Annotated in this window: 48 protein-coding genes, 1 pseudogene and 1 riboswitch (1 of these 50 cut by a window edge); of the genes and pseudogenes, 20 read left to right on the top strand and 29 right to left on the bottom strand. The window is 58.7% G+C overall.

All coding sequences use genetic code 11. The features are described 5' to 3' along the window. Positions 1–311: 311 nt before the first annotated feature. Positions 312–1,868: a carotenoid isomerase gene (gene crtH, locus ACVWZJ_RS06045; RefSeq protein ID WP_011432922.1), complete on the bottom strand. Its 1,557-nt coding sequence runs from the start codon at positions 1,866–1,868 to the stop codon at positions 312–314. A gap of 203 nt (positions 1,869–2,071) precedes the next feature. On the opposite strand from crtH, the gene ACVWZJ_RS06050 reads away from it, so the two are divergent. Then, positions 2,072–3,091, top strand: coding sequence for an aromatic ring-hydroxylating dioxygenase subunit alpha (locus ACVWZJ_RS06050; RefSeq protein ID WP_011432923.1), 1,020 nt, complete (start codon positions 2,072–2,074; stop codon positions 3,089–3,091). Here ACVWZJ_RS06050 and ACVWZJ_RS06055 read toward each other — a convergent pair. The 9 genes from ACVWZJ_RS06055 to ebsA form a co-directional block, all read right to left on the bottom strand. Next, the gene (locus tag ACVWZJ_RS06055) at positions 3,074–4,024 is read right to left on the bottom strand and encodes an ABC transporter permease (protein WP_011432924.1); all 951 of its coding nucleotides are present in this window, start codon (positions 4,022–4,024) and stop codon (positions 3,074–3,076) included. The genes ACVWZJ_RS06050 and ACVWZJ_RS06055 overlap by 18 nt on opposite strands. Beyond that, entirely contained in the window at positions 4,018–5,157 is a 1,140-nt protein-coding gene (locus ACVWZJ_RS06060; protein WP_148202818.1) for an ABC transporter ATP-binding protein, read from the bottom strand. The genes ACVWZJ_RS06055 and ACVWZJ_RS06060 overlap by 7 nt, the downstream gene beginning before the upstream one ends. A gap of 239 nt (positions 5,158–5,396) precedes the next feature. Then, positions 5,397–6,251, bottom strand: coding sequence for a PD-(D/E)XK nuclease family protein (locus tag ACVWZJ_RS06065; protein WP_011432926.1), 855 nt, complete (start codon positions 6,249–6,251; stop codon positions 5,397–5,399). A 517-nt stretch (positions 6,252–6,768) separates the two neighbouring features. After that, a complete protein-coding gene (locus ACVWZJ_RS06070) occupies positions 6,769–7,308 on the bottom strand; it encodes a hypothetical protein (protein ID WP_414331790.1) in 540 nt (179 codons plus the stop codon). Between the two features lie 53 nt (positions 7,309–7,361). Then, positions 7,362–9,701 carry a DNA polymerase III subunit gamma/tau gene (locus tag ACVWZJ_RS06075; RefSeq protein WP_011432928.1) on the bottom strand — a complete coding sequence of 780 codons (2,340 nt, stop codon included), beginning with the start codon at positions 9,699–9,701 and terminating at the stop codon, positions 7,362–7,364. Positions 9,702–9,823: 122 nt separating this feature from the next. Then, a complete protein-coding gene (locus ACVWZJ_RS06080; RefSeq protein WP_414417218.1) occupies positions 9,824–10,330 on the bottom strand; it encodes a hypothetical protein in 507 nt (168 codons plus the stop codon). Between the two features lie 36 nt (positions 10,331–10,366). Further along, entirely contained in the window at positions 10,367–11,083 is a 717-nt protein-coding gene (gene coaE, locus ACVWZJ_RS06085) for a dephospho-CoA kinase (protein WP_457395306.1), read from the bottom strand. Positions 11,084–11,157: 74 nt separating this feature from the next. Further along, on the bottom strand, positions 11,158–12,852 hold the full coding sequence (cimA, locus tag ACVWZJ_RS06090; RefSeq protein ID WP_457395309.1) for a citramalate synthase: 1,695 nt from the start codon (positions 12,850–12,852) through the stop codon (positions 11,158–11,160). Beyond that, entirely contained in the window at positions 12,842–13,213 is a 372-nt protein-coding gene (ebsA, locus tag ACVWZJ_RS06095) for a type IV pilus biogenesis protein EbsA (RefSeq protein ID WP_414343182.1), read from the bottom strand. Before ebsA ends, cimA begins: the two co-directional genes overlap by 11 nt. Positions 13,214–13,679: 466 nt before the next feature. Between ebsA and larE the strand changes: the two genes are divergently transcribed. From larE to ACVWZJ_RS06110, 3 genes are all read left to right on the top strand, one after another. Continuing rightward, positions 13,680–14,600 (top strand): ATP-dependent sacrificial sulfur transferase LarE, encoded by a 921-nt coding sequence (larE, locus tag ACVWZJ_RS06100; RefSeq protein WP_414417221.1) that lies wholly within the window; start codon positions 13,680–13,682, stop codon positions 14,598–14,600. Positions 14,601–14,652: 52 nt separating this feature from the next. Further along, complete coding sequence (locus ACVWZJ_RS06105) at positions 14,653–16,485, top strand: DUF3769 domain-containing protein (protein WP_457395312.1); 1,833 nt, start codon at positions 14,653–14,655, stop codon at positions 16,483–16,485. 281 nt (positions 16,486–16,766) lie between these two features. Further along, positions 16,767–17,048: a DUF1830 domain-containing protein gene (locus ACVWZJ_RS06110; protein WP_011432935.1), complete on the top strand. Its 282-nt coding sequence runs from the start codon at positions 16,767–16,769 to the stop codon at positions 17,046–17,048. A gap of 24 nt (positions 17,049–17,072) precedes the next feature. Here the strand turns inward: ACVWZJ_RS06110 and ACVWZJ_RS06115 are convergent, their stop codons facing one another. From ACVWZJ_RS06115 to ACVWZJ_RS06150, 8 genes and pseudogenes are all read right to left on the bottom strand, one after another. After that, positions 17,073–17,462 carry a hypothetical protein gene (locus tag ACVWZJ_RS06115; protein ID WP_011432936.1) on the bottom strand — a complete coding sequence of 130 codons (390 nt, stop codon included), beginning with the start codon at positions 17,460–17,462 and terminating at the stop codon, positions 17,073–17,075. A gap of 31 nt (positions 17,463–17,493) precedes the next feature. Next, positions 17,494–18,219, bottom strand: coding sequence for a hypothetical protein (locus tag ACVWZJ_RS06120; protein ID WP_011432937.1), 726 nt, complete (start codon positions 18,217–18,219; stop codon positions 17,494–17,496). A 41-nt stretch (positions 18,220–18,260) separates the two neighbouring features. After that, the gene (locus tag ACVWZJ_RS06125) at positions 18,261–18,806 is read right to left on the bottom strand and encodes a DUF3110 domain-containing protein (protein ID WP_457395317.1); all 546 of its coding nucleotides are present in this window, start codon (positions 18,804–18,806) and stop codon (positions 18,261–18,263) included. Between the two features lie 113 nt (positions 18,807–18,919). Next, positions 18,920–19,171, bottom strand: a complete 252-nt coding sequence (locus ACVWZJ_RS06130; RefSeq protein WP_011432939.1) for a hypothetical protein — start codon at positions 19,169–19,171, stop codon at positions 18,920–18,922. Positions 19,172–19,442: 271 nt separating this feature from the next. Beyond that, a complete protein-coding gene (locus ACVWZJ_RS06135) occupies positions 19,443–19,787 on the bottom strand; it encodes an ArsR/SmtB family transcription factor (protein WP_414330075.1) in 345 nt (114 codons plus the stop codon). A gap of 93 nt (positions 19,788–19,880) precedes the next feature. Further along, the gene (locus ACVWZJ_RS06140) at positions 19,881–20,084 is read right to left on the bottom strand and encodes a hypothetical protein (RefSeq protein WP_041436413.1); all 204 of its coding nucleotides are present in this window, start codon (positions 20,082–20,084) and stop codon (positions 19,881–19,883) included. Between the two features lie 5 nt (positions 20,085–20,089). Further along, a pseudogene (locus ACVWZJ_RS06145) lies at positions 20,090–20,400 on the bottom strand (zinc ribbon domain-containing protein); the annotation flags it as partial. A 207-nt stretch (positions 20,401–20,607) separates the two neighbouring features. Beyond that, entirely contained in the window at positions 20,608–21,801 is a 1,194-nt protein-coding gene (locus tag ACVWZJ_RS06150) for a metallophosphoesterase family protein (RefSeq protein WP_457395370.1), read from the bottom strand. Positions 21,802–22,020: 219 nt separating this feature from the next. Between ACVWZJ_RS06150 and ACVWZJ_RS06155 the strand changes: the two genes are divergently transcribed. Next, entirely contained in the window at positions 22,021–22,455 is a 435-nt protein-coding gene (locus tag ACVWZJ_RS06155; RefSeq protein ID WP_011432942.1) for a Fur family transcriptional regulator, read from the top strand. Between the two features lie 47 nt (positions 22,456–22,502). Here the strand turns inward: ACVWZJ_RS06155 and ACVWZJ_RS06160 are convergent, their stop codons facing one another. The 3 genes from ACVWZJ_RS06160 to ACVWZJ_RS06170 all read right to left on the bottom strand — a co-directional run bounded on the left by ACVWZJ_RS06160 (position 22,503) and on the right by ACVWZJ_RS06170 (position 25,763). Continuing rightward, entirely contained in the window at positions 22,503–24,608 is a 2,106-nt protein-coding gene (locus ACVWZJ_RS06160; RefSeq protein WP_457395321.1) for a thioredoxin domain-containing protein, read from the bottom strand. A gap of 106 nt (positions 24,609–24,714) precedes the next feature. Further along, on the bottom strand, positions 24,715–25,218 hold the full coding sequence (locus ACVWZJ_RS06165) for a GNAT family N-acetyltransferase (protein WP_414329522.1): 504 nt from the start codon (positions 25,216–25,218) through the stop codon (positions 24,715–24,717). Between the two features lie 77 nt (positions 25,219–25,295). Then, positions 25,296–25,763 carry an SRPBCC family protein gene (locus ACVWZJ_RS06170; protein ID WP_457395324.1) on the bottom strand — a complete coding sequence of 156 codons (468 nt, stop codon included), beginning with the start codon at positions 25,761–25,763 and terminating at the stop codon, positions 25,296–25,298. Positions 25,764–26,057: 294 nt separating this feature from the next. Between ACVWZJ_RS06170 and ACVWZJ_RS06175 the strand changes: the two genes are divergently transcribed. Then, the gene (locus ACVWZJ_RS06175) at positions 26,058–26,834 is read left to right on the top strand and encodes a DUF502 domain-containing protein (protein WP_238376947.1); all 777 of its coding nucleotides are present in this window, start codon (positions 26,058–26,060) and stop codon (positions 26,832–26,834) included. Here ACVWZJ_RS06175 and ACVWZJ_RS06180 read toward each other — a convergent pair. Then, the gene (locus ACVWZJ_RS06180) at positions 26,831–27,181 is read right to left on the bottom strand and encodes a TIGR03792 family protein (RefSeq protein ID WP_011432948.1); all 351 of its coding nucleotides are present in this window, start codon (positions 27,179–27,181) and stop codon (positions 26,831–26,833) included. The two genes, ACVWZJ_RS06175 and ACVWZJ_RS06180, sit on opposite strands and share 4 nt — an antisense overlap. A gap of 35 nt (positions 27,182–27,216) precedes the next feature. Then, positions 27,217–28,551 carry a 3-phosphoshikimate 1-carboxyvinyltransferase gene (gene aroA, locus ACVWZJ_RS06185; RefSeq protein ID WP_457395327.1) on the bottom strand — a complete coding sequence of 445 codons (1,335 nt, stop codon included), beginning with the start codon at positions 28,549–28,551 and terminating at the stop codon, positions 27,217–27,219. 218 nt (positions 28,552–28,769) lie between these two features. On the opposite strand from aroA, the gene rsmH reads away from it, so the two are divergent. From rsmH to ACVWZJ_RS06250, 13 genes are all read left to right on the top strand, one after another. Beyond that, entirely contained in the window at positions 28,770–29,699 is a 930-nt protein-coding gene (gene rsmH, locus ACVWZJ_RS06190; RefSeq protein ID WP_457395373.1) for a 16S rRNA (cytosine(1402)-N(4))-methyltransferase RsmH, read from the top strand. A 386-nt stretch (positions 29,700–30,085) separates the two neighbouring features. Next, entirely contained in the window at positions 30,086–30,400 is a 315-nt protein-coding gene (locus ACVWZJ_RS06195; protein ID WP_457395330.1) for a hypothetical protein, read from the top strand. A gap of 342 nt (positions 30,401–30,742) precedes the next feature. After that, a riboswitch (cobalamin riboswitch) is annotated at positions 30,743–30,894 on the top strand. A gap of 42 nt (positions 30,895–30,936) precedes the next feature. Next, positions 30,937–32,907: a TonB-dependent receptor plug domain-containing protein gene (locus ACVWZJ_RS06200; protein WP_011432953.1), complete on the top strand. Its 1,971-nt coding sequence runs from the start codon at positions 30,937–30,939 to the stop codon at positions 32,905–32,907. 128 nt (positions 32,908–33,035) lie between these two features. After that, a complete protein-coding gene (locus tag ACVWZJ_RS06205) occupies positions 33,036–33,443 on the top strand; it encodes a DUF1636 domain-containing protein (RefSeq protein ID WP_041436418.1) in 408 nt (135 codons plus the stop codon). Between the two features lie 11 nt (positions 33,444–33,454). Next, entirely contained in the window at positions 33,455–34,324 is an 870-nt protein-coding gene (locus tag ACVWZJ_RS06210; RefSeq protein WP_011432955.1) for a (2Fe-2S) ferredoxin domain-containing protein, read from the top strand. A 4-nt stretch (positions 34,325–34,328) separates the two neighbouring features. Continuing rightward, complete coding sequence (locus ACVWZJ_RS06215; RefSeq protein WP_011432956.1) at positions 34,329–34,976, top strand: hypothetical protein; 648 nt, start codon at positions 34,329–34,331, stop codon at positions 34,974–34,976. A gap of 104 nt (positions 34,977–35,080) precedes the next feature. After that, positions 35,081–37,147, top strand: coding sequence for an ArsA family ATPase (locus tag ACVWZJ_RS06220; RefSeq protein ID WP_457395336.1), 2,067 nt, complete (start codon positions 35,081–35,083; stop codon positions 37,145–37,147). A 32-nt stretch (positions 37,148–37,179) separates the two neighbouring features. Continuing rightward, complete coding sequence (ligA, locus tag ACVWZJ_RS06225) at positions 37,180–39,240, top strand: NAD-dependent DNA ligase LigA (protein WP_457395339.1); 2,061 nt, start codon at positions 37,180–37,182, stop codon at positions 39,238–39,240. Positions 39,241–40,052: 812 nt separating this feature from the next. Further along, positions 40,053–41,399, top strand: coding sequence for an ATP-dependent protease ATP-binding subunit ClpX (clpX, locus tag ACVWZJ_RS06230; protein WP_457395342.1), 1,347 nt, complete (start codon positions 40,053–40,055; stop codon positions 41,397–41,399). Positions 41,400–41,469: 70 nt separating this feature from the next. Beyond that, positions 41,470–42,159: a potassium channel family protein gene (locus ACVWZJ_RS06235; RefSeq protein ID WP_011432960.1), complete on the top strand. Its 690-nt coding sequence runs from the start codon at positions 41,470–41,472 to the stop codon at positions 42,157–42,159. Between the two features lie 11 nt (positions 42,160–42,170). Then, positions 42,171–43,643, top strand: coding sequence for a TrkH family potassium uptake protein (locus ACVWZJ_RS06240; RefSeq protein ID WP_457395346.1), 1,473 nt, complete (start codon positions 42,171–42,173; stop codon positions 43,641–43,643). 78 nt (positions 43,644–43,721) lie between these two features. After that, positions 43,722–44,828, top strand: coding sequence for a phosphotransacetylase family protein (locus tag ACVWZJ_RS06245; protein WP_414343695.1), 1,107 nt, complete (start codon positions 43,722–43,724; stop codon positions 44,826–44,828). Between the two features lie 478 nt (positions 44,829–45,306). Next, positions 45,307–45,834, top strand: coding sequence for a ribonuclease H family protein (locus ACVWZJ_RS06250; protein ID WP_148202715.1), 528 nt, complete (start codon positions 45,307–45,309; stop codon positions 45,832–45,834). A gap of 60 nt (positions 45,835–45,894) precedes the next feature. Here ACVWZJ_RS06250 and ACVWZJ_RS06255 read toward each other — a convergent pair whose 3' ends face one another. Continuing rightward, the gene (locus ACVWZJ_RS06255) at positions 45,895–48,636 is read right to left on the bottom strand and encodes a glycosyltransferase (protein WP_187147270.1); all 2,742 of its coding nucleotides are present in this window, start codon (positions 48,634–48,636) and stop codon (positions 45,895–45,897) included. Between the two features lie 872 nt (positions 48,637–49,508). On the opposite strand from ACVWZJ_RS06255, the gene ACVWZJ_RS06260 reads away from it, so the two are divergent. After that, positions 49,509–51,152, top strand: coding sequence for a DUF3352 domain-containing protein (locus ACVWZJ_RS06260; protein ID WP_011432965.1), 1,644 nt, complete (start codon positions 49,509–49,511; stop codon positions 51,150–51,152). 47 nt (positions 51,153–51,199) lie between these two features. On the opposite strand, the gene ACVWZJ_RS06265 is transcribed toward ACVWZJ_RS06260, so the two are convergent. The 5 genes from ACVWZJ_RS06265 to ACVWZJ_RS06285 all read right to left on the bottom strand — a co-directional run. Then, entirely contained in the window at positions 51,200–51,943 is a 744-nt protein-coding gene (locus ACVWZJ_RS06265; RefSeq protein WP_011432966.1) for a response regulator transcription factor, read from the bottom strand. 68 nt (positions 51,944–52,011) lie between these two features. Continuing rightward, positions 52,012–52,770: a sensor histidine kinase gene (locus tag ACVWZJ_RS06270; protein ID WP_011432967.1), complete on the bottom strand. Its 759-nt coding sequence runs from the start codon at positions 52,768–52,770 to the stop codon at positions 52,012–52,014. A gap of 109 nt (positions 52,771–52,879) precedes the next feature. After that, positions 52,880–54,358 (bottom strand): sensor histidine kinase, encoded by a 1,479-nt coding sequence (locus ACVWZJ_RS06275; protein WP_011432968.1) that lies wholly within the window; start codon positions 54,356–54,358, stop codon positions 52,880–52,882. A gap of 144 nt (positions 54,359–54,502) precedes the next feature. Next, positions 54,503–55,489 carry a pentapeptide repeat-containing protein gene (locus ACVWZJ_RS06280; RefSeq protein WP_011432969.1) on the bottom strand — a complete coding sequence of 329 codons (987 nt, stop codon included), beginning with the start codon at positions 55,487–55,489 and terminating at the stop codon, positions 54,503–54,505. 141 nt (positions 55,490–55,630) lie between these two features. After that, on the bottom strand, positions 55,631–57,127 hold the 3' portion of the coding sequence (locus tag ACVWZJ_RS06285; RefSeq protein ID WP_457395352.1) for a hypothetical protein. Its footprint extends 63 nt past the window's final position; the window shows 1,497 of its 1,560 coding nt (coding positions 64–1,560); its start codon lies beyond the right edge, outside the window — the gene reads right to left on this strand; it ends in the stop codon at positions 55,631–55,633.

Consider the following 57,127-nt stretch of genomic DNA (forward strand, 5'->3'; position numbering starts at 1 on the left):
ACTTGGCTCATAAGTTCATTGTACTTCATCAAAGCGCATTCCTCCCGGCAGTGACCCTACGGGTACAGTGCGGGGCTCCTGCGATTTCTAGCTGAATACCGAGTTTGAAGAGGACATCTGTGTTGATTCTGGACAATGTCCTGATTCAAAGGCCTACAGCCTGCTTTCGGGAACGGACGCTATCTTACTGGCTAGCGTCTCATTGTTGTTTGAATTGACCATCAACTGCCTCCCAAACCCTCTGCGCCGCTCAACCCTCATCCCCTGCCCCTCTCCCAGAGGGAGAAGGGAGTAGCAAGGATAAGGGCAACCTAAACCAAATCCGCTGCCACTCGGTGGGCGCAGGCAAAGCCGGAGAAGGCAACGGCATTGAGCCCTTGGCCGGGGAAGGTGCTATCCCCCACACAATACAGGTTGGGGATGGCGGTGCGATTGAAGGGCATGCCCAGCAAGCCCCAGGGATCCCGGCTGGGGATAGGCCCATAGGTGCCGTTGCTGCGGCTCAAAAAGCGGCGGTGGGTGCGGGGGGTGCCTATCTCCTTCAGTTCAATGTGGGATCCCAGTTGGGGCCAAAGGGCCTCCAGGCGGCGGATGAGGCGGTCGGCGGCTTGCTGTTTCTGGGTCTGGTACTGGCTTGGGCTTAACCCTTGCCAGGTGGATATCCAACTGGGGGTAAAGGCATGAACAATGTGGCGGCCCGGGGGAGCCAGGTCGGGATCCAACAGGGTGGGGATGGAGACAAAAAGGGTGCCCTGCTCAGCCTCCATCTGATCCCAGTCTTCCAGGAGAATGTGGTGACAATAGCGTTCGCCGGCCAGGGCCTCGGCCCGCACCCCCAGGTGCAAGCTTAAAAAGCTAGGGGATTGCTGGTAGCGTTTTTGCCACTGCCGCTCCGCCCTGGGCAGGGATCCCGGCCATAGGCGCTCAAAGGTGTCCCAGCGGGTGGCATTGGAGATGATCGTGCGGGCAAAGAGCTTTTCCCCGCTGGCCAGCTCTACGCCCACCGCCCGACCTCTTTCTTCCAGGATCCGCCGCACGGGTGCTTTGTAGCGGATCTGCCCGCCATGGGCCTCTAGTCCCTGGGCCAGCTTTTGGGCGATCTGCCCCACCCCCCCTTTGGGATAGTTGACACCGCCGTAGTGTCGGTCACAAAACACCATCCCGGCATTGATGATGGGCGTGCGATCCGCCGGCACCACCGACCAGCAGTAGCACTCCATATCCACAAAGCGCAGCAAATCCGGATCCCGCAGACAGCGCCGCGCCACCTGGCCCACATTCACCGGCAAATAGCGCGCCAAGGTCAGGCAGCCGAGGGGATTGCCCACAAAAGAACGAAATAGATAGCCCCACTCCTCCAACGAGAGCAGCTCCATGGCGTTGAGGCTGTTGAAGATGGGCCACAGGCTGTCGTAGAACCGGCGAATGCCGGCGGCTTCCTGGGGAAAGTAGCCGGATAGCTCCTGCAAAAACTGCTCGTAATCCCGGTGTACTCGGGGATTCAGCCCCTTGGGCAGGTGGTAGGCAATCTGCACCGGATCGGGGATAGAGTCTATGGACTGGCCCACCGCTGCCAAAGCCCGTGTCAGCAAGTTAGTGGTGCCTTGGGTGCCCAATCCAAAGATCATGGAAGCGCCCACGTCAAAGCGGTAGATCCCGTTGCCTAAGGGATCCGGACGCTCAAAGTAGCCGGCACTGCCCCCTGGAATGAGGTATTTTTCCAGCACCAGCACACGGTATCCTTTGGCAGCCAACTGGCTGGCCGCGACCAATCCCCCGATCCCAGCACCGATGACGATGGCATCCCAAGCAGGGGAAGGGGTGTACAGAGCCTGCAAGAGGGTCTGAGAAGGCAAAGTTGAGGTCAAGGGATCCCTCTGGAAACTCAAACGCAAGATCAGTATCTTTACCGTACCAGAGGTTCTAGGGTTTCCCCATGAGTTGAGCTCCCCTGGGAATGAGTTTGCCCAGATCTGCAAGATCCCCAAATAGAGATTGTGGCGCGGGCTACGGAACCGAATTCACGAATTTGCTATACAGAATCCGGCCATACGATAAAGATGGTTTTGCCATGTTGGTGACCCAGCATCCTGTCTTTCGGCGCTTTTGGTACCCGGTGATGCCCCTCAGCCGATTGGAGCAGGGATCCCCGCAACCTTTTGAGCTGCTGGGAGAGAGGATCGTCCTTTGGCTGGACAAAGCCGGACAGCCCCAGGCAGTTGCAGATCGCTGCTGTCATCGGTCGGCCCAATTGTCCAAGGGAATCGTCTGTGATGGCCATATCCGCTGCCCCTACCATGGGTGGGAGTTCGATGGCACGGGAGCCTGTGTCAAAGTGCCGCAACTGCCGGATCAGGCCCGCATCCCAGAGAGCTACCGCATTCCCGCCTATCTCTGCCAGGCCCGCTATGGCTATGCTTGGGTGTGCTTGCATCCCCAGCCTCTACGGGGGATCCCGGTCATCCCAGAAGCTGAGGATCCCAGTTACCGGCTCATCCACGAGTTCTACGAACGCTGGGAATGTGCCAGTTTGCGCATCTGCGAGAACGAGTTCGACGCCGCCCACATCAGCTTTGTACACCAGAACACCTTTGGCAGTATGGAAGACTTGGTACCCAGCCACTTCGAGGTCGAGGAGCTGGACTACGGGATCCGCACCCGCACAGTGCTCGGTGTAGCCAACCCAGAGCTGCAACAAAAAAACCTGGGCATTGCTGCCGCCAAAACCGAGCGCACCACCACTTCAACCTGGCATTTGCCCTTCACCAACCACCTTCACATCCGCTACCCCAATGGCCGCAGCCATGTCATCGTCAACATCCCCACCCCCATCAACGACCGAGCCTCCCAAGTGGTGCAGTTTTGTTTGCGCAACGACACCGAAGCCGATACCCCAGCCGCCGAGGTTATCCGCTTTGACCGGGCCGTGACCCTGGAAGACAAAGCCATTTTGGAGACCACGGATCCCGACGTGCCCCTCACCCTCAGCGCCGAGCAGCACATGCTCACCGATAAGCCCGGGATCCTGATGCGCAAGCAACTGGCGGCTTTGCTCAAGGCCCACAGCAGCTCCTCAAACCAGATGTTCTAGGCTGCGGGTGCCAACATACCGGCTGTAGGCGTAGATCAACCCCAGGGTGAGGCCGGTAACCAAAAAGCTGAGGGCCGCCCCGAAAGGATAGTCCAGGCTGGAGCCAAACTGCAACTGAATCACATTCCCGATCAACAGCGTTTTGCTGCCCCCCAACAAATCCGGCACTACGAACATGCCGAAAGCCGGGATCCCCACCAGAATGAGGCCCGCCGCCAGTCCAGGCAAGGTCTGGGGCAGAAGCACCCACCAAAAGACCTGCCAACCCTTGGCATAGAGATCCCGTGCCGCTTCCGCCAGCCGCCAATCGATGCGCTCCACCGCCGTGTACAGGGGCAAGACCATGTAGGGCAAAAACGTGTAGACCATGCCCAGATAAACCGCCAGCCAACTGGGATACAGAGCCGTTTGCGGTGGGATCCAGCCCAGCCAGGCCGCCAAGCGAGCCGGCCACCCTTCCGGGGCCAGCACCACCATCCAGGCGTAGGTGCGGATCACCAGGTTCGTCCAAAAGGGCACCACCACCAAGGTGAGCAACAGATCCCGTTGTCGGGGTGGGTGGGCGGCAATGAAGAAAGCCAATGGGTAGGCCAGCAGCACGCAAAAAAAGGTGGTCACCCCCGCCACCAGCAGGCTGCGGCCCAAGATCTGCCAGTAGATGGGCGTCCATCCCAAGGGGCCAAAGCCGAGAATGCGCAGATAGTTCTCCAGGGTCAGGGGCAGTTGAATCTGGCCAAACTCCCCGCGGCTGAGAAAGCTGCACACCAACAGCAACAGCCCCGGCAGCACCAGAAAAAACATCACCCACAGCACCCCTGGCCCAGCAAAAATCAGGCTGCGTCCCAGCTCCTGCCAAGGGGTGAGCAGCTCCCCAAATCGCACCTGGGCTTGGCCAGGGATCCACTTGCCCACAGGAGATGGCAGCTTCAACATCCAGTCTCCTCCTGACGGGGATCCGGTCGCAAACGGATTAGGCTTTTCGGGGGTAGGTGGGCCACCAGCGCTGCGCCGATCTCAAACCCTGCATCCTCAATATCGGTGTTGAGGGCCGTGGCCTTGAGCTGCTGACCTTGGTTTGTCCGCAACAGGTATTGGTTCTCAGCCCCAGTGTAGATGAGGTTTTCCACCCGCACCGGCACCTGGTTGGGCAGCAGATCCCAGCCGCTGCGAGAGAGCTGGATCTTTTCCGGGCGAATGGCCAATTGCACCGGTTCCGAGCTGGCCGGGATCCCCAAGACCTTCAGCTTTCCCAAGGGCGTATCCACACAGTCCGTCCCACAGGCGATCCCCTCGATCAGGTTGCTGGCCCCTAAAAAGTCGGCTACGAAGGCCGTCGCCGGGCGCTCGTACACCTCATCGATAAGGCCCACTTGCTCAATGCGCCCCGCCCGCATCACCGCCACCCGGTCGCTGGTCACCAAAGCCTCTTCTTGGTCGTGGGTAACGAAAATAAAGGTCATGCCCAGGCGGCGCTGCAACTCGCACAACTGCACCTGAAGCTGCTTGCGCAACTTGGCATCCAACGCCGACAGCGGCTCATCCAACAAGAGCACTTCCGGCTCGTTCACCAAAGCCCGAGCCAAGGCCACCCGCTGCTGCTGTCCCCCCGACAGCTCATGGGGCTTCCGCTTGGCCAGAGCTGCAATCTCCACCAATTCCATAGCAGCCGCTACCCGCTTGCGCAGAGCTTCTCCCCGCACACCCCGCATGCGCAGGCCGAAGGCGATGTTGTCCTCCACCGTCATAAAAGGGAAAAGGGCATAGCTCTGAAACACCGTGTTGACGTTGCGCTTGTGGGCGGGCAGGTGGCCCACCGGGCGACCTCGAATCACCACTTCCCCAGCATCGGCCATCTCCAGGCCGGCCAGGATGCGCAGCAGGGTGGTCTTGCCGCAGCCGGAAGGGCCCAGCAGGCCGAAAAATTCCCCCCGCCGGATGTTCAGCTCAATGCCATTGAGGGCCACAAAATCGCCAAAACGCTTGTAGAGGCCCGCCACTTCTACATCCCAGTCGGGATCCCGGACGGTGGAAGTACTGGAGATGACACTCGCGATCACAGTTGACAGCGCTGATAAAACCATCTAACCCAGTATGCAAGTCTCCGAGAAAATTGCAGTTATCCTCCACACCAGGGGCACCAGTTCCACGCTCAGCCCTGCAAACGGGGATCCCTGGCCGTAGCCTTTCCAGATGGGAAACGTTGGGAACAAAGGACTCCGTCTCGCTATCGCGAATGGCCCCATAATAGGGTATGCATGGGTTGCTGCCAAAACAGCTCCTGCCAAAACAGCTCCTGCCCCGGCCCTCAATAAGTATCGGCGATGGGATCCGCAGGTGTCGCGGGCTCCTGCATTGGCCAGACCCAATCCGTGAGGTCTTGAGAGGGGATCCCTTCCGGTAGCAGCCCATGGCAGCGGGAGCGAAACAGACAACTGTTGCAGCGCTCAGTGTGGGGGGTCATGGGAAAGTCTTGCGCCTCCAGTTGCCGCAGGTGGTTCAGAGTGGCTCTTAGGTGGGCCAGGTCTTGCTCATAGGCGGCGGCGCTGTAATACCGGTGGAAGGGCTGCTGCGGATGTTGCACATACCAAAAGGTCAGTTGCACCTGCTCCGGCTCAAAAGGGCCTTCCAGGGGCAGCTGCTGGGCCACCTCGCAGAGCAGCAGAGGGTAAAGGCGCACCTGCCAGTCTTGGGCCAACTGTGCATCGCGAGGACGTTGACGCTCAGTTTTCCAGTCCAGGATGTGCAGGGATCCGGGGATAATCACCAGCCGATCCAAACGGGCTATCAACTTAAAGCCCTCAATCCGTTGCCACAGGGGCAACTCCGCCAACACCCGTCCCTGGGGATGGGCATGGGAGCTGGCCAAGAACACCTGCCACCACTGCTGCACCACTTCATCCAGGGCAGACAAACGCGGCTCCACCTGCCGCCCGCGGCTGTGCCACTCCACCAAACGGTGAAACTGCCGTCCGCGCCTCTGCTCCAGCTCGTGCTCAAAAACACTGGCAGCGGGCCAGATCAACCGCTCCAGGTACACATAGCGAAACAGGCGGGGGCAATGGTCCAGCAAGGCCAGCGAAGAGGCGGAGAGGTTGACCTGCTCAAGACTCAACCTCTCCAGAGAAGGGGCAGCAGGGATCCCAGACAAAGTGCTCCGCACCGCTGTCGCGAAGGGGAAGAGCTGGCAAGAGGGGGCTAAGTTCCACTGCTCTCAGGATACCCCCACCGCCACCAGGGGTCGCCCAGCGGAGGAGCATGACTCTAGTCAATAATAAGCTCAACTATACTGAAAATAATGTATAATATGTTCAGTACGGATTACTACCAGTTGATCTTTCTGTTTACTTTCGAGTCTGCCAACATGGTAGCCAAAGCAAAGCAGAAAATTGGTAGTAAGACGACACGGAAACTGCGCTTTGGGTATTCTACTCAAAGCTTTGCGGGATACCGCCATTCTGTTTGGAAACAAACAGAATGCTATCGCTGCATAGTTGAACAGTGATGTTCAGCAGTGTTCAGCGTAAATGTATCAGCTCATTTCCAACCTGCTCCAAATTTCCATCCTGCTGCTCCGCAACGCTTGCGCAGAAGGGCGTGGGCGGGATCTGGACTGCAACCGCCCGCTGGAGCTGGGATCCCTGTCGGGATGGCTAGACCCGGAACCGTCTGTGGTTGCGCTAGGTTCCCACCGGACTTGCCCAGACCCAGATGGCGACCATCCCATCCCAGAGCAACAGAAGCAGAGCAAAACATCCTAGGAGCCCGTACATCCAAGGCTGAACGTAGGGGCGCAGCCCGCCAATCTCCAGTTGAGCGTGCCGTCGAATCTCAGCCAACAGCTGCTTGAACCTGGTCACCCGCATCGGCAAAAGTACGCGATCCCCCCCTCGGCTGACCAAGTAATACACCATACCACCCTGGCTGGTGGAGCGGGGCTCAATGCGCTCGATATCGGCCCACCGGATCTGCCACTCCTGCCGCACAAAAGGCGGCACCCAACTGGGGTAGGTGGCCTGCATGCCCTCTTCGTCCAACTGAATCTGCTGGCTCAGGGATCCCAGGACTACCCCCCATCCCAGCAGCAGAGCAATCCAAAGGGATCCCAGCTCAAGAGGTGTTGCCTGTTGCCGAGCCAGCAGGATGGGTAGGGGCAGAACCAGTCCCCAGTACAGAGCCTGCACAGCGCAGCGAATTAAGGGAGAGATGGGGAAGGTCATCGTCGGCAAGATGAGGCTGGCTTTATCAAACTTAAGATAGCGCTAGATAGCGCTTAAAAAGGCACCTCCTCCTCCAAGGACTCCGTCCCGCTGAGGCGAACGGCAAGCTGAGAAGACTGCTCACGCCGGTAGGACGGATTCCTTACTGCATTGGGAAAGTCTACGGGATGAGGACTCCGCCCCGCTGACGCGGACGGCTCTGCTCCTGTTGGCGAGCCGTAGGTCTCACCGGAGAGCAGGTCAGGGGATCCCTCGGCTTCTATAGCCTCTATTGAGGAGAGCTCTTCCGTGGATCCCGTCACGTCAGACTCCAACACCCCTTCCAAATCCACCAAGCTGCCGTTGAAGTGGTCGGCAAAACAGCGGGCAATCTCCGCCAGCTCCTGGGTTAGCTCGAAGGACTGCCCACCGTGCAGGGTGTCGCGGCGCTCTGCACGACTTGGAGAATCGGTCGCGACAGCGGTGCGGAGCACTTTGTTCGCACCGGCGGGAGAAAGTCCTTGGGTTGCCAAGCCGGCCACCTTGGGGCCACCCATAGGATTGTCCCGCTCAGGCTCTGGCGAAGGTGGGTTGGAGTCAGAAGGGGAATGTTGCTGTCGCCGGGCAAGGCCGTGGCTCTGCGGTTCTGCTCTGGGCTCCCTTGAGGAAGCACGACTGTTGGTGCTATCGCTCTGCAACCCCGGCGTGGTGACAGGATCCGGGGCCACGGGGGCGGGGGGCAGGTCTGTTTCTCGGCTGAGCAGTGCCGAGGACTCCGCACCGCTGACGCGAATGGAAACATGCGGCCCGCTGGAGCGCTGCACAATCAAGTTGAGCTGCACAGGGCGCTGCAGCAGGTTGTGGAGCACCGACCGCAGTTCGGCTTCTTTGCTGCGCACTTTTTCCACCAGACCCTTGCTGGGAAAGGCGAGGGTAATTGCTTCAGGAGTCTCTTGGTGCAGGTGGCCGGATCCCATCAGAGCCTTGGTGAGGGGAGAGAGGCGCTTGAGGAACTCGTCCCAGTGGGGGCGCAGCAGCTTGACTGTGGCGGCGTCCCTTGCCGGTTCTCTGGGCTGCTCCGAGGACTCCGTCCGAGTAGCGCGATCTGCCTTCTGGCTCGACGCAACAGCAGGGGAGGCTGAAGGCCCAACAGTTAATTCATCTATCTCACCAACAGTTGATGGGCTTGATGGGCTGATGGTCGCAGCAGGGGCCGGAGGGGCTGTCCCGTCCGGGGGAGTTCTCTGGGGTGCAGGAGATAGGTCAAGGGCTGGGAAAGGACTCCGTTCCGCTGAATCCTCAGCCACCATGCTTGGGCGCAGCTGGCCCAGCAGATCCACTAGGGCAATTTCCAACCACAGTTGGGGCTGTCCGCTTTGACGAATTTGCGGCTCACACTGGCGCAGATGGCTCTGGGCTGCCAGCAGTATCTCCACCGAGTAGCGAGGGGCCCGTTGCTGCAGGGCTGCCCAGGTGGAGTCCGTTACAGCCACCAACTCCCGTTGCTGGGGGGCTGTCTTGACCAGCAGCAGATCCCGGTAAAGGGCCACCAAGTTCTGCAACAGGGCTAAGGGCTCTTTGCCCCGCTCCAACAATTGCCGAGTTTGGCTGAGCACCGCCTGCACATCCTGAGCCAGCAGCGCATCCATCAGAGCCAAAAGCTGCTGTTCCGGGATCCCTCCCACCAAGTCCCAAACGGCTTCAGGGGTGATGGATCCTTCCAAGAGGCTGAGCTGGTCCAGCAGGCGTTCGGCGTCCCTCAGGCCCCCTTGGGAAAGTTGGGCCACCAGTTGCAGCGCCTCTGGCGTGATAGGGATCCCTTCTTGGGCGGCGATCTTGCCCAGGTGGGCCACCATGTCGTCGAGGGGGATGCGGCGGAAGTCAAACCGCTGACAGCGGGAAACAATGGTGGGCAAAACCCGCTGCGGGTCAGTGGTGGCCAGGACAAATACCACGCGGGGGGGCGGCTCTTCAAGAGTTTTCAGCAAGGCGTTGAAGGCCGCATTGCTGAGCATGTGGCACTCGTCGATGACATAGACTTTGTAGCGGCTGTTCACCGGGGCAAACTGGGCCCGCTCGATCAGCTCGCGGATGTTGTCTACGCCGGTGTTGCTGGCCGCGTCAATCTCGAGAACATCCAGGGAGGCTCCCGCAGTGATGGCGCGGCATTGGCTGCACGCCTGGCAGGGATCCGGCGTCGGCCCCTGTTCACAATTCAAAGACTTGGCCAAGATGCGGGCGCTGGAGGTTTTTCCCGTGCCCCGCGGCCCGCAGAACAAATAGGCAGGCGCCACCCGCCCCAGCCGGATGGCATTGGCCAGCGTTTGCACCACCGCTCCTTGGCCGACCACATCGGCAAAGCGCTGCGGGCGGTATTTTAAATGCAGGGGTTCATAGTTGCCAGCGGTGGCCATTTCCGGGATCTCCAAGCAAGCAGCGCCCCAACCGGAACCGCGCAAGAGCTCTGCTCTGCTGACGCGATCCCACCGGGGCTCCCCTATTCTGGCTTCTCGATGGCGGGATCCCTCCCTGCCCATCAAGAGCAGGGCTGGACACCAGGGGGGGAGACCGGCAGAGCTTTTGTGCTCCGCTCCGCTGAGGACTTGGGATCCCGGCGACGCAGAGAGGGAAGCTGGATCCAGCCGGGCGAGTCGAGCTGATCTATGTGCTGCACGCGGTAGCTGAGCTGATACACCTCCTTCCTGAGCTGGCGATTCTCTGCCTGGATGGCGGCGATGCGCTGGCGGATGGGCTGCAGGCGGGCTTGCAGCTTGCGCCGGTAGAGCTCTGGCAACTCTTGAATCATCTGCTCCAGCAACTGCTTCTCTTGGTAAAGCTGCTCAATCTCCGCCTCATAGCTGCGAATTTGCCGGTGTTGCTTTTCTTGGCGCAGCTCCAGAAGGTCTATCTGGCCCTGCAAGATGCGATTGCGCTCTCGCAAAAGCTGGATTTCCCGCTCCCGCGCGGCCAGAGCTTGAGCAAACTCCGTCTCGCCAACGCAGCCTGCTTCCTGCATCGTTTCTCCCTCAACCCACCCGTACATGGCTACCCTCCGTCCCACCGGGGCGTAGGGGATCCCCTATCCGTCACTGTATCCGGCCCGCGGGGGTGAGGCAAATGGCCTCTGGCCCGCCGACGCCAAAGCTTGCTTCACCTGGGCTTCCAGCTCAGCCAGGGATCCGGAGTTGTCCAGCACCACGTCTGCACGGCGCACTTTTTCCGCCAAAGGCCACTGGCTGGCAATGCGAGCTTCGATTTCTTCCGGCGTCAGGGGATCCCGGCGGGCAAGGCGTTGCCGCTGCTGCTCTGGGGTGCAAGTCACCACCCAAATCTCGCTGGCCCAATTTTCCATGTGGGCTTCAAACAGCAACGGGATCATCAGACAAACGGTTTGAGATCCCTGCCCAGAAGAAAATCCTACCCCGCTACGCTTTTGGGAGGCAGGCTCTTCCTCAAGCGGCACCCCATGGACTTTAGAGCTCTGCTCCGCCAACGCGGACAGAAAATCTTGCAGTTGAGCTCTAACGAAAGGGTGGATTTGGGCCTCTAGCCAAGCCCGCTCAGCGGCATCTGCAAACACGATCTGGCCCAACCGCCGGCGATCCAGATCCCCGGAGGGTGTTTGGATGGCCTTCCCATAGCGTTCCAGTACCCGCTCGCGAATAGGGGATCCCACCGCCAAGGCCTGGCGGGCCATTTGATCTGCATCGGCTACTGGGATCCCGTGCTGCTCCAAGATGCGGGCGACCGTGGATTTGCCCGTGCCCACTCCGCCCGTCAGGCCGATGATTCGCATAGCTGTCGTGGTTACAGTTTAGCTTGCTGGGGTAGAGGGGCGCTGCCAGGGTAAAGCCAGTTGAAGGTTTTTCTTCAAGGGGAGGCCGTTTTTGCAGCCAGCGGAGAAGAACGGTGCTCTGCCGCAGCCGGCAAAGGAGAGCTGGGCGGCAGCAGGCTATACTCAAAGCCCTCCACCAAAGCCCGACAGGAGGCCTCGATGATGTTGGTGGAAACCCCCACCGTGGTCCAGCGGCGGTGACCGTCGCTAAACTCCACCAGCACGCGCGTTTTGGCCGAGGTGCCGGCTCGCCCATCCAAAATGCGCACCTTGTAATCAGACAGGTGAATCGCCTCCAGTTGGGGATAAAACTCCAGCAGCGCCTTGCGCAACGCCCCATCCAGAGCAGCCACCGGCCCATTGCCTTCCGCCGCTGTCACTCGAGTTTGCCCCTGCACCGCTATCTTCACCGCCGCCAAAGATTGCACATCCGTTGCTTCGCCACTGGGATCCCAGTCTTTGCTGTTCCAATCGGAGCGGGTGGTGGTCGTCACGTTGAAGCTGAGCACTTCAAACGGATGCGAGCGCTGACCCAACAACCCCCTCACCAACAGCTCAAAGCTGGCCTCAGCCGCCTCAAACTGATAGCCCTGCAGCTCCAAAGTTTTCAGCCGCTCCAAAATCAAGCGCGCCTGTGGATCCGACTTGTCCAGCCGGATCCCGAATCCGGCCATTTTGTGGAGAATGTTGCTCAGCCCCGCCTGTTCTGAGACCACGATGCGGCGACAGTTGCCCACTTGCTCGGGGGCGATGTGCTCGTAGGTGAGAGGGTTTTTCTGAACGGCGCTGACGTGGATCCCACCCTTGTGGGCAAAGGCCGATAGGCCCACAAACGGCGCATGGTCATCCGGGGCCAAATTGACCACCTCGCTGATGGAGCGGGAGATCTCCGTCAGGTGTTGCAGCTTCTCTTGCGGCAGACAGCGATAGCCCAGCTTCAGTTGCAAGTTGGGAATGACGCTGCACAGGTCGGCATTGCCGCAGCGTTCCCCATAGCCGTTGATGGTGCCCTGCACCATGCGCGCCCCTGCCTGCACCGCCGCCAGGGCATTGGCCACAGCAGTGCCGGAGTCGTTGTGGGTGTGGATCCCTAGGGGCAAGTGCTGCAGGTGATGGGATTCTGCCAAGACAGCTGCCGTGATCGCCGCAATCTCGTGGGGCAGGGATCCGCCATTGGTATCGCAGAGAACCAGCCACTCCGCCCCTGCCTCGGCAGCCGCCACCAGGGTTTGCAGGGCATAGTCGGGGTTGTGGCGATAGGCATCGAACCAGTGCTCGGCATCGTAGATGACCCGCCGCCCCTGGGATCGCAGATAGGCAATGGTGTCGCGGATCATGGCTAGGTTTTCCTGCAGCGTGGTGCCCAGGCCCTCGGTGACGTGGAGATCCCAAGACTTGCCGAAGACGGTTATATAGCGGGTGCCCGCCGCCAAAATGGCCTGCAGCATGGGATCGTCTGCCGCCCGCCGCCCCGGCTTGCGGGTAGAACAAAAAGCCACCAGCTCGGCTTGCTCTAGGGGCTCTTCCCGCATCTGCCAGAAAAACTGCACATCCTTGGGATTGGCTCCTGGCCAGCCCCCTTCAATAAACGGGATCCCCAGCCGATCCAGCAGCTTGGCAATCTGTAACTTGTCTTGCACCGACAGCGATAGACCCTCTCGCTGGGCCCCATCCCGCAATGTGGTGTCGTAGAGGGTGATGGTGGCTGAGCAACCCAGATCAATCTTCATATCGCATCAGTTTCTTGTAAAAGGCGGTGGAGAAATCCGGCTGTTGTCCGCGCTGCACCAAAGAGACGACATCAATCAGATAATCCACAAACTCGTAGTTGGCGATGGAGAGCTGATAGGTGAGATCTGCATCCTGAGCAAAGATGACCTGAACCACCGTCAGATCCGAAGGCAACGGGGACGTATGCCAACTGGCCAAGAAGCGGACAGGCTCTTCCCCCTCGATGGCCCTCTGCCCTTCCAGGCTGGCTTTTTTGTAGAGGCCCACCGCGAGGGCTAGGTACTGTCGGCGGGCAACAGCGTAATAGGGCTGATAGACGGCCACTTCTGGCGGGCTAGCGGGTTCAAGTTGCAAAGCCATAGTGCGCTAGGAGAGGGGTACAGCTTTTTCTGATTTCATGAAGTTCTACAAAATAGGTGGGATCCCCATAGCCAAGAGAGATCTCTGCATTGGCTGTAGCAAGTGTCGCCGGAAAAAGCTGTGAGGTCAATTGTGGCAGAGAACCCAGAAAAAATTATAAGGGGCCACTGCAACCCATTTCATTCAGCGTATCGCGAAGCGGTGCGGTTCCCGGTAGGGTGCCGGAGGCATAGCACAATCGCGACAGCAGGTCAGCGGACTACGGATAGATTGCCCAATTGTCTACTTTTCCTTGAGGGATCCCGCATCCCATGCTGGGGAGAAGCGTTGGAAAGTCGGGGATCTCTGGGAAAGAATAGAAAGAGGGGGGATCCCTGCCCCTGCTCGCAACCGGCTCTTCTCCTGCCGGCGGTGGCGAGACGGTGCCCTTGCTTGGTTATCCAAACGCTTGGCATCTTCTGTCTTCATGAGCACAGCCCAAGGCCCAACCGCTTCTCGTCTCGACCCTCTCCCCCCCGGAGAGGGAGGAATAGCGGCCAACCCCCTGCTGGAGTGGGATCCCGTCCTGCAGCACAAGTTCCAGCAGCTTGTCCAGATCTTCGCCGAGATGGAGCAGGTCTTGGTGGCCTACTCTGGGGGGGTTGATAGCAGCCTGGTGGCCAAGTTGGCCTGCGATCAGCTGGGGGAGCGGGCCCTGGCTGTCACCGCTGCTTCTCCTTCGCTGCTGCCCGAAGATTTGGAAGAAGCAATTCAGCAGGCTCGGCAAATCGGGATCCGCCATCAGATCGTCGAAACCCACGAGCTGGAGGATCCGAGCTACGCTGCCAACCCTGTTAACCGGTGTTACTTCTGCAAAAGTCACTTGCACGATACCTTGCGCCTGTTGGCCCAAGCCCAGGGATATAACCATGTGGTGGATGGTCTCAATGCCGACGATCTGGCCGATTACCGACCGGGGACACAGGCAGCTCGGGAGCGCGGCGTGCGTTCCCCTTTGGCGGAGGTGGGGATGAGCAAGCTGGAGGTGCGGCAATTGTCTCGCCACCTGGGGCTGTCTTGGTGGGATAAACCGGCCCAACCCTGCCTCAGCTCTCGCTTTCCCTACGGGGAGGCAATCACCCCTGAGAAGCTGCGTCGGGTGGGAGCGGCGGAGCGCTACTTGCGCAGCTTGGGTTGGCGGCAGGTCAGGGTGCGCTCGGAGAAGGACACCGCCCGCATCGAACTTCCTCCGGATCAGATCGTGGAGTTTGTGCAGAAAACCAATCTGGAAGCGCTGGTCAAGGCCCTGCAATCCTTCGGCTATCTCTATGTCAGTCTCGATTTGGAGGGCTACCGCAGCGGCAAGCTCAACCGAGTCCTCAACCTTTCCCAGTTGGCCACAAGCTAGCGGGCTGGGGAAGCCGTAGGGGATCTGTGTTGAAGTTTTGCGCCGGGTGATTATGAGAGGGTTGCGGTTGCTCTGGCTCTGCTTGGGGGTGCTGGGGTTGGCAGTTGCCGGCCCTACTGCGGCTCAGGTGGAGTCCCAGAAGAAGGGGGGCGCTCAGCCCATGGATACGACTGACCTCAGCGCCCTTGCCGACCGAACGTTACGGCTGCGTTCTGACCGGCAAACCTTCGATCAACGGGCGGAAGTCTTCCAAGCAGAAGGCAATGTGGAGATGCGGCTGGGCCGCTCTGTGTTGCGGGCGGATCGCCTGCGCATTGAACTGCGACAGCGGCGGGCTGTGGCCGAGGGCAATGTTTCTATTCAACTGGATCGGCAGCGCATCCAGGGATCCCGGCTGGAGTACGACTTTGAGCAAGAGCGGGGATTTTTGGAAGAGGCCTTCGGGCAGGTGGATATTGGCCAGTTGCAGGCCAGTGGATCCCCGGCAGCCGCCCTCTCTCCGCAGCGGCTGGTGCGCTTTCGTGCCGTTCGCATCCGCTTCGATGCCACCACCTGGGAAGGAGAACAGGTGCGGCTGACCAACGACCCGCTGGATCCGCCGGAGTTGGAGATTCGTAGCCCACGGGTGACCTCCACCCTGCAAGCCGATGGCTCCAGCCTTTTGATTGCCGAGGCCGGCCAACTGGCCTTCGACCAGGTCTTGTTTCTGCCTCTGCCCATTCGGTTGCGCTTCGACTCATTAAACCGTCAGCCTCCGGTCAGCATCTTCTACGATGATTTCGACCGAGAAGAATTGCGACGGGGCCTGATCCTGCAACCCAACTTCGAGCTGCTGCGGGATCCCAACGTGAGCTTGGTGCTCTCCCCGCAACTGTATCCACAACGTCTTTGGGGCAGTGAGCAGGGCCTTTTGGATGGGATCGGGCTGCGGGCCGATTTTCGTTGGCGGCAACCGGAAGCCAACGCTCAAACCTCGCTGTTTGCCGAGCTGCGGGGGATCGTCTTCCAGGAGTTTGCTCAGCGCTTGCGAGCCCAGGTCGAACACCGCATCACCACCGGCGATGGCGGAGAAGTCGCCTACACCTACGCCTATCGGGAACGCTTCTTCAGCGGTCGCCTGGGGTTTCAAATTGTGGAAAACCGCCTCGGTGCCAGCTACCGCTCACCCACCCTCCGCCTGGGCAATACCGGCTTGGATCTCAGCTACCGCATAGCCGCCGACTACATTGATGCCTTGGGGCAGCCGGATGAAATCGACACGGATCCGGAGTTGGCCTTAGCCAACACCACCGACCGCATTCAGCTCTCCCGCCTGCAACTGGGGGCAACCTTGAATCGCTCCTTTCCCCTCTGGAGCCCTCCCAAGACGGCGGCGGATCCCCCACCCCGCTTTTCCGCTCTGCCCATCGAGCAAGGGATCTGGCTCAGCACCGGTGTGAGCAGCAGCCAGTCTTTTTACTCTAATGGCCGAGCCCAGAGCTATACTGCCGGCAGTATTGGCATTGATGCGGTGATTGGGGCTTTTGTGGCCGATACCTTCGACTACACCAACCTGAGGGTGACCTACTCCAACGGTTTTCTGGCCGGAGCCTCGCCATTTTTGTTTGACCGCATCACCACGCGGGAACAGCTCGTCCTGGGCTTTTTGCAACAACTGTACGGCCCGCTGCGGGTAGGGGCAGAGACAACGGTAGATTTGCAGTCGGGCCAGCAGGTGGATGTCGTCTATCGCCTGGGCTACGACCGCCGCACCTATGGCTTTAGCCTGCAGTACAATCCGGTGCGCCAGTCGGGGGCTCTGGAGCTGCGGGTGGAGGGCCTGAACTGGGATCCCGGCCAATCCTCGCCGCAGCCGACGACCGGATCGAGGATCCAAGAGCCCTGATCCCCAAACTCCAAGGGAACGGAAAAATGTAATCCTGACTACTACTCTGTGGAGATTTTCTATGAGAAATTGTCCCATATTGGGGAAAAATCCTAATTCAAATCTTCCTCGAATTGCAGAACCCTCTTGGAAATCGAAACAGTAAGGTAAAATACAGAAGTTATTTTTTCCAGGATTGATTTCTGCCAGTTGGGATCGCCGTATCGCAGACTACCGCAGTGATCCCCAGGCGGTGTTAGGGTAGATGATAGGCTGAGCAAAGTGGGCTGGTGATCTGAACAATGCAAACACTCGATGCAATCCCCGATAAAAAACGAGCAGAGCGAATAACCTGTAGCTACATCAATGCGACCAGCTCCATTCAGGTGGTTCGCATCACGAATATCGAAAACTGGTACTTTGAGCGGGTGGTCTTTCCAGGCCAGCGGCTGCTGTTTGAGGCGGTGCCTGGAGCCAAACTGGAGATTCACACGGGTATGATGGCCAGCTCTATTCTGGCGGATACCATCCCCTGTGAAAAGCTGCGCGTTCGAGAAACGGAGCCGGTGACCGTAGGCGCCTAAATCCCCAGAGGCCAGCGGTGCGGACTAGGTTTCGCGGCCTTGTTGCCTTCTCTCCTCACTCTCTGGGCTGGGGGAAGGCTGAGGCGAGGGGCTGGCGGAGCGGCGCGGCTTCGGGGGTAGTGGGATCTCCAGGAAACGGGCGCTCAATCTCACCAGGCTGGTCTCTTGGGGCGGCCAAGGGATCCCCAACCAACGGGCCGTGAGCTCCAGCAAGCTGGGGGGTGGTGTCGGCGTAGGAGTTGGCGTGGGTGGTGGGGTGGGGTACAGATCTAGGCGCGGTGGCCGTGGGGTGCTAACCCGAAAAGCATCGGGGGGCGGTTGGGTCAGAGGTACATTCGGATCCCCGCATCCCAGCAAGCCCAGTCCGCCGGCAAGCAACAGGCCGTACAATTTTCGAGTGCCTCTACTGCCCATGAATACGCTGCTGGACACCTCCAACAGGGTATCATCGGGATCCCAAGGCTCTGAGCTGGGCTTGCAAATCTTCCTCCAGCACAGATAGCTGGCGAGCCAAGGTCACGTAGCGGTTGGCGGTCAGGTTTTTGGCGGTAAATTGCTCCAACAGTTGCTGATCCCGGGCAACCATTTGGTTGAGATACTGAGCCACAGAGGCTTGTGGATCCTCGATCAAAGCTCGGCACACCTGTAGGGCCATCACCAGTTGGGCCCGCACTTGTAAAAACAGCGATTGGATGTACTTCTGCTCGGCCTCGCTGAGTTGCCGAAAATCCCGCCAATGCTGCCCCCCCTGCAGGGATTGTTGGAGCTCGTTGACCCAGTGGTTGTAGTCTTTTACTTTGCGGGCCAGATCGGTGGCAAACTTCATCATCTCAGGGGTGCTGTTGAGCAGGTGGGCTTCCTGCCAACGCTGGCGGATGCGATGCAGGCTTTTTCCCAAGCGCAAGTTGGCTCTCAGGATCCCCAACAGGAGCAGCAGTAGGATCCCGGCAGCCGCGGCATAGGGCACCCAAGAGCCGGGATCCCGCATCCCCAAGAAGATGACCAAGGCTATTGCTATCAAACCAAAGGCCAGCATGCCCCAGGAGCGTAGCCGCTGTTGCTGCAGACGCAGGTACTCCGCCCGCAAATCAAAGGCCTCGCAGCAAGCGTCCAGATCGGCGGCCATGAGCTGGCGAAACTCGTCCACAGAGATCGGTTCCACACTAATCATCGAGGGCACCCTTAACGCAAGTGGATCGAGGCCAAACGACATCAAGACCTGCCCTGCCAATCACGGGCAGCTTCCGTACTTTCTTGTAGAGGCTCCAGCGTTTCGCTGGCCGGAACCACCATCAACCCATACCCTCCGCTGCGGCAAAAATCGACGATCTCCTGCGTGTCAAAGCGTTCTGCCAAGGGCTTGGGCAGTCCCTGTTGAGCCAACCGCTGCGCATATTTTCTTGCCGCAAACGAGCTCTCGAAAGCAATGACGATATCTTGACCCCCAACCTGGCGCGTACAGATCCCCTCCTGCCCATTGGCTTGGTAAAGCAGCACAATCACCTGGGGGGGCAAGTCCTCTGGGCTGACCCAAGACAAACCCTTCTCAGCCTGGGATCCCCCGCTAAGCAATACATCCCGCGCCTCATTCAGCCGCGCCAGTTGCGCCTCTAGCAAGGGTCTTTGTCGCTCGTCCTCCAGTTCTGCGAGGGCAGTACTGAGGGTTTGGTATTCCTGAAACAGTCGCCCCCGGATCTGCCGCTCGGTTGCGTCCGGCGGAAGGTTGAGAATCTCAAGGGCTTCGGCGGTGTTCATCATGGGCTCTGATTTATTCAAAATCATTGCCTAGACTAGCTGCTTTGAGAGTCTCTGGAGAGAAATTCTCCTATGATCGTGGCTGCCCGCTTTCTCGGCCAGAAGAGAGGGTGGACTCACCGTTCGCGCCAGCGGGCCGGAGGCCTTGTGCGGCGATGATGACTTCCATCTTGGGGCTGCTCAGCAGGGGAATTGACCTGGGGTTGGTCAGATAAAGAGGGAAGGGGAAAGCCCAACTCAAAAGCCTCTCGTGCCAGCAAAGCCAGCAGAGATGGATTCAACTGGGCGCGTTTCACCCGCTCCTTGAGGCGATTCCACAGGTGTGCTCGGTGGATGCGTTCCAACTCTTGTCGCTGTTCACGTATCATGTTGTTCCCACCTCTCTTGTATCAATCCTAACTAAGCAACAGGGGAGCTGGTGTCAGGGAACTTTGATGGATTTTAGGAGATGGGATCCTCATTTTCTCCGTTCGCGCCAGCGGGCCGGAGGCCTTGTTGACCCGCCGGGATCCCTGGGGTTGCCAGCAGGGAACACCATTCACATCTGTAATTTCTTGTGTTGCAGCAAGCCCGTCTTCGGAATGTACAAGGGCGGGATCCGACAGTTTTTCTAGGGACATTTTGGGATCCCTGCTCGCCTTAGAGGTCTTCCACACAGGGAACTGCGGCCTTGACAGGGCCAGCTTGCCCCAATCTATCCAAAAAATGCTGCAGGAGCTGAAAACCGGGTGGGTTGAGGCTGTAGTAAATCCAGCGCCCCTGCTGGCGAGCATTGACCAATTTCGCATCCCGCAGGGTTTTTAGGTGAAACGAGAGCTTGGATTGGCTCACCTTCAGCTCCTCGCAGAGATCACAAACACACAACTCACGCCCCTGCAGCAGTTGCAGCACGCGCAGGCGAATCGGGTCGGAGAGAGCGTGGAATCCCTCCCGCACCTGCTCATCTGTCAAATTCCCCTCTACCTCAACCAGGAACGAAACCATCATTCAACCAGGGTAGCAGGAGTTTTGCGCTGCGGCTGCTGATGGATTCGATGGCAGGGGAAAGGCGCGACAATCAACCAGTTTGGCAGCATCTCACTCGAAGGCAAGCAAATACAGACCTTCCGATTCAGAAGGGATCAGTTGATACGGATCTTTCTGATTGGCCTGTTCACAGAGATTGGCAAAAGACTGCAAACCTTCCAAGCGTTCCGTGAGTTCGCTGAGGGTATCGAGGTACTCCGCCAAGCCCGCTTGAGTCAGGTACCAAGATTTGTCCAGCTCTCGGAAATAGGTCATGTAAACTACCCGACCCTGACTGCTTCGCAGTACAGGGCAGGCTTAAGGCCTCCGGCCCGCTGGCGCGAACGGTAGCCCTGTAGTTGGCAAGCCAACCACGTTCGCGAAGCGAGCCGTAGGCTTGACCTCTAGGCTGGTTTACAGCAGCCCCCAAAAGCGCAATCACATTTGCACCGTTAAAATCAGCATCCCCTTCCCAACCACAATGCCCGCACTTAAATCCCTTCCCATCCCGGTACGACTTACCAGAGTCGGGATGAATGGGCAAGCATTTGTGGCAAGTCTGTGAGGTATAGGCCGGTGGTACAGTTACCACTTTCTTCACAAGCTCTCCACAGTTTCGCTGAAATCAATCACTGGGATCCGTTATGCGAGAGACACAGTTGCACCGGCTATGGCTGGTGTTGCTGGAAAAAGCTGCTTTGAATCATCTGTTGAAAAGCCTGGGCTGCTCGCGAAGTGTGCAGAACCCTCGCGAGAGCATCTACAAACGGCTCATCAATCTTTTGCCAAGACGGAGACGTTAATCCCGACACAGGGATCCAATACGAGCTTGGCAGGTGGCGATTTCTTGGGGGGTGAGGTTGTCCCAATTGACGTCGCGGCGCAGCACCAAGCCATTGTGCCCAGTGATGAAACGGGGCAGCTCTGCTTGGTCGATCACGCTCAGATCCCGCATGTGATAGGTAGTGTAATAGGTAACATCTGGGCTCTCGAAATCCACGTCGATAAGGGTGAGGGTCTTGCGGGGGGGCAGAGGGCTGCCCAAGAGAGGACGAGGGCCAGAGCCGAGAATGCCGCAGTGAAGCAGTTGCAGTTGCCCTTTGTGGCCAGGGTAGTAGCCGTGGTCGTGGCCGCTGATGTAGGTGTGGACGCGGTACTTCTCCAGCAGAGCCCGTTTGGCATCCGCCTCCAGCAGCACTTCTCCCGGATCGTCGCGCCCGACAGTGATGGCGTAGAGGGGCAGATGGCCGATGACAATGCGCAACTTGGCCTTCTGAGCCCGTTCGCTGGCCAGAGCCGCTTCCGCCCAGGCCATTTGTTCGGGCGGGATGTAATTGCAGGTGGCATCCCAGACTAGGTAAAACACATCGTCTTTTTCAAAGGTGTAGTAGAAGGGAAAGTCCCCCCGATCCACAAAGTTCAAACCTGGGTCGTGGGCCGGATCGTTCCAAAACTCGCGGGCCAGATCCCGTTCTTTTTGAAAGAGAAAGCCGCCCCGCGTGGTGCGGGCACAGGAAGCATCGTGATTGCCCAAGGTAAAGCCGTAGGGAAGTTTGGCCGCACGGATTGGGCCAGCCACATGCCGGTCGAAGGCTGCCCACATGGCGCGAATGCGCTCCTCCGACAGGCGGGGATCCTGACCGGCCACCATATCTCCTCCTCCCAAAACAATATCCGGCTGAAGATAGGGGATGAGGCCGATGCCCCGATCCACCTCTGGGTCGTATTCCACCGAGCCGTAGATGCCGTTCATGTCACTGATGACCAAGAGGCGCAGATCTCGGCGGGGGGGGATGTAGAGGCCATGGGGGGCATCTGGATGGGGGACGACGGTGGGGGTGGGCTGGGGGGTAGGAGAGGGGAGAGCGGCTCTAGGGGATCCCATCCCTGGGGCTAGATGAGAGGGCTGCTGCCGACTGGCCCAATAGGCTCCTGCCAATCCACTGCTGCTGGCCAACCCCAACAAACCCAGAATTACCTTGCGCCGCCGCATGATCTTTGCCCCCAACACTCCAGCGGTATTGTAGAAAATCAAAAGGCTGATGTTGGGCTCTTCCATCTGCGCACGGCCTGGACTCGGCTCGAAGATGGCTATGCGCGGCAGCTCTTGTAGAGTTCGGGGTGTTTTTTGAACAACTGTTGACGCACAAATGCTACCTTGGTAGAGATGAGCAACTACCTATCTCAGACTCGGTATGACTTGAGGTTTTCCATGCCTCGCCCCTTGGATTCTTTGGAAGCTGCTTTGGAACGGTGCCGGGAGTGCAATCTGCGTTTGAGCCGACAGCGCCGTTATATCCTGGAGCTGCTGTGGCAGTGTGGCGAGCACCTCTCCGCCCGCGAGATTTACGATCGCCTAAATCAGCAGGGCAAACCGATTGGCCACACGTCCGTTTATCAAAACCTGGAAGCTTTGGCCAGCCACAACATTGTCGAGTGCTTGGATCGTGCCGATGGGCGCCGCTACGGCAACCGCACCCATCCCCACAGCCACGTGAACTGTCTGGATAGCAACCGCATCTTGGATGTGGACGTGGAGCTGCCGCCTGAACTGCTGGCCCAAGTGGAGCAACAAACGGGCACCCGCATCCAAAGTTACCGCATTGAGTTTTTTGGGGTGGAAAAGCCTGCGGAGCCCCAGCGGTAACCTTGGCAAAGGGATCCCTGCTGCCCTGAGCAAAAGTTGGGCAAAGGTCAGTAAGCTCGATTTTGGCCTTTGCCGATTTGCGACTGGATTTGCTCGAGAGAACTGGCAGGGGCCAGGCATTTGTTGCCCCAGCACACCAGCCCTAGAGCTCCTTCCGGCAGAGGTTCGGCTTCGGTGGGGAGAGCAAAGACGGTGGTGGGCCAAGATCGTTGCTGAAAGGCGGGAATGGAATCGGCCTCCAGGGTGACTTTCACCCAATTGCTATACCAATCCAGTCCGGCAAAAAGGCTGGGGCAGGTGCGCGGCTGGGTGCTCATGATGTGGGCAAAGGTTTTCAAGGCCTGCTCTGCCCGCTCCAGGTAGTCCAGATCTCCAGTGAGGGCGGCAAGGCGCACCAGGTTGGCAATGGCCACCCCATTGGCTGCAGGGGTAGCGTTGTCCTGGAACTCCTTCTCTCGCACCAACAGCTCAGGGGCACTCTGGGCATCGCTGACAAAGTATCCCCCCCTGGCCGGATCCCACAGTTGCGCATCCATCTCCTGCTGGAGCTGGAGGGCAGCCTGCAACCAGTCTTGAGGGGTGGGATCCCCCACCAGGGGCAGGCAGGCTTGCTGCAAGTCCAACAGGGCCTTGATCAGCAGGGCGTAATCTTCCGATTTGGCGGGCACCTGAGCTGTGCCATCGTAGTTCAGGCGCAACAGGGATCCGGTCTCAGGGTGGCGCTGCTGGCTGAGGATGAATTGGGCAGCCCGCAGAGCGAATTGCAGATAGTCTGCGTTGCCGAACACTTGATAGGCCCGCGCCAGGCCGGAGATCATCAAGGCGTTCCAAGAGACGATCATCTTGGTGTCGGTGACGGGTGGGATCCGCCCTGGCCAGGATTGCAGACGGGCCGATTGGGCATCCACTGCCGGAGGGAAGGGAACTCGTCGCTCCGCAGAGCCATAGCGTGCCTGAAACAGATGGGTGGTCAAGGCGGCTTCAACTTCTGGCGGCAACGCTCCTCCCTGTTGGCGCTGCAAGACGATGCAGCCGGGCCGATCGGGGAAGTTGCCCCCCGGCGATAGGTCAAACGCCTGCTGCAAGGCGCGGAAGGTTTCTTCCCCCAAGAGCTCCTGCAGCTCCTGCCAGCGCCAGACGTAGAACTCTCCCTCCTCTGGCTCTCGATCCTCTGCCCGGGCAAAGCTGTCGGCATCTTGAGCGGCGTAGAAATACCCGGCAGGGGCGGTCATCTCCCGCGCCACCCACTCCACCGTCAGCCGCACCGCCCGCTCGATGGCCGGATCTTGGATACCGTGCGCCCACAGATCGGAGAGAAACTCTAGGATCTGCCCGTTGTCGTAGAGCATCTTTTCAAAGTGGGGCACCGTCCAGGTGGGATCCACGGTGTAGCGGTGAAATCCTCCGGCCACATGGTCGAAGATCCCTCCCAGCACCAAGGCCATGCCTCGCTCTTTGGCCCGTTCCAGAGCGCTCTGCGAGCCGGGGATCCCTTCTGGTGGGTCGAAGCGGGCCGAACGCAACACCAACTGGGCGTAGGGCATCATGGGAAATTGCTGCACCGCCCCGACATTGGAGAGCAAAGGCTGGATCTTGGGGATCCCAGAGCGCAGCAGGTCGGCGGGAATGTGGTCTTCCGGCACCAGGTCGCTGAGGGTGGTCAGAGCCGTCAAAATCTGGCCTTTCATCTCCTCTATTTTTTCCTTTTCCTGCCGGTAAAACTGCAGGATGCGCTGCAGCAAGGCCAGAAACCCCGGGCGGCCAAAGCGGGGCTCTACAGGAAAATAGGTGCCGGCGTAAAAGGGCACCAGGTCATCGGGCGTGAGGAAAACATTGAGGGGCCACCCCCCCTGCCCGCTCATGAGCTGCAACGCCTGCATGTAGATGCTGTCGAGATCCGGCCGCTCCTCGCGATCCACCTTGATGGGCAAAAAATGGGCATTCAAAAAGGCGGCAATTTCAGGGTTGGAGAAGGCCTCGCCCTCCATGACCGTACACCAGTGGCAACTGGAATAGCCGATGGATAGGAAAATCGGCCTATCCTCGGCCCGGGCTTTCTCCAGAGCTTCTGGGATCCAAGGCCACCAGTCCACCGGGTTCTCGGCGTGCTTGCGCAAATAAAGGCTGGAACTTGTGGCGAGGCGATTGGCCATGAGTACACCCTCTCACCCTTTTTGCTTTTCAGGCTAGCGCGTCCTCCTCCCAAGGCAGAGCCAACCCACTGTTGTTCAAGATACACTCACCCAGGATCCCTGTCGGTCAAGCCTGCTCCTGCTCGGCAGCCGGGACTAAAAACTCCAGAGGGCGCCCGTGTAAAACCAAGGTGGTGCTGGGATTTTCCACAAAGCCGATTCGCTCGTAAAAGCCACGCTGATGGGTTGTGAACAGGTAGATGCGCTCCACCGACTGCAGGTGGGGATGGCTGATCAGGGTTTCCACCAACTTGCGGCCAATGCCCTGACGTCGGTAATCGTGATCAACCACGATATCCCAGAGGACGGCTCGGTAAACCCCATCGGAAGTGGCGCGGCCAAAGCCAATCAGGCGCTCCCCATCCCAGGCGCTGACCACCGGATGGCTGTGGGCAACGGCCCGCTCCATCTCCTGCCGCTGGCGATTCTGCGCCCAAAAGGCATTGCGGTTCAACAGCAGGAGAAGTTGATCCAGATCCAGCTCGCCCCGCTCCAGAGAGAAGCGAATGTTGCGGTTGTCCACCGGCTGACGAGAGAGGGCAATGACAGGCTCAGGAGAGGGATCGGGCATGAAGAAGACCTTTGCAGCAGTGAGGGTTGGCAAGGAAGGGGGAGTTCAGCAAAACACTTGGGCCTGACAAACTGAGGCTAGCTGGCCGAGGCATTGTCGGCGGTTGGCCCCGCATGCTCTAGGGCATAGGCTTTGAAGCGCTCCAGATCCGCCTGGATGGTGCTCTCCACCACTTTGCCCACAAACAGGCCATCCAAGATTTTGCCGAGGATCCCCGGGATCTTGTAGGCCACCGACAGCTTCACAATGGTACTGCCTTTGCGGTCGTAAAAGCGCAGCGCGCCCCGATTGGGCAGCCCCTCCACCGAACTCCAGCCGATGTGTTGGTGTTTCACCACCGTGTGGGTGCGGGAGATCCAACTGAAGGTGAGGCCGCGGGTATCCAGTGTCCACCGGGATAGCTCCTGATCCAGCAATTCCACCGAGCGGATCCACTTCATCCAACGGGGCATGAGGGTGAGGTTGGCCCACAAATCCCATACCTGCTCAATGGGAACAGGCACCTCCACCTGACAGGTATGCTCTAGCCAATCTGACTCTGACATAGGGCCTCCCACGCAACACCCGGCAGAAACACAAACCATCCAGGGGCTTGGCCACAACGCCTCGGGACGGGATCCCTGCCTTTACAAAATTTTATATCGACTTAAGATAGCATTATCGGCCTGATGAAAGTTTGGGGCTCTGCGCTTTTTGGCAGCCCGATTTCTTTTGCCGGCAAGTTGCGGCTGCCCCCCGTGAGGGCAACGCAGAAGGCAGGTATCATGATTGCCATCTGCAAGCTTCACTTGCAAGGGTTCGATGCATCCACTCGGTTGACTCGACGGGACGACCTCACCATGGTTTCACAATGGAAACAGCATCTGAAGAACTACTTCGTGGCGGGGTTGCTGGTGGTGATCCCTCTGGCAACTACCATTTGGCTGACGGTGGAGGTGGCCACCTGGAGCATTGGCTTTCTGACCAGCATTCCGAAGCAGTTCAATCCCATCCAGGGTTTGCACCCGATCTTGATCAACCTCATCGATCTGGCGGTGGGCCTGTTGACGCCGATTGTGCTCATCCTGTTGATTGGCTTCATGGCCCGCAACATTGTCGGCCAGTGGCTGCTCAATCTCAGCGAACAGTTGCTCCATGCGATTCCGGTGGCGGGGCTGGTGTACAAGACCTTGAAGCAATTGGTCAGTGTTTTGTTTGCCCCCAACAATCAGCGCTTTCGGCGGGTGGTGCTGGTGGAATATCCCCGACCAGGAGCTTGGGCGCTGGCCTTTGTGACGGGCACCATTCAAACTCCCATTCGGCCCGATGGGCCGCAGCGCTCCCTTGGACTGTTTGTGCCCACCACCCCCAATCCAACGACGGGCTGGTACGCCATTGTGCCGGAAGACCAAGTGGTGGAAGTGTTCATGCCGGTGGAAGATGCTTTTAAGATGCTCATTTCCGGCGGCATTGTCACCCCTGAGAGTTTTGAAGCGGGGCTGCAGCGGCGAGAAGGAGCTTTGGCCGTGACCATGCCCAGTTTGCGGGAGCTGGTGGAGCAGGAGCGGGTGGCAGGATCCCCCAGGGCTGACTCGGTGGGCTCTGAGGTAGGTTTTGAGACTGAAGGGATCCCTTAATCCTGCTTTCCTGTCCCTGCAGAAGGGCCGGGCTGCCAGAGCTGGTATTCTTTGGCCTGTTCCAAGCGCACATAAAAAGGCCGCATTTGCCGATCCAATGCCTCCACTTGCTCGGAGGGAAAGGCCTTCCAGTCAGCACGGCTGGCCCAGCGGAGGATGAGGTGGACAAGTTCGGGATCCTCTTGATCCAGCCAAACTTCTTTGCCCAGAAAACCCGGATGCCGGCGCAGGGCGGATCCCCAAACCCGCTCGTCTTGCTCAAGAAAGGCTGCTTGCCCACCGGGAGGAACCCGGAAGCAGAGATGTTCGATGGCGATAGGGCCGGGCGGGCTGGGGCAGGTCGACATAGGAGCAGAGGCGGCAAAGTTAAAGATGGGCCCTCTCAAGACTCCAGGGGGGAAGCAGTCAATCGTTGCAGGGTGGGAATGAAGTCGGGGTAGGAGATGCGGGCACAGTCGGCTCCCCTGAGGAGGGTGGATCCCTGCGCTCCTAGAGCTGCCACCATCAGGCTCATGGCGATGCGGTGATCCTCGTGGCTGTCGACCTCGGCCCCGTGAAGAGGGATCCCTCCCTTGATTTCCAGGCCATCAGGATATTCAGTGACCTGGGCTCCCATGCGGCTCAACTCTTGGGCTATGGCAGCCAGACGGTCGCTTTCTTTGACCCGCAGCTCTGCGGCATCGCGAATCACCGTGATCCCCTCGGCAAAGGCCGCCGCCACCGCCAAAACTGGGATCTCGTCGATCAAGGTGGGGATGAGATCGCCGGCGATGGTGCAGCCGCGCAAGCGGGCCGAACGCACCCGCAGATCTCCCAGGGGCTCGCCGGCCATTTCCCGGCAGTTTTCAATTTGAATATCGGCCCCCATCTCCTGCAACACCTGCAGCGCACCGGTACGGGTGGGGTTGAGGCCCACATCCCTTAGCAGCAATTCGCTCTCGGGCACAATGGAGGCGGCCACCAGCCAAAAGGCTGCCGAGCTGATATCCCCCGGCACCTGAACTCTCTGGCCCACCAGGCGGGATCCCCCCACCACGGCCACGGTTTTTGTTTCCGGATCCACCTGAATGTTGGCCCCGAAGGCCCGCAACATCCGTTCCGAGTGGTCCCGAGAGAGAGCCGGCTCGGTGACTTGGGTGGTGCCTTCCGCCAGCAGACCCGCCAGTAAGAGGCAGGATTTTACCTGCGCTGAAGCCACCGGGGAGCGGTAGTGAATGCCCTTCAGGGATCCCCCTTGTACGGCCAAAGGTGCCAACGTCCCACCGGCCCGTCCCCAAATGCTGGCCCCCATCTGCCGCAGCGGTTCTACCACCCGCCCCATGGGCCGCGAGCGCAGGGAGCGATCGCCGGTGACGGCAAAAAAGCGCCCGGCCTGGCCAGCCAGGATCCCCAGCATCAGGCGCAAGGTGGTGCCGGAGTTGCCGGCATCCAACACGTCCGCCGGTTCTTGTAGCCGGCCCAGGCCAACCCCCCGAATGCGAACACACTCGCTGTTAAGCTCCGAAATATCTGCCCCCAGCGCCCGAAAACAGGCTGCCGTACTGCGGGGATCCTCTCCCAGCAACAGCCCTTGGATGATGGTTTCTCCTTCGGCCAGGGATCCCAGCATCAGGGCGCGGTGGGAAATGGATTTGTCGCCGGGGATGCTCACTTGGCCGCGCAGGCCCTTGGCCGGCGAGAGAGTGAGGATATCGGTAGAAGAAGAGTGAGTCAACACAGCAACTCTGATGGCAGACTGGGCAAAAGCGGCAGCAGTCTCATCATACTCAGAGCGGGACTCGCGCCCCAGAGATTTTGCCGGGGATCCCAAGACAGCCTGTCTTTTGACGGCAACCCCTCTTTTCCCAGAGGATCACCTTAACAACATGGATTCCTCGGTCGGGGCCTGGCCTCGGCCTTTTTTTTTTGCAGATACTGAACTTTGTAGCAGCAGAAATAGAACCCCCGCAGACCGTGCTTGGCAAGGTGTATCAACACGACTCTGTTTTGACCGAGGAGGTGATGGCCTACCTGCAACCCCAGGGGGGCGGTATTTTTTTGGATGTGACGTTGGGAGGGGGTGGGCACAGCTTGGCGCTGCTGCGGGGGGGAGCTGCCCGAGTGGTGGGGTTGGATCGGGATCCGGCGGCTCTACAGGCGGCGCAAGCGCGTTTTGCAGCAGAAGGGATCCCCGGCAGCCGCATCCAACTGTGGCACCTCAATTTTGCCGATTTCGATCTGCAGCAGCACGGCTTTCGGGATGAGCAGGGGCAGGGGATCCCCTTCGATGGCATCGTGGCCGACTTGGGGGTGAGTTCGCCGCAACTGGACTGCCCTGAGCGGGGATTTAGCTTTCGCGGAGAGGGGCCGCTGGACATGCGCATGGATCCCAGTGCCGCTCAGGAAACCGCTGCCGATTGGGTTAATCATCGCCCGGTCGAAGAGTTGATCGAGATTTTCACCCGTTACGGCGAAGAGCGATTTGCCCGCCGCATTGCCCATCACATCGAGCAGGCTCGTCCCCTCGCCACAACTACCCAGTTGGCCCAGGTGGTTTGGCAGGCAGTACCTCCGGCAGCTCGGCGAGGCCGCATTCACCCGGCCACTCGGGTCTTTCAGGCGTTGCGCATTGCCGTGAACCGAGAACTGGAGGCTTTAGAAACCTTGCTGGCCCAAGCCCCCACTTGGTTGAAACCCGGCGGCAGGTTGGCCGTGATCAGCTTCCATAGCCTTGAAGATCGCTTGGTGAAATGGGCCTTCCGCAGGGATCCCCGTTGGCAGGTGCTCACCCCCAGGCCCTTGTCCCCTTCCGAACTGGAACGGCAACGCAATCCACGGGCCCGCTCTGCCAAACTGCGAGTGGCTGCCCGCAGCAGTCAGATGTAGGTTTAGGTTAGTTCTCCCGCTCTCAAGAGATCGGCTACCGTGAAGCGGACAGCTGTCCTGCTGAGGCCGGGAATCGGGAGAAGGGGGTTGCTATTGGGGGATGCGGGGAACTAGGGTGAAGCGGAACCGGCAGTCCTGCACCGTCGGATCCCTTGGTGTGTGTGAGGTTAAGCCCTATGGTTAGCCAGCCTTTGAACGCAGGTCTTGATCGTCCCAAAAGCCCTCGTCGCCACAGACAGCCTTCTGCTCTGAGCCGACCCCTCTCCGGTACAGTTCAAGCCAGCCGCACCCAGCCTTTGGATTTGAAGTTGAAATCAGCCCATCCTCGCAGCCAACATTCGGCTTGGGCAGAACACCTAGCTTGGTGGAAGCAGATCTCCACAGGGATGGCTATCCTCTCTGGGGTTTCAGTGTTAAGCCTTTACAGTTGGACTGTGCATACCCAAAGCCGGTGGAGCCAGCGTTACCAGGTGTGGCAGCAGATGCAGCGCAACGAACGACAGTTTCTGCTGACTCAAGAATCCATTGCCAATTCTCTGCGGGAAATCGCCGACCGCTCCGAAATGGTGCCGCTGGTACCGGATCGGATGATCGAGGTGCCAATTGCCTCTCCCAGCCATGTTGAACCGGATCCAGCCCACCAGACGACAGCCCCGCCTGAAATCGAAAAAGCCCCTCTTTTCTACCCGGTTGGGTACTAATTCATACGGATCCCGCCCATGACGGCTAGGCCAGCGTCCCCATCTTGCTTTCCCAAAAGCTGTGGGTCTTGTGAAGTCTCAGCGTATCTCTGTTCTCTAAAAGGCTAAGGGATCCCTGGGCCTCAGGATCTGGAATAGTAGTGGGCTACTCTTTAACCGCTTACAAAGCAAAGAAGAAGTCTGGCCCAGGTTTTCTAAGTTGGTGGGATGTGGCCCATCCAAAGCCCTGGGATTGCCGTTGGGATCCTGTTCACCCCTGGGGATGACATCCCCCCTGGCAGGATAGGAACTCCAGAGCAGGGGATGTATGATGCCTAGCACGGCTTTTTCGGAGCAATCGCAGAGAAAGCTGTACCGACAGGTTGTCCTGGGGATCAGCCAGGGCATGTAAAGGGGAAAGTCCGGTGCAAATCCGGCGCTGTGCCGCAACTGTGATGGGCTTAGGCTAGACCTATGCCCTCAGTCAGGATGCCCGCCTGCGGTTTTGGCTCGCATTTCTTCCGCGTCGCACGGAATCAGGAGCTTCAAGAAAGAAAATGAATCCCATTCTAGGTCTCAGCCTGGCGCTGGGGGGTCTTGCTTTGGGGATCCCAGCGTGGGCGCAGCCGGCGGCCTCTTCACCTTCAGCTCAAGAGGTTTTGGAAACCGGTGTTAGCGCCGAGATTTTAAATCAACCCGTCACCACACCTTTTCGCCGTCCTGGTTTGCTGCGGGATTCTTCCCGCCCGGTTTACGTCATTACCCGCCAGCAAATTCGAGAGCAAGGGGCAAGAACGGTTCAGGAGGCCCTGCGCTACCTGCCCGGGATCCTCAGCGACGGCACGGCGGGAACCCAGTTGGGAGCCCTTAGCTCCCAGTTTATGCGGGGAGGACGAACGGCCCAGGTGTTGGTGCTCTTGGATGGCCGCCCCATTAACGACCTGGGCTTTTTTGGCGGGTTTGATTTGTCCCAGATCACTACAGATGTGGTCGAGCGTATTGAGATCTCTCCAGGTGGGGGCTCCACTTTGTACGGATCCGACGCGGTTGGCGGGGTCATGAACATCGTAACCCTGGAGCCAAAGCCGGGATCCGAGACCGTGCTGGAAGCGGCTATCGGCAGCTACGGCCTCAACGAGCAAGGGATCCAAAACCGCGGCCAAGCGCAGGATCTGGGCTGGGTGGTCAGCTATCGCCGTCTGCAGAGCAACAACGACTTTCCTTTTGAAATTAGGCGTTTGGGCAAAGCCGGCAGGCGGGAAAACTCGGCGGTGGAGTACCACAACCTACAAGCCAAGCTCACCTGGCAATTGGCAGAAGGCCAAGTCCTAACCGGAAATGCCCTTTATCTCAACAAAGCGTTTCAGGTGCCTGGCAGCACCGAGTTTCCCTCCCCCGATGCAGTGCAAAACACCAACGACCTGCTGTTAGATCTCAGTTGGCTGTGGGATCAAGAGAGGGGATCCCTGCAAGCCAGGGTATTTTTTGACGACCTCAACTATCGCTTCAGCGCCCCACAAAGCCAGGGATCCCGGGATGAGATCCTGCGAACGGGGTGGGGATCCCAACTGCAATACACCTGGAAGGCTGCTGAAAACCTGGAGCTTACTCTAGGAGCGGATTACCGATCCATTTCAGCTCGCAACACCACCTTCTCCTTTGCCAGGGGATCCACCAACGTCAACTATGACAATACTGTGAATCAGGGGGCATTCTTCGCCCGCCTGGATTACAGGCCACAGCCCAACTTTTATCTCAACTTAGGTGTTCGCCAAGATTCGAGCAATCTGGTCAACGGTTCGGCCACCTCTCCTGCCGCAGGGATCCGCTGGGTTTTGGCAGAAGGCACCACCCTGAGGGCCAATTATGCCGGCAGCTTTCGCACCCCCTTGATCTCAAACCTGTTCTTTCGGCTGCGCGGCTTTTTTGAAGTCGACGGCAACCCCAATTTGCGACCGGAGCGGGGAGAGAGTTTTGACATTGGCCTGGATCAGGCTTTGGGAGATTTTGGCCTACTGCGCTTGACCTTTGCCCATAACCGCATCCGCGATGGCATTACCTTTGTCAGCACTGGCCCGCGCAGGGGAACCTACGAAAACATTGAGCTCGTGGAATACACGGGCTTGGAAGCAGCCCTGGATTTGCGATTGGGGGAAAACTGGACTCTTTTTGCCAACTACACCCTGAACGATCCCATCATCCGCTCGGCGCTGGATCCCAAAGCGGTTGGCAAACAGCTAGCCTTCGTGGGAGCAGACAGCTTCAACCTGGGCCTGAGCTACCGCGATGCAGAGGATCGGTATGCCTCAGTTTTCCTGCATCACATTGGCACTTTCTTTACCAACAACGCCAATACCCAATCTCTGCCCGGCTACACCAACCTGGCTCTGCGGGGAGGGATCCCAGTAGCAGAAAATCTCGCTCTAGAAGTGGGGGTTGATAACCTGCTGGATGAGCAATATGAGGTTTTCCCCGGCTACCCCGGAGTGGGTCGCACCGTTCGGCTTAATTTAAGGGGCCAATTTTAGAGCGACTTGAGGCTGACTTTTAGCTGTCTAACTCACTGCTGAATCCTTGGCCAAGACATTGAGATCGTCTTTGCCTCTTCTCACACCCTTTGCTTGGACAGAAACCTATGACTATATCAAGGAGCACCATGTCTCGATCAACTTCCCAGTTGCCCATCCAAGCTGGCAGCGCTGCCCAGCAACCCAGCAGCCATTGTCTTTGGGTTTGTGTCACTTGCGGATCTCGGTGGGTTAACGGCCAAAAAGAAGGGATTAGCAAGGGAGAAATGCTGCTGTCTGCCCTGCAATCTCAAACCCTCAATCCTCAACTGACCCTGAAGCCGGTTGCCTGTATGAGCGGCTGCAGCCATGCTTGTGTCGTTGCGTTGGCAGCACCTCAAAAGATGACCTATGTTTTTGGAGATCTCGATCCAAAAGATGTGGATCTCATTCTGCAGACAGCAGAGCTCTACCTCACCAAGCCAGATGGGATCCTACCCTGGGCCGAGCGCCCTCTCAAAAAAGGGGTGATTGCTCGTATTCCACCACTGCACTGAGGAGCTTTCTCATGGCCACTTTTACCCCCTGGATAACCCCCCTCCATCAAGCTTGGCAGGAAGTTTCTCTGACGGGTTGGACAACCCTTTATGAAGGGATCCCTGCCCATATTGACTGCTTGGGGCCGTTGCTCTACGAGCTGTTTCAAGAGCACTGGGCCGAGATCCAGGTGGGCCATGTGGCGGAAGGCGGGGTGCTGGAGCTGGCTTTCAAGAAACCTCCAGCTTTGTGCGTGCTCTACGATGGCTATCTAACCGTTGCCACCGAAACTTGGCACCTGCATTTGTGCCTGGAGGAGCACCAAGGCGGCCCCCATCGCAAGACCCCACCCGAGCTGCGCCGCAAAAGATTGGTTAGCCGTGCTGCTCTCTACCGGCGCCTCAATCCCCAAGGTCAGCCCCGCATGTGGGGGATCCAATTCTGGAATGGAGCAGAAGAGCCTTTGCTGCAGATTTTTCTGCCCAGCCCCTTTTTGGGGCCAGAGGAAGACTACCTGCCGGAAGGCAAAGCAGATTACCAAAAGCTTTCTCTTTACGAGCGCATCCGCGCCATCTATGTGCAGGGGAAAGAGCGGATCCCCTATGAGGATAACCCTCTTAAACGTCCCTACCTTGCCGTTTGTCGTTCCAGCCGTTGTTATCCTTCCCGCAACTACCAACCGGTTGTGGAAGCTCTGGAATCGGCTCTTCGAGAAGCCAACCTGGACGTACAGGTTATCACCTCAGGCTGCTTGGAAGTTTGCCAACAGGGGCCCGTGGTTTTTTACTCTGGGGATCGCACCTGGTACAAGCGGGTTACTCCCCAAGTAGCTCGGCAAATTGTTTTTGAGCATTTGCTTAATAGCTGTCCTCTGAAAGACCACCTTTTTCCAGGAGATTAAAGTCATGATTGGCCTGCAATCGAGTGCTCAACCTATCCCCATTCCCAGCTCTCGCCGCTTAATCCCAGCCCCACTTTGGATACAAGCTGCTCAAGATTTGGCCCAAGGCTGGTTCTGGCCCAGCTTGTTTACCACCGTCGGCTGTCTCAGCAATATTGCTTATACATGTACCCTTCCTTTTGTAACTGTTGGTATTGTTGCAGGCACAACTTTAACCCGCCAAAGGGCAGCCATTAGTGCTTTGATGATTTGGCTGGCCAACCAAATCTTTGGCTACACCTGGCACAACTATCCCCGCACTCCCGATTCGTTTGCCTGGGGGTTGGTGCTGGGGATCGGCACGGTGGGGATTGCTCTTGCTGGCGGTTACCGACCTCTGTTTTCTCAGTCCAAGCCGCTTCGGCCAAGGCAACTGCTGCTGAACTATCTCTGGATCCCGGCCATGCTCATCTTGGGGTTTCTGGCTTTTGAAGGGCTGATTTTGGCCGCCGGCCTGGTTTTGGGGGGAACGGAGGGCCTGACCCTGCCCATTCTGGGCAAAATCTGGCTGCACAACTGGCTGTGGACAGGACTTTGGATTGGGATCCACGCGCTGCTGGTGTGGGACAGAGGACGTCGCCGGGTGTGGCTGGGAGAGGAGAAACTGCGGTGAGCTGCTCCCGTACAAGCTCTTCCCATCCCGTCAGCGGTGCGGAGTACCTTTGCAGTGATCTAGAGCATCCCCAAGAGGGATCCAGGCCAAAATAGGGGCGACCTATGTGGGAGGGGATCCCTTTGCAACTCAGTCGCGTTAACAGTGAGGAGCATTCCTGCCATCCTCTGCTCTTGGCTTCCCAACGCCTCTTGCTGTTCAGCGGCAAGGGAGGAGTGGGCAAAACAACCTTGACCTGCGCGCTGGCTCGCCAACTGGCCCAGGTGGATCCCCAGCGCCGTCTGCTCCTGATGTCCACGGATCCCGCCCACTCGCTGGGGGACGTGCTGCAAATCTCGGTTACGGATGTGGCCCAACCCTTGCCGGATCGCCCCAATTTGCAGGTGCGGGCTTTGCAAGCGGAGATTTTGTTGCAATCTTTTCGGCAAACCTATGGGCCGGCCCTGGAGCTCATTGCCGAGCGGGGCAGTTGGTTTGGCCGAGAGGATCTGCTGCCGATCTGGGATTTAGCCTGGCCGGGGGTGGATGAGCTGATGGCGATTCTGGAGGTCAACCGGCTGCTGGCTGGGGAGGAGGTGGATACCGTTATCTTGGACACGGCCCCCACCGGGCACACCCTGCGGCTGTTGGAGCTGCCCGACTTTTTGGATAATCTTCTGGCTGTGTTTGCCACCTTTCAGGCCAAGCATCGGGAGATCGCCCAAGCCCTGACAGGCACCTATCGACCGGATGAGGCGGATGCGTTTTTGGCCCAGTTGCAGGGGGAACTTGAGGGGGGCAAAGCCCGCTTGACCAATCCGGAGAGCACCTCTGCTTGGCTGGTGATGATCCCGGAGCAGTTGAGCGTGGCGGAAACCCGCCGCTTTTGTCAGCAACTGCAAAACCGCCGCGTGCCCATCGGCGGTCTTCTGGTCAATCAGGTGCTGCTTGCAAGAGAGAATAACAGCCAACCTTCGCTGCCCGCTGCTCTCCCCTCTCCTCTCTACTCGGCGCGGCAACAGGAACAGGGGCGCGTGCTCAAAGCCCTGCAGGAGGAGCTGCCCGGATACTCTATCTGGGTCTGTCCTTATCAACTACAGGAGCCGGTTGGGTTGGCGGCCCTGGATGAGCTGGTGCAGCAGCTTCGCCCCTTGCCAGAGGTGCTGCTGGAGTTGGAAGGGATCCCAGAGCAAAAAGCAGAGAGCCAAGAGAAGAGAAAGTCTCTCTTCTCCACCCTCTTCCCTTCCTTCAAGGGGATCCCGTCCCTACCGGATTTTTTGACCCAAGGGATCCGACTGGTGTTGGTGGGGGGCAAAGGGGGTGTGGGCAAGACGACGGTGGCCGGGGCCCTGGCTTGGAACTTGGCCAAGCGCCATCCCGACAAGCAGCTCTTGCTGGTCTCCATCGATCCGGCTCACTCGTTGGGGGATCTGTTTCAGACGAAACTGGGTCAGGATCCCATTCCCCTGCTGCCCAACCTGCTGGGGCAGGAGATCGATGCGGCGGCGGTGCTGGAGCAATTCCGGCAGGATTACCTGGAGGAGGTGGCGGCCATCTTGGCGGGGGAGGGGACGGCAGGGGTGGAAGTCCAATACGACCCGCAGGCGTGGCGGCAACTGCTGCAGATGCCCCCACCCGGCTTGGATGAGGTGATGGCCCTGTTGAGTGTTCTCCGACAGGAGACGAGCGGGCAGTTCGACCTGGTGGTGCTGGACACGGCTCCCACAGGCCATCTCTTGCGGTTTCTGCAGATGCCCCAGGCTCTGGAGGGCTGGGTAAGCTTGGCCCTGAAGCTGTGGCTGAAATATCGGGATGTGGTGGGCAGGCCGGAATGGGCGCAGCGGATGCGGGAGCTCTTGGCCCAGGTGCGACAGCTTCGGCAGCAGCTCCAGGATCCCCAGTTTGTTACCTTTATCCCCGTCTTTAACCCCGAGCAAGCAGTTCTGGCGGAAACCGAGCGTCTCTTGGCGGAATTGGATGCTTTGGGGATCCCTCATCCCTACGCCGTTCTCAATCGAGTGTGGTTAGAGGATTCTACCCCCTTTGGAGAGGCCCTCCGCCGTCGTCACCAGACTCTTCTGGCCCAGCTCCCCCAGCCATTTTCCCAGCAGGCCATCTTGACCATCCCCTTCCTACATCCTCCCAGCTTGGAGAATATCGGCTCCTACTTATTGGCTCCTCAGGAGCCCTAACCTAGGGGTAGACCTTGCTCACCCAAGGAGTTATGGATCCCAAGTTGGAAGAACGCGCCCGCGAGCTGCGCACCCTGCTGCAGAAGGCCAGCATTGCCTACTATGTCCACGATGCGCCCATCCTGGAAGACAGCGTTTACGACCGCCTTTACCGCGAGCTGCAAGAGCTGGAGCGGGCTTACCCTGAACTGGTCACCCCCGATAGCCCTACTCAGCGGGTGGGAGAAAAACCTGCAGAGCATTTTCCCACCGTCTTCCACCGCATCCCCCTCTACAGTTTGGAAAACGCTTTCAACCCAGAAGAACTGGAGGAGTGGCAAGAGCGCCTGCTGCGAGTTTTGGGCCGTGCCCCTGTTCCCGACAGCAGGACAGAGGGAGAGCTGGAATATGTATGTGAGCTGAAGATTGATGGCGCCGCCTTGGCCCTAACCTACATCGAGGGTCTTTTGGAGCGGGGTGCTACTCGGGGGGACGGACAGGCCGGAGAGGACATCACCCCCAACGTGCGCGCCATTCGTTCGATTCCCCTGCGGCTGGCGACAGCAGATCCGCCTCCCGTTTTGGAGGTGCGGGGGGAAGTCTATCTGGCCCTAGCCGAGTTCGAGCGGATTAACCGGGAGCGTTGCTCCGCCGGGGATCCCCCCTTTGCCAACCCGCGCAACTGTGCTGCCGGTACCCTGCGGCAGTTGGATAGCCGCGTTGTGGCTGCCCGCAAGCTCAGCTTCTTCGCCTACGCCCTCCACTGGCCGGAGGGATGGCCTGCCGGGGATCCCCCGCAAACCCAGTGGCAGTGTCTGCAGCAGCTCAAGGAATTGGGATTTCCAGTCAACCCCCTTTCCCAGGTCTGTCGGGGCTTGGGAGAAGTGATCCAATTTTATGAGCGATGGCGGGGTGCCCAGCTCCCCTACGCCAGCGACGGGGTGGTGGTGAAATTGAACTCCTTGCGGCTGCAGGAGGAGGCCGGCTTTACGCAAAAATTTCCCCGCTGGGCCATTGCCCTCAAATACCCTGCCCAGGAAGTCCCCACCCGCATCCGCGCCATCGTGGCCAGCGTGGGCCGTACCGGCGCCGTCACTCCAGTGGCAGAGCTGGAGCCGGTTCCTTTGGCCGGCACCCTTGTCAGCCGCGCCAGCCTGCACAATGCCGATCGCCTGCGGGAGCTGGATGTGCACATTGGCGATACTGCCATCGTGCGCAAAGCCGGGGAGATCATCCCGGAGGTGGTCGGGATCCTAAAAGAATTGCGCCCTGCCGATGCCGTTCCCTACAGCCTGCCCAGCCAGTGCCCCGAATGCCACGCCCCTTTGGTTCGTCCCCCCGGCGAAGCCGTGACCCGCTGCCCCAACCCCGAGTGCCCGGCCAAGCTGCGGGGCCAATTGCAGCACTGGGCCAGCCGCGATGCTTTGGATATCGAAGGCTTAGGGGAAAAGCGGGCAGCCCAATTGGTGGAGAGCTTGGGGGTGCGCACCATAGCCGATCTCTACCGCCTCACCCCAGAGCAGTTGCAGGGTTTGGAGGGAATGGGATCCCGCTCCAGCCAAAAGCTGGTGCAAGCCATTCAGCGCTCTCGCCAGCAGCCCTGGGAACGGGTGCTCTACGGGCTGGGGATCCCCCATGTGGGGGTGGTCACCGCCCAGATTTTGGCCGGCCATTTTCCCACCCCTGAGCTTTTGGCCCAAGCCAGCGCAGAAACCATCGCCCAGATCTATGGGATAGGCGCGGAAGTGGCGGAAGCGGTGGTGGCCTGGTTTGCCGAGCCGGCCCATCGTCGCCTGTTGCAGGAGTTGCAGGCGCTAGGGATCCCCGCTCTTCCTCAGCAGGAGAACCCTGCCGTCTCCCAGATCCTGGCCGGGAAAAAATTCGTAATCACCGGCACCTTGCCCACCCTCTCCCGCCAGCAGGCCAAGGCTTGGATTGAGAGTCGGGGGGGCAAAGTCACCGCCAGCGTCAGCCGCCAAACCGACTACGTGGTGGTGGGCTCTGACCCCGGCTCCAAGCTGGAGCAAGCCCAACAACTGGGGATCCCCCTGCTGACCGAAGCGGAGCTGTTGGCGCTGGATCCCACCGTGGAATCCGGTGATCTGCATCCTTGACAGGGTGGATCCCCGAAAAACTTGGGTAGGGTGGGTTGTCTTAGCGGCAGGGATAATTTATGATTCATCTCTAGTGAGGAGTGGACGCCAATAGGGGGAAGCGAACGAAACACGGACAGTTCCTTCCCCTTTTTGGTTACAAAAAGGCACGGCCACACCTCCAAAAAGTATCCAACTTAACTGAAGGATTCCTTTGCCAGTGCCAGATAAGTTCAACTATGATGGGATCAGCGGAGACGCATGTTTCCGTTCACTCCTCACACCATCTTCCGCTCGGCGTCAAGTCGGGCGGTTTTTCTATAAATCCGTCCAAAGGATGTATGACCATTCCCGATAGCAGCGAAACGGCTCACCCCTTCCATTTCCAGTTTTCCTCCTTGTAAGACACTTGGGGAGAACCGAGGCTGTGGCGTTTGCACGGGTAGCGCAGAGCGCTGGAGAAGCTTATGGTCACTTTGAAGCAAGAATGAAACACCTCCGTTGCATTGCTTCCCAGCTCCCTTTTGAAGAGTGGGTGGTCGCGGAAGCGGCACGGAGCGCTTGGGAAGTGTCTCAATCCAGTTTGAAATGACTATATCTCCAGTCTTTCCAGTTGATCCCCATGGGAATCTCTTGGCACCCTGCCCCCTTGGGGATCCGGAAACAAGCCCTACGAGCCCAGTGGAGATGCTAGACTAGTAGGTCAGTGAGATTCCACCAACTTCGGCCTCCTTACGCTTTCGCAGCCAATTTGCGACTGGATTGGAAGGTTTAGTTTTCTTCTGGCTTTTGCCGGATTAGGATAGCCAAGAGCAAGCAGCAACGAGGATCCCATGGCCAAATATGACTCCCATCTAAAGTGCTCCTTCTGCAACAAGTCACAGGATCAGGTGCGTAAGTTGATTGCGGGGCCGGGGGTCTACATCTGTGACGAGTGCGTGGAGCTCTGCAACGAGATTTTGGATGAGGAACTCTACGACGGCAACACTCCTCCTGCTGCCGCCCCTGCCGGCGGCCGTCGCGAAACCCCCAAAAAACCCTCCCGCAGCCTGCCTTCTTTGGCGCAGTTGCCCAAGCCGCAGGAGATCATGCGCTATCTCGACCAATATGTGATTGGCCAAGAAAAAGCTAAGAAGGTTTTGTCGGTGGCGGTTTACAACCACTACAAGCGTCTGGCTGCCAAGGCCAACCCCGGTAGCGTCGGAGTTTCGGAACTGGATGAGGTGGAGCTACAGAAGTCCAACATTTTGATCATTGGCCCCACTGGCTCCGGCAAAACCCTGCTGGCGGAAACCCTGGCTCGCATGTTGGATGTGCCTTTTGCGGTTGCAGATGCTACCACCCTTACGGAAGCTGGCTATGTGGGCGAGGATGTGGAAAACATCCTTTTGCGCCTGCTGCAGGTGGCGGACATGGACGTAGAAGAGGCCCAGCGCGGCATCATCTACATCGACGAAATCGACAAAATTGCCCGCAAAAGCGAGAACCCCTCCATTACCCGCGATGTCTCCGGCGAGGGGGTGCAGCAGGCTTTGTTGAAGATGCTGGAAGGGACAATAGCCAACGTGCCTCCCCAGGGAGGGCGCAAGCACCCCTATCAAGACTGCATTCAAATCGACACTTCCAACATCCTCTTCATTTGCGGGGGGGCTTTTGTTGGCCTGGAAAAAGTAATCGAGCAGCGCATTGGCAAGAAATCGATGGGCTTTATCAAGCCAGGGGAGCAATTGTCGGTTAGCCGCGAGCAACGTATGGCCAATGCCCTCAAGGCTTTGGAGCCTGAAGACTTGATCAAGTACGGCATGATTCCCGAATTCACGGGGCGGCTCCCGGTAGTGGCGACTTTGGATCCGCTGGATGAGAAGGCGCTGGAGGCGATCCTGACGCAGCCCAAAAACGCCATTCTCAAGCAGGCGCAGAAGCTGTTGCGCATGGACGGGGTGGAACTGGAGTTTGAACCTGCCGCCATTGCTGCCATTGCCAAAGAGGCTTATCGCCGCAAGACCGGGGCTCGCGCCCTGCGGGCCATTGTGGAAGAGCTAATGCTGGATGTGATGTACGAGGCACCCTCCCGCCGCGACCTAAAGCACATCCGCATCACCGCAGAGATGGTGGAGCGCCGTTCCACCCGCGAGCTGATTCCTCACCCCTCTACGCTGCCCAAGCCTGAGTCGGCCTAGAGTCGCGGCCCTTCCGATCCCTGCTGGATGAACTTATGATCTGTTCTTGAAAGAGGGGGCAGGAGATCCTATGGCAGGGACTGCGTTCCGCCGGCGCGAACGGCAGCGGGTGGATCGTGAATATGCGGTAATTGGTCTGGGGCGCTTTGGTTCTAGCTTGGCTCTCACCTTGATGGAGCGAGGGCACAATGTCTTGGGGATCGACCGCAGCCGTGAGATCGTGCAGCGCCTGGCGGATCAGCTGACGCAGGTGGTGGCCCTCGACTCCAGCGATGAAGATGCGCTGCGAGCGGTGGATATCCTCTCCTTCGACACGGTGGTGGTGGCCATTGGCAGCGATTTTGAGAGCAATTTGCTGACGACGGTGGCCCTGAAAAGTCTGGGGGTGCGCAATGTGGTCTGTAAGGCGTCGACCGAGCGGCAACGCTCTATTCTCCTGCGAGTGGGGGCAGATCGGGTGGTGTTGCCGGAGCAAGAGGCAGGGCGCCGTTTGGCTCAGGTGTTGACAGCACCGGGGATCCTAGATCAGCTAGAGCTGGAGCCGGGCTACAGCATTACGGAATTACAGGTGCCGGAGGCGTTGGTGGGCCATACGCTGGCGGAGTCGGATCTGCGTCGCCGCTTCGGCATCACGGTGCTGGTGGTGAAGCGAAAGCAATCGCTGGTGGTCTCTCCCCCCGCAGACTACCTGCTGGAAAAGGGGGATTTGCTGGTGGTTCTGGGGGCCAATACCAACATCTCGCGGCTGAATGAAATGTAGGGAGGGCTCCGATGAGAGAGGACTCCGCCCCGCTTCCGCGAGAGGAGGGCTCTGAGCGCTTGGTTCCACCGGTGCCATCCCGCGCCCGCCACCTGCCGACACCGGGCTCGGCATTGTCTCAGTCCTCTAGGGCCTTTGGGAATCGTCTGCAGTGGTTTTTCGGGGGGGACAGGCGTCGCCCGCTGCCGCCGCCATTGCGGCTGGTCACAGGGTTGGGGCTCTTGGCAGTGGTGGGAACTTTGGTGCTCATGTTGCCGGGGATCGGGCGTGGGGATCCCTTAAGCTGGAATGAGGCGCTGTTTACGGCCATGTCGGCCCTGAGCGTGACGGGGCTCTCGACGATTGTGGCGGCGGAGGATCTCACCCTGTTGGGCCAGATTGTGCTGCTGATCCTGATTCAGATTGGCGGGGTGGGCTTCATGGTGTTGGCGGTGGTGGTGTTTCAATTGATCGGGCGGCGCATTTCCCTGCTCAATCGCTTGGCGCTGTGCAATTCGCTGGGGCTCATCGATCCGGGGGCGATCTTGGAATTGACTCGGCGGGTGCTGCTGGGGGTCACTCTCATTGAGTTGGGGGGGGCTTTGCTGCTCTGGGTGCATTGGCGGGATCTCTATGGGCCGGAGCGGGCGGTTTTTCTGGCTATTTTTCACGCGGTGTCCGCCTTTTGTAATGCAGGATTTGACCTGTTTGGCCGGGAAGGGATCCCTACAGACGGTCTGTCGCTGGCGATTTTGGCCGGTCTGATTTTTATCGGCGGTTTGGGCATCCCGGTTTTGTCGGATTTGTTAACCTGGCCGCGGGGCCACCGCCCCTCTCTGCACACCCGGATTACCCTGGGCGTGGTGGTGGTTTTGCTCTGCACGGGCGGCATTGGTTTGTTTTTGGGAGAGAGCTTGCCCGGTGGATCCCTGCTGGAGGTGAGCTGGCCCCACCGCTTGGGCCTGACGTTTTTTCAGTCGGTTTCTGCCCGAACGGCTGGGTTTGCCGGGATCCCCATTGAGGATTTGACCCCGGCAAGCCAGTTGCTGCTGATGGCTCTCATGTTTATTGGGGCAGCCCCAGCTTCTATGGGGGGCGGCATGACCACCGGCACCTTGGCGGTGTTGGTGTTGGCCCTCTGGGGCTATGCCCGCGGTTTGCCCAGCGCTCAGATTGCCGGGCGCAGCTTGGATCCCTCCATGGTGCGCAAGGCGGCAGCGGTGTTAACGGTTTCTCTGTTTGTGGTATTGTTGGCGGCTTGGTTGATTTTGCTGACCCACAGTAACAGTAGGTTGGATCCGGTGTTGTTTGAGGTGATCTCCGCCTTTGCCACCTGCGGCCTCTCGACGGGCTTTACCGGGGAGCTCAACTGGTTTGGCCAACTGATCATTGTGCTGGTGATGTTCTGGGGCCGGTTGGGGGCATTGACGATTGTCTTGGCCTTGGCTCAACAACAGCCCCGCCCGTTGGTAACCTACCCTGAAGAGTCGATCCTAATCGGTTAGTCCAGAACTGAGGAGAGAGCAGCCTCCGTTAGACTGAGTAAGGGATCCCTTCGTCCCTCTCGTTACCGGGAGCCATCCGTGTCCAAGTTCCTTTTAATTGGTTCTACTGAGCCCTTCAGCGGTAAGTCGGCTGCCATCTTGGGTTTGGCCAAGCATCTGCAGCAGCAAGGGATAAAAGTCACCTATGGGAAGCCCATCGGTTCTTGCGAGCGGGAAGATTGCTCGCTGGAAGGGGGCGATCCGGATATGCGCTTTGTGGCGGAGTCTCTGCGGCTGACGATGGATCAAATGCCGCCGATGCTGCTCCGGCTCAACGAAGAGGCTTTGCTGGCTCAAATGAAGCGAGCTCCCGGGGATCCAGCTCCAGAGTGCCCGGTTGCCCCTCTGTTGGAGTTTGTCCAGCGCTCCCCTGCCGATTTGGTGCTGCTGGAAGGCCCAGCCGATCTTTACGAGGGGGAATTGTTTGGCCTGTCGCTGGCCAAGATGGCCCAAGCCCTGGATGCTCCGGTACTGCTGATCAGTCGCTACCATTCCTCCTTGGCTGTTGATTCTCTTCTCTTTGTCCATCGTCAACTGGGATCCCGCTTGGCAGGCGTGCTGCTGAACGATGTGCCACCTGACCAAATGCAACCGGCAAAAACGATCATTCGGCCTTTTTTGGAGGGACACGGGATCCCGGTGCTGGGGATTTTGCCCTCCCATCGCATTTTGCGCAGCATCAGCGTTGGGGAGTTGGTGCGGCAACTGGATGCCGAGGTGCTCTGCTGTCCGGATCGGATGGACCTGATGGTCGAAGACATTGCGGTAGGGGCGATGAACGTCAACTCGGCCTTGAAGTACTTCCGTAAGCTGGATCACAAGGCGGTGATCACCGGCGGAGACCGCACCGATATTCAACTGGCCGCCCTGGAAACTTCCACCCTCTGCCTGATCTTGACCGGCAAGCTCCCTCTGGATCCCCGCATTCAGTCTCGAGCAGAAGAGCTGGAAGTGCCGATTCTCTCGGTGGATCTGGACACCTTCACCACCATCAACCGCATCGAACGGGTTTTTGGGCAGATTCGCCTGCACGAGGAGGTGAAAGTCCGCTGCATCCAAGAGCTAATGTCAGCGAATTTTGACTTTTCCCGTCTCTATGCTCATTTGGGCTTGACACAACCCCTAGTGTCGGCGGTAGGTGCGTAGGATAAAGTCATTAAGGCTTCTCTACATCTGGTGTCTAAATAGGTAGTTCTCCGAGAGCGAGCACTATACCTGATCAAGATGAAATAAGCTCAGTTTTGATGCGCTGGTCTCTAGTGTCTGATGCTTTCCAGTATCTGCAATGATTTCTGCAAAAAAACGCAGGGATCTCTCGCCGGTTTGGCCTACTCACCGAATTCGAGAGATATCATGCGAGTATTCATCACCTCAACACACCACTCCTCCCCCAGATTTTCTGGGGGTTTTTGTTCGCGCCGTTTTGGCAGAATTTCCCTGTCTCTCTAACCTTACGTCACGTGAGCTGGTGTTGACGAGGTTTATACTACTGATAGTGTAAAGTAAAACTTTCCCGGAACTAGATACACTAAATAGCGGTGCTGGCACGCCCTTGTGCGGTAAGATGCAGTGTCTGTTGTCGAGCCGGGATCCCAAATGTTGCCGTTAGCGCCGGATGAGCACCATGGCCAAGGTTTCACGGATGCGCAGCCGCAAAGGAGCGCGCCCCAGCCGTCTGGCTGCCTGCCCCCGCAGCGGCATCTTCACGGACGGGGGATGTTCTCCCAATCCGGGGCCAGGGGGATGGGCCGTGGTGGTGGTTCAAGATGATCGGGTTGTGGAAGAGTTTTGGGGAGGGGATCCCGATAGCACCAGCAACCGCATGGAGTTGACCGGCCTCATCCGGGCTTTGCGGTATTGCCGCCACACCCAGGGCAACGGCGTCGATACCATCTACAGCGACTCCCACCTTTGCGTGCAGACTTACAACAATTGGATGGAGCGCTGGGCAGCCCAGGGATGGCGGCGGCGCACAGGGCCAGTGGAAAACTTGGATCTGGTTGAGGAGTTATATCAACTCAAGCAGGAGTGCCCTCAGGTGCGGGTGGTCTGGATCCCAGCCCACCAAGGTCTGCGCTGGAACGAGTACGTGGATGGGTTGGTTGCCCAGGCTCGAGCCAGAGTGACCGTTCCTCCAGAAGTTAGGGGTTGAGGTTCCACACCGGCAGTGGGGGCACTGTGAAACTGGTTAGCAGCAAGATGCTTGCCAAGACTACAAGGCTGTTAGGCTTGGCTTGACTGCAAGGTGCAGAACTTCCTGGATGGTTTTAGCCATGCGCTCCCAGGTAAAAGACTTAACCCACTCTAAGCCTTTCCTGACTTTCTCAGCGCGCAACTTGGGATCCAGAACCTGAACCAAGGTGTCCGACAAAGAGTCCTCTACATAAAATGCAGCTTCTCCTCCTACTTCCACTAAGGCAGAGTTGGGATAGATAATGACAGGGGTCCCACAGGCCATGGCCTCCAATACGGGTAGCCCGAATCCCTCATATGCACTTGGGTAAACCAGCGCCACGGCATTCTGGTAGGCTTGAACCAACTGCTGCAGATGAACCAACTGCTGCAGATCTAGATAAGCATTCATAACAGGTTGCGGAGCTGCCGCCTGTCGATAAGCCTCTGGAGTCGACCAGGAATGAGTGCAAAGGACAGGGAAAGGCTTATAGGACCACTGCTGATAAGCTTCAAAAAATAACTCATGTCGTTTGTAAGTGCCTTGCTGGCATCCAATCAGCAGCCAGTGCTTGGGAATAGCTGAGGGATCCGGCTTGAATACACTGGTGTCAACCCCAAGGTAAGCTACTACTGCCTCTTTGCCAGTTAGACGCAGCAAGTCACAGGCCGTGTTTTGGCTAACAGCTACAATGCGAGCGGCTGCTTCAAGGGCTGCGTGCTTTTGGCGCCACATGGGATCTGAGAGATCCCAACCCAGCACTTCTGGGATCATGTCATGGAGCAGGAGCACCTGCGGAATGTCAGAGGGCAGGTATGTATAGTAGGTGCTCATAAAAACATCAGCCCCTGACCAAATAAAAGCTTGTCTCAACTCAGGATCATCCCAGCGGGCGTAGCTAAAGGGGTGACCCTGCATTCTCTCGACACCCTGGGGTAGCTCTCCCATGCCACCCCGATCGTAGAAAGTGATGCGAATCCCCAGCTGAGGCAATTCCCGCAGTAAGTTGCGCCAAACTGTAGCAATACCAGCTTGGTGCCTCTGGAAGAACACCCCGTCCACAAATAGGTGAAGACGTTGCCGCACCTCTACCACCAAGGGATCCCCGTATGCCCAGGGGAAAAAGGGCTGCAGCGAGCAGGGCTTTTCCGCTTTTTGCAACTCTTCCCAAGCTCTGACAGCTCCTTGGTAGCCGTAGTAGGATTCCTTAAACTCCACCTGCTTTCGCAATGCATAGGCATAGTGGTCAAACACTAAGCCCTCTGCTTCCGTTTGGTCTGCGGTCAGAACCCTCTCGGGAAGTCGTCCCTTTCGGATCAATACAGGTGGCTCGTGAGTTTGCCACTCGCACTCAGAGGGATCCCATCTCCAGACCCGCCACCACTCCATCTGGGGGTTGTTGCCCCACTTACCTTTGTTGTCCAGGACAAGATTGGGGCCCACGAAGTAACGACAGTAGAACTGGGCCGCCTCTAGAGTGGGATCTGCTTCAAAGCGTCGATGAACCCGCCGGATTTGTTCGACTGTCCAAATTTCATCTGCATCCAACTGCCACAGCAAGCAGGGATAGTCAGGTTGGGCTGCCCTGACCATTTCAATTTTGCCATCCCAAAACTGGCCATCGGGCTTCTGAACAAGCCGAACACGGCTGTCTTTGGCTGCCAAGTCCCTCAAGTATTCGACCGTACCATCCAAGCTGTGCCCCTGGGAGTATTCCTCAGGGATGCGGCCGCCGTTGGCTAAGCTCCACCCTGTGTCATGGCGTAAGGCAGCAACGCCCTCGACCACCACCCACTGCCAGGGGATCCCTAGCTTATCCAACTCGCAGAGGGTGGAGTAGTGGCGCTCAATGTACGGCTCCCCGTCTAAAACAATGGTGAAGAAGTGAATGGGAAGAGTGGCTCTGCTGTCTTTAAAGATGGCAAAGCCTTCGCGGACATTTCCCCAGCAAATGAGTCGGTAGCCATAGCTGGGGAGCTCCGTCAAGCAACGGCTGTTCTTAAAAGCGAAGATGTCATCCAGGGCAATATACTTGGGACGAGCACCTCGCTCTAAAAAAACCTGCAGGTCATACCAGCCCGTAAACTCGCCGCCGTCAATGAGAAGAAGGTCGGGGTTGGGAACTCGGCTTGCCCCATCCGTGGGAACAGACTTGAGTAAATCTTGTCCCTCCTGGTGCCATTCCAGAGCCTGCTCTCGGCTATAGGAGGCCCAAAAGCTGGAGCAAGATTTCAGCCATTCTTCCACCTCCTCCACTGTAGCGATCCTAGGTTGGGCAGCAGCGTGAATGGGGATACAGCGGGGATCCTTGCTTACCCTTCTAGCCAACTCTTTGTAGCGCTCAGGATGAGCTTCTATGCTGTAGATGCGAACAGAGTCAGGAAGGGCGTAGCGCAAAACAGCTGTGGATCCTTCTCCACTACTGGCCCCTACCTCGACCACCACCCGCAGGGAGGGATCCCTGCAAATTTCTGCAAGAGCTGCTCCAAAAGGCTCATCTAGCCGGATTTCTGGTGGGATATACCACTCTGGCCAGGCGGAGTCGCCGTTCCGTTTCTGATTGACCCAGCGGCCATACGCAGCAGCAGCTTCTCGATGATAGAAGGAACTGGCTGTGGGTAAAAAGGCATCAGCCTCCTCCTGAGAGAGGTCACGAAGGTATTGAGTAACCTGAAATAGCCACAGGCGCGCCACTTCCTCGCCTGTCTGGGGATCGTAAAGAGAGTTGATAAAGGCATTTGGAGGCCAATCTTCTAGAATTTGCTTCAATACTAACCACACCCAATCCTCTTCCCCAGCTCTAGCGAAGCAGTCAAGGCTGTGCGCCAGCAGCTGAAGTCTATGGTGGTGGTGTACAGGAAGCTTTAGGGCTTCCTCCCGCATGCGTTCTGCAACAGGTTGATAGACAATCGACAGAACTTGCAAAAGTCGCTTTGTCTGTGGCCACAATAACCCTTCTAGAGATCCACCCCTGTACCTTTCTGCAAACTCAGGAGCGATGGAAAGAGCAATGGTCTCTAGGAGAATTGAGGGAATACTTTCTTGTTCGGCCTGGGCAAAAAAGGCAGAGTAGGATCCTTGCCAAAATAAAGTTCCCAGCTGTTCAAAGTTGGTGGCTTGCGTCACAGCTAATGACCCCCATTGATCTTCCTGCTAGAGAGAAGGAGTAGCTCTGCTTAAGCTCAAGCATAGCAAGGATTGCAACTTCTGGCAAAGGGAGAAGTGTCATTGCCTGGGGAAAAGCAACATGTACAGGAAAGCTTCAAGTTTGTTGCAGGAAATGTTCAACTGATAACTATTCCTGTCTTGGCTGCTATCGCCGCGGGGCAAGCATTTCGTGGACTTTGGTTCACTACAGCTCCTCCAGGCCGAGTTTGGGATCTTATTACGCTACAGCCTATTAAGAGGCTACAGGATACAGCTGTAAGCCTGCCTGTTCTGGACTCATCGGAATCAAGCCTCAGAAACACGACGTTTTGTATCCCTTGATCTGTGAACAGGCCGTAGGTTTACTCACAATTTAGACTATCTTGTTAGACTATCTTGACTTGTGCTAGAGTGGACTATTTTTTCACTTACAGAAAATTTGGGTTTGCAGGCTCATGCCTAGATGCTACGATTGGCTATATCCACTAGCTGCTTAGGTAGCCGCCATGCAAGTCCAGCTTCATTCTCGGCTGCGCCCTCTCTCTCTGACGTTGATGGCGGTGGGGAGCTCTTGGCTCCTGGGATCCTGCCAACTCAGAGGGCCACAGGTACAGTTGACCGGCGATGTTCTGCCGGAAACCGCGCTGGTTCCCCAGTCGGCGCCCCTGGTGCTGACCTTTTCTACCCAACCGGAAGAATCTTTTCGCACTCACCCTGACCTTTTGGCCCAGTGGGAGAGCTGGACGGCAGAAGCTTTGGCTGAAACCGGCAAGGAGTTCTCTCGGGAAGAGATGCAAGCTTGGGCTGGCGAGCAATTCACGATGGCAGTGGTGATCCCCAATCTGGTGCCCGGAGCTGCCGAGCCGGTGCCTGGGATCCTGTTTGGAGCCAGCACCCGCAACGCTGATTTGTCTGGGCAATTCTTGGCCCAGGTGCGGCAACAGGCAGCAGCAGAAGGGGCCAACTTCGAGCAGCGCCAGGAGCAGGGGGTCACCCTCTATGTGCAAACCAACGGGGAGCCGGGCGAGCGATGGGTAACTGCTGAGTTTGGCAACCGCTTTGTGGCAGTGGCCAACGACCCAAGGGTGATGCAGCAGGCGATTGCTGTGTATCGCGGCGAAGCAGAGCCGATTGGCCGCTCCGAAAGTTTCCGCACCGCTGTTGGCGATCTGTATAAGAGCGGCACGCTGGCCTTTGCCTACTTCAACTTCCAGGCTTTGCAGGAGGATCCCGAATCTTTCAAAGACTGGATGCAGGATCTGGATCCGGCGACGCTGGGATCCCTGCAACCCCTGCGCTCTTTGGCCATGGCTGCCCACTGGCAGGAGCAGGGCCTACGGCTGCGCATGTTGACCCAGACCGATCCGAAAACCCAGGTGCAGGGGGGGTGGCAACCGGCTCGCGGCGAACTTATTCAGCGGCTGCCCGGCAATGCCCTGGCGGTGCTGACCACCCAACAGATCGCCCAGCGCTGGCAAGCCGTTATGCCTGAGCTGGAGAAAGATCCGCCGGTCAAGGAGTCGTTAGAGGAGCTGCGGGCTGAGTTTCGCGCCAATACCCGTCTGGACTTGGAAAAAGATCTGCTGGCTTGGATGGATGGGGAGATGGCCCTGCTGGTGGCACCGGATGCCCAGGCCCATCCCCTGTTGCAGGGCATGGGAGCAGCCTTGGTGATCGAGACCAGCCAAAAAGACAAGGCCAACGCGGCCCTGACTCAGTTGGATCGGCTGGCCCAAGAATCGGGAGTAGGGGTAACGGAGGCGGGTGGACAGGTGACGTGGGCGGATCCCTTGTTTAACCGCCCGCTTTTGACCCGCGCCTGGGAAGGCAACTATTTGATCGTGACTAGCAGCACGGCGGCGCTGCAAACCCTCGCCCAACGCCAGGGCAATTTGCTTCCCCAAACCGAGCCGCTGAAAACCCTCTACGATCAGTTGCCCAAGCCCAACTACGGCTACTTTTTGCTGAATTGGCAAGGGATCCGAACAGTGCTGGAGGCCACACTACCGGGTGGTTTGGCAGGCTTGGAGCCGGAGGCCCGTGAGCTGCTGACCCGCATCGATGGGCTGGGCATTACCAGCTACCCTGCCGGGGATCACGCCTTTGGGTTGGAGCTGCTGGTTACTGTGCCACCAAAGCCCCAGCGATAAAACCGTGTCTCACGTTCTTCAGTCTTCCTAGGGGTTGGGGGTGAGGGCTATAGCCGAATTAGGCCATAGGTAAGGGCATAGCGAACCAGCTCGGTGCGGCTGCTGGTGCCCGTCTTGTTCAGCAGGCGGGTCACGTATTTTTCCACGTTGCGCACGCTGGTTTGCAGCTGCTTGGCAATCTCCTTGTTCATCAGCCCTTCTGCCACCTTCTCCAACACCTGTTGTTCCCGCGGCGTCAGCTCTACCTTGATGGGTGGGGGCAGGGGGGTGGGGGCAGAGGTCTGGGCAGGCGTGGCTGTGGCAAGGGTGCGCTCCGACAGCAGGGCGCGAATCGAGGCCAGCTCGCGGGCCACCACCTCCGAAGGGCTGGCAGCGCGGGATCGCTCAATGAGATTGGAGACAATGGCCACCAGCTCCTCCGGATCGAAGGGCTTGGGCAAATAGGCATCGACACCGGCCCGGTAACCCTGGATGCGGTCGGCGGTCATCCCCTTGGCGGTGAGGAACACCACCGGCAGATGGCTGTAGGGCTCGAGTTTTCGCAGTTGGGCCAAAAATTGATAGCCATCCATGCCCGGCATCATGATGTCGGAGATGATCAACTGAGGCTGGGCCGTGCTGAGCAGTTGCAGAGCCTGCTGGGCGTTGGCCGCCGGGATCACCTCAAAGCCGCTGTCCTCGAGGTAGGCTTGCACCGCTTCCCGTAAGCCGGGTTCATCATCTACTAGCAGAATGCGGGCTGCTGGACTGGCAGCAGGGGGTTCGGGTTTGGCTGGGGGAGAAGAGGCCATCTGCAGCTCCTGGGTAGCGTTCAAGCGTTTGGCGGCACCTGCCATCCCATATCTCTACAATCTTCCTACTAACCTGTGGGCAATCTCAGGCGAAAACAGGAGCCTTGGGGGGAGCTTTCCACCTGGAGATCTCCGCCCATCCGGGTGGCCAGGTCGCGGCTAATGGCCAACCCCAGCCCCTGCCCTGGCTTAGAAAGATCTGCCCGAAAAAAGGGATCGAAGATCCGCTCCAGGTTCTCAGGGTGGATGCCGGGGCCGTTGTCGCAGACGGCAACGAACACTTCCCGTTGCGAAGCAGTTGAGGGATCTTCACCCAGCTCCACCTTCAGCCGGATCTCACCTGGGGGCGGGGTGTACTTGCAAGCGTTGTCGATCAGGTTATCAAGCACCTGGCGCAGGGCGCGCGGATCGGCTTGTACAGGGGGTAGGGAAGGGGGCAGAACGGCTTGAAAGTGGTGTCCCTGGGTTTCGGCCAAGGCTTGATAGATGGGGATCCACTCCCGCAGCAGGTCGGCCAAGGAGAGGGGCTGAAGCTGGAGGGGGGCCGGGATCCCGTCCAAACGCTCGAACTCCGCGAGCAGCTCCTGCAAATGCTTGCACTCCTGTTCAATGCTCAGGCCAATCCAGTGGTTGCGATCCTCGGGGGGCAAGCGTTTTTGCAATAACTTGGCCAGCGTGCTCAGGGCGGTGAGAGGATTGCGCATTTCGTGAAGCAAAGTGGAAAGCTGCTGGGCAGAAAGAGTGACCCCCTTAACCTTGGGTTCTCCGGCTCCGCAGACGGGTTCAGGCTCTGGATGGTGTTCAGCAACTTTTCTGGCTCTCGGCATGGATCCAATCCCTAGACTCTCCCGGCGCTGGCAGATCGATCCTAGCCCTACCTCCCCTGCAATCCGCCATATCAATCCTGAGACGCTATCGGGATCCCAACTGGGTGGCTTATAGCTGGCGGGGCAGGTAGATGTTGAGAATTTCCCCCCGACGGGCGCGATGGCGCACGGTGAGGTAGCCCCCCAAGGCGCGGAACAGAGTTTGGGTGACGGGAAGGCTGAGGCTCACTGCACCGGTATCCGGCTGCACGACCAACAACTGCCCAATCGCCTGAGGGGATTTGGGCTCTGAGGCAACAGTGGCGTCGCTGCCCTCAGGTGTGTTGACCTGAAACTGAAGTTTGACCAGCTCCCCTGCGCTGACCAACTGGGCGCGAATGTGGCTGCCAGCCGGCGTGCTGCGGGCAATGCGGTCGACCATGCCAAACAGCACCGCTTCCAGCGCCTTGGGATCGCTGACCACATCCGGCAGCTCATCGGGAATCTCCAACTCCAGTTGGGATCCCCGCCGTTCCACCTGCTCCTGCCAGCGAGGCAGGTTTTGCCGCACCAAGTCCACCAGCGCAATGGGCTCTAGCTGAAGCCGACGCCCCTCCTGTGGGGTAGCAGCGGGCATCACCGTTTCTGTAGCCTGGAAAAACAGCCCGAAGCGGTTGATTTGCTCGGTACATTCGCGGTCAATTTTCTCCACGTATTCCCGTACCCGCGACGGCAGATCGTGCCGCTTCAGGATGAGACTAACCAAGGTGCGGATGGTGCTGAGGGGCGTCTGGATCTCGTGGATGAGAGCCCGCAACAGTTCTGCCTCCGAAAGGCTGTTCTGTTGGCCTTGACCGGCAGGCTGGCCATGGGAAGGAGGAGACCGCCGCTTCTGCCAATCTTCTGGCCGGGTTGTGGGCGCAGGGGAGTTCTCGGCTCTGGCGGGGGGTAAGCGAGCGGGCGGGGATCCCGACTCGGCCAGGTTTCCCAGCAGAAGAAGGCTGCTGAAGCGGGCCAGCACCCGCACATGAGGCTCCATGAGGGGATGGTGCTTGATCAGCTCCTGCCAGAAGGGCAAGCGATCCGGCCTACCCTGTTGAACCCGCTGCTCTAGGATCTGCCAAGCCCGATGCACCACTTCCGGCTCAAAAGACACCATCATCCCCCTCTGCCGCGTGTGGGGGTGATGCCCTTGGGCGGCCACCGCCGAAAAAACAGGGGTGAGCACCAGCAAAAAAGGCTCCTCCACCAGGGGATCCTGCGGCAGGAGAGGGATCACCGTCTGGCCAGGGGTCAGAATCGACTCAGGGGACAAGTCAGGGGTAAACAGCCAGGGATCTTCACGGGCCAGCTCCCGCAGCTTCAGGTTCGGTTCTGGAGCGTCAATGGGCGACGGCAGTTGAGGCAGCGGATCCCGAACCACCCAGGGGGGCCACCAAGACACCGGCCCACCGATCACCACCCCAAACTGTCCAACTTCTTGCCATAGCTGGAGCAGGGCTGCCACCGTCTGCTGCCAGGAGCGCTCTCCTGCCCCCGGCAACCATTCCGGCAAGGGCAGATCGGCCCACAAAGCTTCCATCAAGGACAGAAATCGGCGGCTGTTCACGGATCTCTTTGACCCATCCTTCCCTTGTAGGGTAGCGGTTGTGGCCCCTCTGGGGCAGGGGAAAACCTCACCTTTTCCGGGGCGGATCCCCGTCTCACTCAGGGACAAGAATCCTCGTCCTCATACGGTAGCGAGTCTGTCCAATCAGCCTACCCGTCCATCCGGCAGAGTTGCCCCGCGCAAATTGGCCCCGCTGAGGTTGGCTGTGCTCAGATCGGCTCGGGTTAGGATTGCCTCGCCGAGATCGGCATTTTCCAGGTTGGTGCGGCCCAAATAGGCATCCACCAGGTTGGCACACCGCAAATCGGCCCCGGCCAGATTGGCCCGACTGAGATCCGTCCGCGCCAGTTTGGCCGAGCACAAAGAACTCGCGGAAAGATCGGCCCCGGCCAGATCCGCCTCGCTTAAGTTGGCCTCTGTCAAATTCACCTGGCGAAGTATCGCCTCCTTCAAGTTGGCCCGCGCCATCTGCGCCCCTTGCAGGTCTGCCCCCAAAAAAGAAACCCCCCTCAGGTCGGTCTCGCTCAGGATGGCCCCTTGCAAACGGGCTTGCTGCAGATTGGCCCCTTGCAAGTTGGCTTTGATCAAACTGGCCTCTTTTAGGTTGGCCCCGCTCAGGTCGGCCCGTGTCAAATCCGCTCCCGACAGGTTGGCTCCGCTGAGATCAGCGCGGCTAAGATTGGCGTTGCGCAATACCGCTCCCCGGCGGCTATCGAAACGGAGATTAGCCCCCCGCAAGCAAGCTCCCCCCAAGTTGGCACTGGTGAGGTTGGCCCAACGCAAATCCGCATCCAGCAGGTTGGCATCGATCAACAGAGCCAGCGTCAGGTTGGCCCCATGCAAATCTGCTCCTTGTAGGGTGGCGCCGTGCAACTGGGCATCTCTGAGATCCGCCTCGCTCAAGTCCGCCTGGCTGAGGTTGGCCCCACCAAGGTTAGCCCCGACGAGGTTGGCCTTCTGCAGCTTGGCTCGCCCCAAGAAGGCGAAGATCAAATTGGCACTGTGCAGGTTTGCTTGGGAGAGATCCACCCCGATCAAATCGGCCCGGCTCAGGTCAAGGGCGGCCAGGTTTTCGCCCGCAAAGTTGGTTCGTCCTGCCCGGTAAAGCCGGAGCAGATCCTTGGCGTCCATAGATGGAGGGGGGAGAGCTCAGAAAAGCGAGAGGGGATCCAAACTAGCGGCCATTCTAGAAGAAAATCAAGGCGTTTCCCCAACACTCGGCGCGGCTGATCGTGAGTGTTGAACGGGATCCCCAAACAGCGGGTTTGAGCTTCAAACCAGCCCGAACAGACGGCGCTCTGCCTCCTCCATGCGATCCAAGAAAGCAGCAAATTTGGTGGAGATCTCCCCCACTTCCTGCAAAAAGGCGCGTAGTGTTTGGTACTTGAGAACCAAGGCTTCCTCTAGGGTGCAGGTTTGGAACTGCTCATCCAACGCCTTGCCCAACTCGCTCAGGGCCTGTTCGATAGCAGCTTTGACAGAGCCGACGCTGCGCCGCACCAAGCGCATCACCTCCTGCTCCAACTGCGGCTTTTGCCGGGCCAGCTCGCTGCTGGCCAAGACTTGTCTCAGGGAAGCATAGGGATCCGCAAGGTTGGTGGGCACCTCAGTGATCGCCTCCGGCAAAGCGTATTCCCCACTGCTGACGCGCAGGGGCTGCACCAGGCGCCACTCCGATTGTTCTAGCTTTTTCAAGATCCCCATGAACATTGCGGCGGATCCCTCGACATCCCTCAAGAAGCCGCGCAGCACCTGGTGTTTGAGGGTCAGATATTGGGCGGGATCCTCATCCTGCAGACCTTCGTCCAGGGCGTTGCCCAACTCGCTTAGGGTGTTCTCGATGGCAACCATCAAGGATCCGGCGCTGTGATGGAGCAGTTGGCGGCAGGACTCTGGGATCTCCTGTCGCAGGTCAGAAGAGGGGCCGGGTGGTGTTGTCCAGGTTGCAAAAGCCAGAGGATCTGCAGGTTCTTCCTCATCTTCTGGGATCCCAGCGTCAATCCAAGTCATGGGGCTGGCCAGGGACTCTGCCTCGCCCGCGCGAGCGGCATCTTCGGTATTCAGCCAATCCAGATTGGCGGAGAGAGGCTCAGCAGCCAATCCTCCGCCGGGGAGGGTCGCTGGGGGCACGTCAACGTAAAGAGGCTTCAGCATCTGCAGCACAGCATTGGCGGCTTGGCCATCCTGATCCGGCTCCTGCAACTGCTGCACCGCCTCCTTCAGCCGGGCTTCCAGTTCTTGGGGGGAGGCGCAGGCATCGTAGAGGGCTCTGAGCAGCTCGTCCAGGCTGTAGCGCCGCAGGGCGGCCAACCCTTGCAGGGTGGGCTCTATTTTGTGGTACAAAGCCGTGAACAGAACCAGCTTGGCCCGCAAAGGGCTGGTTTGCCGCATCACCCCTGCCCGCAGCTCGAAGGGATCGTAGTCTTGCTTTTGCAGTCGTGGGCTTCCATACTCCAAGGACAAGATAGGCGAGGGTGCGGCCCAAGCTGATGGCTCCTTGGGCGAGGGCATGAGTGGGCTAGAGGGATCCGCTTGGGGCTGTTGATACAGGGGCTGTAGCTTGCTTAGCAGCATCTTGGCGACGCGGGCATACTCGGCTTTTTTGTTGATGCGGCTAATGGCCTCTCGAAAGCGCTGGCCCAAAGCATCAAGGGTAGCGTGCTGGCGGCAGAGCTGCTCCAGCAGAGCTTTCAGGTCTATTTGGTTCAACTTGCTGACATCGCTTTCCCAAGTGCTGGTGCAGGCAAAGTAAACCAGCTTTTTCACTCG

The sequence above is a fragment of the Thermostichus sp. OS-CIW-29 genome, from assembly GCF_054058195.1.

Excerpts from the sequence above, each read along its gene's own strand:
- ACVWZJ_RS06050 (WP_011432923.1), top strand. The coding sequence starts at position 2,072 with ATGTTGGTGACCCAGCATCCTGTCTTTCGGCGCTTTTGGTACCCGGTG.
- ACVWZJ_RS06055 (WP_011432924.1), bottom strand. The coding sequence starts at position 4,024 with ATGTTGAAGCTGCCATCTCCTGTGGGCAAGTGGATCCCTGGCCAAGCC.
- ACVWZJ_RS06070 (WP_414331790.1), bottom strand. The coding sequence starts at position 7,308 with ATGACCTTCCCCATCTCTCCCTTAATTCGCTGCGCTGTGCAGGCTCTG.
- ACVWZJ_RS06075 (WP_011432928.1), bottom strand. The coding sequence starts at position 9,701 with ATGGCCACCGCTGGCAACTATGAACCCCTGCATTTAAAATACCGCCCG.
- ACVWZJ_RS06080 (WP_414417218.1), bottom strand. The coding sequence starts at position 10,330 with ATGTACGGGTGGGTTGAGGGAGAAACGATGCAGGAAGCAGGCTGCGTT.
- coaE (WP_457395306.1), bottom strand. The coding sequence starts at position 11,083 with ATGCGAATCATCGGCCTGACGGGCGGAGTGGGCACGGGCAAATCCACG.
- cimA (WP_457395309.1), bottom strand. The coding sequence starts at position 12,852 with ATGAAGATTGATCTGGGTTGCTCAGCCACCATCACCCTCTACGACACC.
- ebsA (WP_414343182.1), bottom strand. The coding sequence starts at position 13,213 with ATGGCTTTGCAACTTGAACCCGCTAGCCCGCCAGAAGTGGCCGTCTAT.
- larE (WP_414417221.1), top strand. The coding sequence starts at position 13,680 with ATGAGCACAGCCCAAGGCCCAACCGCTTCTCGTCTCGACCCTCTCCCC.
- ACVWZJ_RS06105 (WP_457395312.1), top strand. The coding sequence starts at position 14,653 with ATGAGAGGGTTGCGGTTGCTCTGGCTCTGCTTGGGGGTGCTGGGGTTG.
- ACVWZJ_RS06110 (WP_011432935.1), top strand. The coding sequence starts at position 16,767 with ATGCAAACACTCGATGCAATCCCCGATAAAAAACGAGCAGAGCGAATA.
- ACVWZJ_RS06115 (WP_011432936.1), bottom strand. The coding sequence starts at position 17,462 with ATGGGCAGTAGAGGCACTCGAAAATTGTACGGCCTGTTGCTTGCCGGC.
- ACVWZJ_RS06120 (WP_011432937.1), bottom strand. The coding sequence starts at position 18,219 with ATGATTAGTGTGGAACCGATCTCTGTGGACGAGTTTCGCCAGCTCATG.
- ACVWZJ_RS06125 (WP_457395317.1), bottom strand. The coding sequence starts at position 18,806 with ATGATGAACACCGCCGAAGCCCTTGAGATTCTCAACCTTCCGCCGGAC.
- ACVWZJ_RS06130 (WP_011432939.1), bottom strand. The coding sequence starts at position 19,171 with ATGATACGTGAACAGCGACAAGAGTTGGAACGCATCCACCGAGCACAC.
- ACVWZJ_RS06135 (WP_414330075.1), bottom strand. The coding sequence starts at position 19,787 with ATGGTTTCGTTCCTGGTTGAGGTAGAGGGGAATTTGACAGATGAGCAG.
- ACVWZJ_RS06140 (WP_041436413.1), bottom strand. The coding sequence starts at position 20,084 with ATGACCTATTTCCGAGAGCTGGACAAATCTTGGTACCTGACTCAAGCG.
- ACVWZJ_RS06150 (WP_457395370.1), bottom strand. The coding sequence starts at position 21,801 with ATGCGGCGGCGCAAGGTAATTCTGGGTTTGTTGGGGTTGGCCAGCAGC.
- ACVWZJ_RS06155 (WP_011432942.1), top strand. The coding sequence starts at position 22,021 with ATGCCTCGCCCCTTGGATTCTTTGGAAGCTGCTTTGGAACGGTGCCGG.
- ACVWZJ_RS06160 (WP_457395321.1), bottom strand. The coding sequence starts at position 24,608 with ATGGCCAATCGCCTCGCCACAAGTTCCAGCCTTTATTTGCGCAAGCAC.
- ACVWZJ_RS06165 (WP_414329522.1), bottom strand. The coding sequence starts at position 25,218 with ATGCCCGATCCCTCTCCTGAGCCTGTCATTGCCCTCTCTCGTCAGCCG.
- ACVWZJ_RS06170 (WP_457395324.1), bottom strand. The coding sequence starts at position 25,763 with ATGTCAGAGTCAGATTGGCTAGAGCATACCTGTCAGGTGGAGGTGCCT.
- ACVWZJ_RS06175 (WP_238376947.1), top strand. The coding sequence starts at position 26,058 with ATGGTTTCACAATGGAAACAGCATCTGAAGAACTACTTCGTGGCGGGG.
- ACVWZJ_RS06180 (WP_011432948.1), bottom strand. The coding sequence starts at position 27,181 with ATGTCGACCTGCCCCAGCCCGCCCGGCCCTATCGCCATCGAACATCTC.
- ACVWZJ_RS06195 (WP_457395330.1), top strand. The coding sequence starts at position 30,086 with ATGGCTATCCTCTCTGGGGTTTCAGTGTTAAGCCTTTACAGTTGGACT.
- ACVWZJ_RS06200 (WP_011432953.1), top strand. The coding sequence starts at position 30,937 with ATGAATCCCATTCTAGGTCTCAGCCTGGCGCTGGGGGGTCTTGCTTTG.
- ACVWZJ_RS06205 (WP_041436418.1), top strand. The coding sequence starts at position 33,036 with ATGTCTCGATCAACTTCCCAGTTGCCCATCCAAGCTGGCAGCGCTGCC.
- ACVWZJ_RS06210 (WP_011432955.1), top strand. The coding sequence starts at position 33,455 with ATGGCCACTTTTACCCCCTGGATAACCCCCCTCCATCAAGCTTGGCAG.
- ACVWZJ_RS06215 (WP_011432956.1), top strand. The coding sequence starts at position 34,329 with ATGATTGGCCTGCAATCGAGTGCTCAACCTATCCCCATTCCCAGCTCT.
- ACVWZJ_RS06220 (WP_457395336.1), top strand. The coding sequence starts at position 35,081 with ATGTGGGAGGGGATCCCTTTGCAACTCAGTCGCGTTAACAGTGAGGAG.
- ligA (WP_457395339.1), top strand. The coding sequence starts at position 37,180 with ATGGATCCCAAGTTGGAAGAACGCGCCCGCGAGCTGCGCACCCTGCTG.
- clpX (WP_457395342.1), top strand. The coding sequence starts at position 40,053 with ATGGCCAAATATGACTCCCATCTAAAGTGCTCCTTCTGCAACAAGTCA.
- ACVWZJ_RS06235 (WP_011432960.1), top strand. The coding sequence starts at position 41,470 with ATGGCAGGGACTGCGTTCCGCCGGCGCGAACGGCAGCGGGTGGATCGT.
- ACVWZJ_RS06240 (WP_457395346.1), top strand. The coding sequence starts at position 42,171 with ATGAGAGAGGACTCCGCCCCGCTTCCGCGAGAGGAGGGCTCTGAGCGC.
- ACVWZJ_RS06250 (WP_148202715.1), top strand. The coding sequence starts at position 45,307 with ATGGCCAAGGTTTCACGGATGCGCAGCCGCAAAGGAGCGCGCCCCAGC.
- ACVWZJ_RS06260 (WP_011432965.1), top strand. The coding sequence starts at position 49,509 with ATGCAAGTCCAGCTTCATTCTCGGCTGCGCCCTCTCTCTCTGACGTTG.
- ACVWZJ_RS06265 (WP_011432966.1), bottom strand. The coding sequence starts at position 51,943 with ATGGCCTCTTCTCCCCCAGCCAAACCCGAACCCCCTGCTGCCAGTCCA.
- ACVWZJ_RS06270 (WP_011432967.1), bottom strand. The coding sequence starts at position 52,770 with ATGCCGAGAGCCAGAAAAGTTGCTGAACACCATCCAGAGCCTGAACCC.
- ACVWZJ_RS06280 (WP_011432969.1), bottom strand. The coding sequence starts at position 55,489 with ATGGACGCCAAGGATCTGCTCCGGCTTTACCGGGCAGGACGAACCAAC.